Annotated in this window: 61 protein-coding genes, 1 other RNA gene and 1 pseudogene (1 of these 63 running past the window's edge); 6 read left to right on the top strand and 57 right to left on the bottom strand. The window is 29.5% G+C overall.

Annotated features, from left to right (window positions below; translation table 11 throughout):
• Positions 1-103, top strand: partial view of a selenium metabolism-associated LysR family transcriptional regulator gene (locus BUB33_RS13090; protein ID WP_072977173.1) — the 3' portion only. Its footprint begins 809 nt before the window's first position; 103 of the gene's 912 nt are visible here — the last part of the coding sequence; its start codon lies beyond the left edge, outside the window; the stop codon is at positions 101-103.
• Between the two features lie 12 nt (positions 104-115).
• Here BUB33_RS13090 and BUB33_RS13085 read toward each other — a convergent pair whose 3' ends face one another.
• The 12 genes from BUB33_RS13085 to BUB33_RS13030 all read right to left on the bottom strand — a co-directional run bounded on the left by BUB33_RS13085 (position 116) and on the right by BUB33_RS13030 (position 11,568).
• Positions 116-775: a response regulator gene (locus tag BUB33_RS13085; protein WP_072977181.1), complete on the bottom strand. Its 660-nt coding sequence runs from the start codon at positions 773-775 to the stop codon at positions 116-118.
• Positions 776-779: 4 nt separating this feature from the next.
• Entirely contained in the window at positions 780-1,940 is a 1,161-nt protein-coding gene (locus BUB33_RS13080; protein WP_072977170.1) for a sensor histidine kinase, read from the bottom strand.
• A 6-nt stretch (positions 1,941-1,946) separates the two neighbouring features.
• Positions 1,947-2,405 carry a chemotaxis protein CheW gene (locus BUB33_RS13075; protein ID WP_072977167.1) on the bottom strand — a complete coding sequence of 153 codons (459 nt, stop codon included), beginning with the start codon at positions 2,403-2,405 and terminating at the stop codon, positions 1,947-1,949.
• A gap of 180 nt (positions 2,406-2,585) precedes the next feature.
• Complete coding sequence (gene hutI, locus BUB33_RS13070; RefSeq protein ID WP_072977165.1) at positions 2,586-3,860, bottom strand: imidazolonepropionase; 1,275 nt, start codon at positions 3,858-3,860, stop codon at positions 2,586-2,588.
• Positions 3,861-3,869: 9 nt separating this feature from the next.
• Positions 3,870-4,766, bottom strand: a complete 897-nt coding sequence (gene ftcD, locus BUB33_RS13065) for a glutamate formimidoyltransferase (RefSeq protein WP_072977162.1) — start codon at positions 4,764-4,766, stop codon at positions 3,870-3,872.
• Between the two features lie 16 nt (positions 4,767-4,782).
• On the bottom strand, positions 4,783-6,810 hold the full coding sequence (locus BUB33_RS13060; protein WP_072977159.1) for a urocanate hydratase: 2,028 nt from the start codon (positions 6,808-6,810) through the stop codon (positions 4,783-4,785).
• Positions 6,811-6,822: 12 nt separating this feature from the next.
• Positions 6,823-8,352 (bottom strand): histidine ammonia-lyase, encoded by a 1,530-nt coding sequence (gene hutH / locus BUB33_RS13055; RefSeq protein WP_072977157.1) that lies wholly within the window; start codon positions 8,350-8,352, stop codon positions 6,823-6,825.
• A gap of 470 nt (positions 8,353-8,822) precedes the next feature.
• Entirely contained in the window at positions 8,823-9,269 is a 447-nt protein-coding gene (locus BUB33_RS13050; protein ID WP_072977155.1) for a MarR family winged helix-turn-helix transcriptional regulator, read from the bottom strand.
• A gap of 63 nt (positions 9,270-9,332) precedes the next feature.
• A complete protein-coding gene (locus tag BUB33_RS13045) occupies positions 9,333-10,217 on the bottom strand; it encodes a diacylglycerol/lipid kinase family protein (protein ID WP_072977153.1) in 885 nt (294 codons plus the stop codon).
• A 170-nt stretch (positions 10,218-10,387) separates the two neighbouring features.
• On the bottom strand, positions 10,388-10,861 hold the full coding sequence (locus BUB33_RS13040) for a hypothetical protein (protein ID WP_072977150.1): 474 nt from the start codon (positions 10,859-10,861) through the stop codon (positions 10,388-10,390).
• Between the two features lie 11 nt (positions 10,862-10,872).
• A complete protein-coding gene (locus BUB33_RS13035) occupies positions 10,873-11,277 on the bottom strand; it encodes a YtxH domain-containing protein (protein ID WP_072977146.1) in 405 nt (134 codons plus the stop codon).
• Positions 11,278-11,382: 105 nt separating this feature from the next.
• Complete coding sequence (locus BUB33_RS13030; protein WP_072977144.1) at positions 11,383-11,568, bottom strand: ferritin family protein; 186 nt, start codon at positions 11,566-11,568, stop codon at positions 11,383-11,385.
• Between the two features lie 166 nt (positions 11,569-11,734).
• Here BUB33_RS13030 and BUB33_RS13025 point away from each other — a divergent pair, with 166 nt between their 5' ends.
• The gene (locus tag BUB33_RS13025; protein WP_072977141.1) at positions 11,735-12,535 is read left to right on the top strand and encodes a histidinol-phosphatase HisJ family protein; all 801 of its coding nucleotides are present in this window, start codon (positions 11,735-11,737) and stop codon (positions 12,533-12,535) included.
• A 30-nt stretch (positions 12,536-12,565) separates the two neighbouring features.
• On the opposite strand, the gene ssrS is transcribed toward BUB33_RS13025, so the two are convergent.
• From ssrS to BUB33_RS16110, 35 genes and pseudogenes are all read right to left on the bottom strand, one after another.
• Positions 12,566-12,741, bottom strand: a non-coding RNA gene (ssrS, locus tag BUB33_RS13020) — 6S RNA.
• Positions 12,742-12,811: 70 nt separating this feature from the next.
• Positions 12,812-14,551: an ATP-dependent metallopeptidase FtsH/Yme1/Tma family protein gene (locus tag BUB33_RS13015; RefSeq protein WP_072977138.1), complete on the bottom strand. Its 1,740-nt coding sequence runs from the start codon at positions 14,549-14,551 to the stop codon at positions 12,812-12,814.
• A gap of 143 nt (positions 14,552-14,694) precedes the next feature.
• Positions 14,695-15,126, bottom strand: coding sequence for a CBS domain-containing protein (locus BUB33_RS13010; protein ID WP_072977135.1), 432 nt, complete (start codon positions 15,124-15,126; stop codon positions 14,695-14,697).
• Positions 15,127-15,259: 133 nt separating this feature from the next.
• Positions 15,260-15,394, bottom strand: coding sequence for a hypothetical protein (locus BUB33_RS16790; RefSeq protein WP_268807684.1), 135 nt, complete (start codon positions 15,392-15,394; stop codon positions 15,260-15,262).
• Positions 15,395-15,830: 436 nt separating this feature from the next.
• Positions 15,831-16,154 carry a hypothetical protein gene (locus BUB33_RS13005; protein ID WP_072977133.1) on the bottom strand — a complete coding sequence of 108 codons (324 nt, stop codon included), beginning with the start codon at positions 16,152-16,154 and terminating at the stop codon, positions 15,831-15,833.
• A 341-nt stretch (positions 16,155-16,495) separates the two neighbouring features.
• Entirely contained in the window at positions 16,496-17,839 is a 1,344-nt protein-coding gene (gene bioA / locus BUB33_RS13000; protein ID WP_072977130.1) for an adenosylmethionine--8-amino-7-oxononanoate transaminase, read from the bottom strand.
• A gap of 1 nt (position 17,840) precedes the next feature.
• Positions 17,841-18,533, bottom strand: coding sequence for a dethiobiotin synthase (gene bioD / locus BUB33_RS12995; protein WP_072977128.1), 693 nt, complete (start codon positions 18,531-18,533; stop codon positions 17,841-17,843).
• On the bottom strand, positions 18,526-19,497 hold the full coding sequence (gene bioB, locus BUB33_RS12990; protein WP_072977125.1) for a biotin synthase BioB: 972 nt from the start codon (positions 19,495-19,497) through the stop codon (positions 18,526-18,528). The genes bioD and bioB overlap by 8 nt, the downstream gene beginning before the upstream one ends.
• Positions 19,475-20,065: a biotin transporter BioY gene (locus tag BUB33_RS12985; RefSeq protein WP_072977122.1), complete on the bottom strand. Its 591-nt coding sequence runs from the start codon at positions 20,063-20,065 to the stop codon at positions 19,475-19,477. The genes bioB and BUB33_RS12985 overlap by 23 nt, the downstream gene beginning before the upstream one ends.
• Before the next feature lie 253 nt (positions 20,066-20,318).
• On the bottom strand, positions 20,319-22,262 hold the full coding sequence (locus BUB33_RS12980; RefSeq protein ID WP_072977119.1) for a vWA domain-containing protein: 1,944 nt from the start codon (positions 22,260-22,262) through the stop codon (positions 20,319-20,321).
• Positions 22,263-22,276: 14 nt separating this feature from the next.
• A complete protein-coding gene (locus BUB33_RS12975; protein ID WP_072977117.1) occupies positions 22,277-23,506 on the bottom strand; it encodes a hypothetical protein in 1,230 nt (409 codons plus the stop codon).
• The gene (locus BUB33_RS12970; protein ID WP_072977114.1) at positions 23,503-25,614 is read right to left on the bottom strand and encodes a P-loop NTPase family protein; all 2,112 of its coding nucleotides are present in this window, start codon (positions 25,612-25,614) and stop codon (positions 23,503-23,505) included. The genes BUB33_RS12975 and BUB33_RS12970 overlap by 4 nt, the downstream gene beginning before the upstream one ends.
• 111 nt (positions 25,615-25,725) lie before the next feature.
• A complete protein-coding gene (locus BUB33_RS12965; protein WP_072977111.1) occupies positions 25,726-27,519 on the bottom strand; it encodes an oleate hydratase in 1,794 nt (597 codons plus the stop codon).
• 286 nt (positions 27,520-27,805) lie between these two features.
• On the bottom strand, positions 27,806-28,384 hold the full coding sequence (locus BUB33_RS12960) for a TetR/AcrR family transcriptional regulator (protein ID WP_072977109.1): 579 nt from the start codon (positions 28,382-28,384) through the stop codon (positions 27,806-27,808).
• A 64-nt stretch (positions 28,385-28,448) separates the two neighbouring features.
• Positions 28,449-28,961, bottom strand: a complete 513-nt coding sequence (locus tag BUB33_RS12955; protein ID WP_072977106.1) for a hypothetical protein — start codon at positions 28,959-28,961, stop codon at positions 28,449-28,451.
• A 63-nt stretch (positions 28,962-29,024) separates the two neighbouring features.
• Positions 29,025-29,234, bottom strand: coding sequence for a helix-turn-helix domain-containing protein (locus tag BUB33_RS12950; RefSeq protein ID WP_072977104.1), 210 nt, complete (start codon positions 29,232-29,234; stop codon positions 29,025-29,027).
• A gap of 9 nt (positions 29,235-29,243) precedes the next feature.
• Positions 29,244-29,720 (bottom strand): DUF2975 domain-containing protein, encoded by a 477-nt coding sequence (locus tag BUB33_RS12945; RefSeq protein WP_072977101.1) that lies wholly within the window; start codon positions 29,718-29,720, stop codon positions 29,244-29,246.
• Positions 29,721-30,197: 477 nt separating this feature from the next.
• Entirely contained in the window at positions 30,198-30,794 is a 597-nt protein-coding gene (locus BUB33_RS12940; RefSeq protein WP_072977098.1) for an ABC transporter ATP-binding protein, read from the bottom strand.
• Positions 30,791-31,636, bottom strand: a complete 846-nt coding sequence (locus BUB33_RS12935) for an ATP-binding cassette domain-containing protein (RefSeq protein ID WP_072977096.1) — start codon at positions 31,634-31,636, stop codon at positions 30,791-30,793. Before BUB33_RS12935 ends, BUB33_RS12940 begins: the two co-directional genes overlap by 4 nt.
• A gap of 10 nt (positions 31,637-31,646) precedes the next feature.
• Complete coding sequence (locus tag BUB33_RS12930) at positions 31,647-32,507, bottom strand: ABC transporter permease (RefSeq protein WP_072977094.1); 861 nt, start codon at positions 32,505-32,507, stop codon at positions 31,647-31,649.
• The gene (locus BUB33_RS12925) at positions 32,497-33,549 is read right to left on the bottom strand and encodes an ABC transporter permease (RefSeq protein ID WP_200778221.1); all 1,053 of its coding nucleotides are present in this window, start codon (positions 33,547-33,549) and stop codon (positions 32,497-32,499) included. Before BUB33_RS12925 ends, BUB33_RS12930 begins: the two co-directional genes overlap by 11 nt.
• Complete coding sequence (locus tag BUB33_RS12920) at positions 33,549-35,162, bottom strand: ABC transporter substrate-binding protein (protein ID WP_072977091.1); 1,614 nt, start codon at positions 35,160-35,162, stop codon at positions 33,549-33,551. Before BUB33_RS12920 ends, BUB33_RS12925 begins: the two co-directional genes overlap by 1 nt.
• A gap of 198 nt (positions 35,163-35,360) precedes the next feature.
• Positions 35,361-36,119, bottom strand: coding sequence for a TIGR03943 family putative permease subunit (locus tag BUB33_RS12915; protein WP_072977088.1), 759 nt, complete (start codon positions 36,117-36,119; stop codon positions 35,361-35,363).
• A gap of 2 nt (positions 36,120-36,121) precedes the next feature.
• Positions 36,122-37,696 carry a permease gene (locus BUB33_RS12910; protein ID WP_072977086.1) on the bottom strand — a complete coding sequence of 525 codons (1,575 nt, stop codon included), beginning with the start codon at positions 37,694-37,696 and terminating at the stop codon, positions 36,122-36,124.
• A gap of 4 nt (positions 37,697-37,700) precedes the next feature.
• The gene (locus BUB33_RS12905) at positions 37,701-38,615 is read right to left on the bottom strand and encodes a CobW family GTP-binding protein (RefSeq protein ID WP_072977084.1); all 915 of its coding nucleotides are present in this window, start codon (positions 38,613-38,615) and stop codon (positions 37,701-37,703) included.
• A gap of 39 nt (positions 38,616-38,654) precedes the next feature.
• Positions 38,655-39,947, bottom strand: a complete 1,293-nt coding sequence (locus BUB33_RS12900; protein ID WP_072977082.1) for a HAMP domain-containing sensor histidine kinase — start codon at positions 39,945-39,947, stop codon at positions 38,655-38,657.
• The gene (locus tag BUB33_RS12895) at positions 39,940-40,638 is read right to left on the bottom strand and encodes a response regulator transcription factor (protein ID WP_072977080.1); all 699 of its coding nucleotides are present in this window, start codon (positions 40,636-40,638) and stop codon (positions 39,940-39,942) included. The genes BUB33_RS12900 and BUB33_RS12895 overlap by 8 nt, the downstream gene beginning before the upstream one ends.
• 296 nt (positions 40,639-40,934) lie before the next feature.
• Positions 40,935-41,402, bottom strand: a complete 468-nt coding sequence (locus tag BUB33_RS12890; protein ID WP_072977078.1) for a hypothetical protein — start codon at positions 41,400-41,402, stop codon at positions 40,935-40,937.
• 129 nt (positions 41,403-41,531) lie between these two features.
• Positions 41,532-42,443, bottom strand: coding sequence for a DUF4300 family protein (locus BUB33_RS12885; protein WP_072977075.1), 912 nt, complete (start codon positions 42,441-42,443; stop codon positions 41,532-41,534).
• Positions 42,444-42,577: 134 nt separating this feature from the next.
• Positions 42,578-43,219, bottom strand: coding sequence for a hypothetical protein (locus BUB33_RS12880; protein WP_072977073.1), 642 nt, complete (start codon positions 43,217-43,219; stop codon positions 42,578-42,580).
• Positions 43,220-43,347: 128 nt separating this feature from the next.
• A complete protein-coding gene (locus BUB33_RS12875) occupies positions 43,348-44,703 on the bottom strand; it encodes an MATE family efflux transporter (protein ID WP_200778220.1) in 1,356 nt (451 codons plus the stop codon).
• Complete coding sequence (locus tag BUB33_RS16115) at positions 44,704-44,859, bottom strand: hypothetical protein (RefSeq protein ID WP_159429200.1); 156 nt, start codon at positions 44,857-44,859, stop codon at positions 44,704-44,706.
• Between the two features lie 187 nt (positions 44,860-45,046).
• Positions 45,047-45,196: an ATP-binding cassette domain-containing protein gene (locus BUB33_RS15745; protein WP_115322225.1), complete on the bottom strand. Its 150-nt coding sequence runs from the start codon at positions 45,194-45,196 to the stop codon at positions 45,047-45,049.
• Positions 45,197-45,273: 77 nt separating this feature from the next.
• Positions 45,274-45,492 (bottom strand): annotated as a pseudogene (locus tag BUB33_RS15860) (ABC transporter ATP-binding protein); the annotation flags it as partial.
• Positions 45,450-45,608, bottom strand: a complete 159-nt coding sequence (locus tag BUB33_RS16110) for a hypothetical protein (protein ID WP_159429199.1) — start codon at positions 45,606-45,608, stop codon at positions 45,450-45,452. The pseudogene BUB33_RS15860 and the gene BUB33_RS16110, both read right to left, overlap by 43 nt.
• A 215-nt stretch (positions 45,609-45,823) precedes the next feature.
• On the opposite strand from BUB33_RS16110, the gene BUB33_RS12865 reads away from it, so the two are divergent.
• On the top strand, positions 45,824-46,810 hold the full coding sequence (locus tag BUB33_RS12865) for a helix-turn-helix domain-containing protein (protein WP_234950053.1): 987 nt from the start codon (positions 45,824-45,826) through the stop codon (positions 46,808-46,810).
• Between the two features lie 253 nt (positions 46,811-47,063).
• Here the strand turns inward: BUB33_RS12865 and BUB33_RS12860 are convergent, their stop codons facing one another.
• Positions 47,064-47,570, bottom strand: coding sequence for a hypothetical protein (locus BUB33_RS12860; RefSeq protein ID WP_072977071.1), 507 nt, complete (start codon positions 47,568-47,570; stop codon positions 47,064-47,066).
• A gap of 621 nt (positions 47,571-48,191) precedes the next feature.
• Between BUB33_RS12860 and BUB33_RS12855 the strand changes: the two genes are divergently transcribed.
• Positions 48,192-48,860: a class I SAM-dependent methyltransferase gene (locus BUB33_RS12855; RefSeq protein ID WP_072977068.1), complete on the top strand. Its 669-nt coding sequence runs from the start codon at positions 48,192-48,194 to the stop codon at positions 48,858-48,860.
• A 260-nt stretch (positions 48,861-49,120) separates the two neighbouring features.
• Complete coding sequence (locus BUB33_RS12850) at positions 49,121-49,666, top strand: hypothetical protein (RefSeq protein ID WP_072977066.1); 546 nt, start codon at positions 49,121-49,123, stop codon at positions 49,664-49,666.
• Between the two features lie 95 nt (positions 49,667-49,761).
• Here the strand turns inward: BUB33_RS12850 and BUB33_RS12845 are convergent, their stop codons facing one another.
• The 8 genes from BUB33_RS12845 to BUB33_RS16785 form a co-directional block, all read right to left on the bottom strand.
• Positions 49,762-50,484, bottom strand: coding sequence for an alpha/beta hydrolase (locus BUB33_RS12845; protein ID WP_159429198.1), 723 nt, complete (start codon positions 50,482-50,484; stop codon positions 49,762-49,764).
• 10 nt (positions 50,485-50,494) lie between these two features.
• Positions 50,495-51,556, bottom strand: a complete 1,062-nt coding sequence (locus BUB33_RS12840) for an ABC transporter substrate-binding protein (RefSeq protein WP_072977062.1) — start codon at positions 51,554-51,556, stop codon at positions 50,495-50,497.
• 43 nt (positions 51,557-51,599) lie between these two features.
• Positions 51,600-52,373, bottom strand: coding sequence for an ABC transporter ATP-binding protein (locus BUB33_RS12835; protein ID WP_072977060.1), 774 nt, complete (start codon positions 52,371-52,373; stop codon positions 51,600-51,602).
• Positions 52,374-52,385: 12 nt separating this feature from the next.
• A complete protein-coding gene (locus BUB33_RS12830) occupies positions 52,386-53,438 on the bottom strand; it encodes a FecCD family ABC transporter permease (protein WP_072977058.1) in 1,053 nt (350 codons plus the stop codon).
• A 302-nt stretch (positions 53,439-53,740) separates the two neighbouring features.
• The gene (locus tag BUB33_RS12825) at positions 53,741-54,106 is read right to left on the bottom strand and encodes a metal-dependent transcriptional regulator (RefSeq protein WP_072977056.1); all 366 of its coding nucleotides are present in this window, start codon (positions 54,104-54,106) and stop codon (positions 53,741-53,743) included.
• 127 nt (positions 54,107-54,233) lie between these two features.
• Positions 54,234-54,659 (bottom strand): hypothetical protein, encoded by a 426-nt coding sequence (locus BUB33_RS12820; RefSeq protein ID WP_072977055.1) that lies wholly within the window; start codon positions 54,657-54,659, stop codon positions 54,234-54,236.
• A 148-nt stretch (positions 54,660-54,807) separates the two neighbouring features.
• On the bottom strand, positions 54,808-55,533 hold the full coding sequence (locus tag BUB33_RS12815; RefSeq protein ID WP_072977054.1) for a hypothetical protein: 726 nt from the start codon (positions 55,531-55,533) through the stop codon (positions 54,808-54,810).
• Positions 55,534-56,094: 561 nt separating this feature from the next.
• On the bottom strand, positions 56,095-56,220 hold the full coding sequence (locus BUB33_RS16785; protein ID WP_268807683.1) for a hypothetical protein: 126 nt from the start codon (positions 56,218-56,220) through the stop codon (positions 56,095-56,097).
• A gap of 138 nt (positions 56,221-56,358) precedes the next feature.
• Between BUB33_RS16785 and BUB33_RS12810 the strand changes: the two genes are divergently transcribed.
• Positions 56,359-57,336, top strand: a complete 978-nt coding sequence (locus tag BUB33_RS12810) for an AraC family transcriptional regulator (protein ID WP_084725449.1) — start codon at positions 56,359-56,361, stop codon at positions 57,334-57,336.
• Between the two features lie 89 nt (positions 57,337-57,425).
• Here BUB33_RS12810 and BUB33_RS12805 read toward each other — a convergent pair.
• Positions 57,426-57,671 (bottom strand): hypothetical protein (locus BUB33_RS12805; protein WP_072977052.1); only part of this gene is annotated, 246 nt, incomplete at its 5' end.

The raw sequence follows: 57,671 nt of genomic DNA, 5'->3' as shown, positions 1-57,671 counted from the left end.
TAGAAAGTTTTATTTTGCCTTCCATAAAAACAGACAGTTATCCCCTCTTAGCGAAGCTTTTAAAAACTATATATTAGAATTTGTAAAAGACCAGAAGAAATGATTCGTCTGGTCTTTATAGTTTTTTTATATTGTTTTTATATGCAAAGATTGCTGCTTGTACTCTATCATTTAAATCAAGTTTCTTAAAAATATTTGACACATGATTCTTTACAGTTTTTTCACTTATATATAGACTATCAGCAATATCTTTATTGTTTAAACCTTCAGCTATTAAAATAAGTATTTCATACTCTCTCTTTGTAAGCGAATTAATTTTATCAATACTAGTATTAAAATATTCATCATAATTGGTTGACTTATTTACTAATTCTGCAACACTTGATTGGATATAGTTTTCACCCTTTGCAACGCTGCGAATTCCCATAATCAAACTATCTGCACTTGAATCCTTCAACATATATCCATTTGCACCTAATTTTAATGTCTTTAAAATATATTCCTTATCCTCATGTATGGTTAAAATAATAATTTTTGATTTTATGCCCATATCTTTAAATTTCTTTAAAGCTTCTATCCCATTTAACTTAGGCATATTTATATCTAGTAATATTATATCTGGATTTAATTCCATGGCCATAACAAAAGCCTCTTCACCGTTACTAGCTTGTCCTATAACAGTTATATCTTTTTCTAATTCTAATATTTGTTTTATTCCTTCTCTTATTAATGCATGATCATCTGCAATTACAACACTGATAATTTTTTCCTTCATCAATCTAGTCCTCCCCATTTAAAGGTATGAATAAACTTATTTTAGTCCCTAAATTTAAAGAAGATATTATGTGGAGGCTTCCATTTAGCAATTCTACCCTCTCTTTTATATTCATCAACCCAAACCCACTTGACATTAAATTAGATCCTTCTTTATAATTTTCAATATTAAATCCTACCCCGTCATCTTTAATAGATAAATTAACTTTAGATAGAGATTTTTCAATTATAATAACAGCGGACTTTGCTTTTGCATGTTTTCTAATATTGCTTAAAGATTCCTGAATAATTCTAAAAATAGCTATCTGTATAACTGATTCCAAGTCATTAAATTTTCCAGATGTCTTGAGAACTACTTTTATTGCAGTATCTTCTTCAAATATAGATATATATCTTTCTAATGTGGGAATAAGTCCAAGATCATCTAAAGACATAGGTCTTAAATCATATATTATCTTTCTAACATCCTTTAAAGTCCATCTGATTACTTCTTTTAAACTATGGATTTCATTTTTAGCTCTATATTTATCTATATCTAATAATTTTTCACATAACTCAGCCTTTACTATCACATTTGCTAAGGATTGGGCTGGTCCATCATGAATATCTCTGGCTAATCTACTTCTTTCCTCTTCTTGTGCCTCTATAATTTTAATATTCATATAATGCTTTTTACTTAATTCATCTACAGTTACTGCAATATTTCCCGCATTCCCCATTAGATATTCAACTGCTACAGTAATTTGTTTGTTAATATTTTCTGCTTTTTTATATACTTCATAAGAATTTTTTAATCTAATCTCTATTTCTTTTCTTCTCTCTATTAGATTTTTTTCTTCTTCTCTTTTCAATAAAAGTTCAATTCTAATTCCATTAGCCAAATCATAAGCATCTTTAATATCACTTTCATTAAAAAACTCAAAATTTTTGCTCTTATGAGATAAGTTTACACGGCTTTTCTTATCAAGCCCTTCTAATCTTTCCACTTGTGTAAATACTTCTTTAATCTTAGTTTGAAGGGATTTAAGTTCATCTTCCAATCTCTTGCATTCTAATCTTGAATGATTTACTATTTCAAATATTTCATCCTTAGTCCCATTTATAGAGTCAATAGTAGCTTCTAATATTTCATTCAATCTTTTAATGCTCATTTGCTTTGATTCCATAATACACTAAACCTCTAATTTTTGTATTTCTTCTATCTCATCCGCTGATAAAATCTTTTTAAGATCTATTAAAATTAAAAGTCTTTTCTCATCTAGCTTTCCAACACCTGTTATATATTTTTTATCCACTCCACTGATAAATGAAGGTGCAGGGTCTATTTGCTCATTATTAACTCTAAGGGTTTGAGATGCTTCGTCCACTATAAATCCAATTTCTTTTTCATCTAAATTAATAACTATAATTCTAGTGTCTTTTGTCACCTCAAATTCTCCCAATGATAATCTTTTCTTTAAATTAATAATAGGTATGACATTCCCCCTATAATTTATAACTCCTTCAATAAATGATGGTGTATTAGGTAAAGAAATAGCTTCTTCATAAGAACTAATCTCCTTTACATTCATTATATCAATACCAAATTCACCTTTACCCAATTTAAAAACCACATATTGATTTTCAGCCACTGATTATACCTCCTTTTGTTTTAATTTAATCTACCTAAATCATAGTTCCACTATTATCTATCATATACTTTTTTATCCAAATAGTCTATATTTTTCATAGTATTTAAATAATGATTTTAGAATTCAAATTAAATAAAAAGACTTTTAGGTTATAATTATAACCTAAAAGTCTAAATTAATTTAATTAATAATCTTGTTATCCCTATATACAATTTTACCTTTTTTTACCACTGTGTCTACATGATTTACTCCAAAATGATACAAAATATATTCCAAATTTGGTGCATCAAAGATTACTATATCCCCTTGTTTCCCTATTTCAAGACTACCAATTTCACTTTCTAGTCCCAATGCTGCAGCTCCATTAATAGTTACAGCCGTAATTACTTCCTCAGGAGTTAATTTCATAATTAGTGATGCAAAGCTCATTATAAGCTGTAAGTTTTCAGTTGGACAGCTGCCAGGATTATAATCTGTAGATAAAGCTACTGGCACTCCTATGTCTATCATTTTTCTAGCCATAGCAAACTTTCCAGTTTGTAAATTAAAACTAGTGCCAGGAAGTAAATTTGCTATAACAGTATTCTTTGCCATTTCCTCAATCCCAGTATCACTGGCTGCTATTAAATGATCTGCTGTAATACATCCTATTTCCGCAGCTAATTCAGCTCCACCCAACGGCTCAATTTCATCTGCATGAAGCTTAGGCTCCATACCATATTCCCTAGCAGCAAGCAATATTTGTCTAGATTGTTCTATGGTAAATACTCCTTTTTCGCAAAACACATCACAAAATTCTGCTAGTTTTCTTTCTGCTACTTTAGGAATCATATCCTTAATAATAATGTCTACAAATTCATCTGGATTATCCTTATAATCCTTAGGTATAGCGTGGGCTGCCATAAAAGTGGAAACAATATCAACAGGATGATCTGTATTTAATTTATTAGCAACTTCCAATTGCTTTAACTCAGTATCAAAATCATCTATTCCATATCCACTCTTCGCTTCAATTGTTGTTACTCCAAATCCAAGCATAGTATCTAAACTTTTCTTGGCTTTATTATATAATTGTTCAAATGTTGATTCTCTGGTTGATTTAACTGTAGAATGAATACCTCCACCTGCTGCCAATATATCTAAATAAGGTACTCCTTTTAATTTCATAGCTAATTCATTTTCTCGGGAGCCTCCATGGACTAAATGAGTATGGGAGTCAACCAAGCCTGGAGTTACTGTTTTACCATTACCATCTAAAAACATTGTATTTTCATCTATGATAATATCTGATGGTAATTCCCCTTCACCTACATAAACAATCTTTTCCCCATCTAAAGCTATAACACCATTTTTTATTATACCTATATCCTTTAAGGAGTTCTTAACTCTAGGTTTATTCTCTCCTTTCAAGGTTATTAAATTATCTATATTTTTAATTACTAATGTAGCTTTCATTATATCACCTTATTCCATCATTCTTTTTTCTAAGATTTGGTTATGGTCAAAATTCTCTACTCTTAAATAGTAATCTGCTACATCAATCATAGCTGCCATAGGTAGCAATCCTATTATTTCACTGCCTATAACATTTACTCCATATCTTCTAGCTTCCCTCTCTATTGTATCAAATACTCTAAACAGTGGGGTTTTAGTATAGTCTACCATGTTCATTGTAACTTGAACGATGCCTCTTTCCTTAATTTCTATACCTAATGCCTTGCAATATTTGAATCCACCACCACTTGCTCTTATGGATTTTGCAATATTTTTAGCCACATTAATATCATTTGTTCCCAAATTTACATTGAAGGCTACTAAAGGCATTCTAGCTCCTACTGCTGTAACTCCTGATTTCTCATTTAACTCAGTTGGTCCAAAATCTGGAACCCAATCTACATCTTTTAATTTATCTGCCATCCCTTCGTATTGTCCACGTCTTACATCAGCTAAATTTTCGCGACTTGCTCTTTGTGCAGATTTTTCATATAAATATACTGAAATATTAAGTTCTTCTCCTATTCTCTTACCTAATGTCTTTGACAGTTCAATACATTCTTCCATTGTAACATCTGATATTGGAATAAGCGGTATAACATCTGTTGCTCCCATTCTAGGATGTTCTCCTGTGTGGTTTCTCATATCTATTAACTCTGACGCTACTTTACAGGCATTAAAAGCTGCTTCTATTACTTTCTCTGGTTCACCAATAAAAGTAACTACTGTACGATTATGATCCTTGTCCATAGAATAATCTAGAAGCTTTACATCTTCAAGTATTCTAATCTCTTCAACTATTTTTTCGATAATACCTTTATCTCTTCCCTCACTGAAGTTAGGTACACATTGAATAATTCTAGCCATTTTCATCCTCCTATAATTATTTTTTTAATTTATCTTCCACTAATTGCTTAACTAATTTATCATCGGCCACATATGGAATTGTAATATGGTCTGTATCTTTAAATTTATTATTATATTCAATACAAGTGGATATTGAGTTTTCATTTCTAGCCCAAGCTCTTCTTGCAACTCCACCCATTACATCCCATGGCATTGAAGTCTTTAATATATTATCTACTCTTTCAGAACCATCTAATACCATTCCAAAGCCACCGTTAATTGATTTTCCTATTCCTACTCCTCCCCCATTATGAAGTGCAATAAGGCTCATTCCCCTAGCAGCGTTACCTGCAAAACATTGTGTAGCCATATCTGCCATAATATTACTTCCATCCTTAATATTAGCAGTTTCTCTAAATGGTGAATCCGTACCACCTGTATCATGATGATCCCTACCCAACATTATAGGCCCTACTTCTTTATTTCTTACCATTTCATTAAACCTTAATGCTATTTCAGTTCTACCTAATGCATCTTGATATAAAATTCTAGCCTGAGTACCTACAACAAGTCCATTAGCTTCAGCATCTCTTATCCATATATAATTATCCCTATCTTGACCGCGTCTTGTAGGGTCTATACATTCCATGGCTGCCTTATCAGTTTTAATTAAATCTTCATGTTTTCCACTTAAGCAAACCCATCTGAATGGTCCATAACCATAATCAAATAACATAGGTCCCATAATATCTTCTACATAAGATGGAAATATAAATCCTTCTGATTCATCTATTCCATTTTTAGAAATTTCCTTTGCTCCCGCATCATAAACAGCCTTCATAAAACTATTTCCATAATCAAAGAAATAAGTTCCTCTTTCTACTAATTTCTTAATTAGTTCAAAATGATGTATTAAAGATTTATTTACTAATTTAATAAATTCATGTTTATCTTTTTCCAGCATTTCTGTTCTTTCTTCAAAACTTAATCCTTGAGGACAATAACCTCCATCATAAGGTGCATGGCATGAAGTCTGGTCTGATAATAATTCAATTTTAATATTATTATTTACTGCATATTCTAGTAAATCTACAATATTGCCATGATAAGCAATTGCTACTGCTTCTTTTTTATCCATTGATTTTTGAGCATATTCAAATAATTCTTCTAAGTCATCAAAAGATTTATCTATCCACCCTTGATCTAGCCTAGTTTTTATTCTTGAATAGTCTACTTCTGCTATAATCCCTACACCATTTGCTATTTTAGTTGCTTTACCTTGTGCACCACTCATGCCACCTAATCCAGAACTCACAAATAGATGTCCTCTTAAATCACCATCTTCTTTTATTCCTAGTTTCATTCTTCCAGCATTTAATATAGTATTATATGTTCCATGAACAATTCCTTGAGGCCCTATATACATCCACCCTCCTGCTGTCATTTGTCCATAGTTAGCAACTCCCATAGCTTGTGCTTTAATCCAATGTTCCTGATCATCAAAAGCCCCTATCATAAGTGCATTTGTAATAATTACTCTAGGACTTGTAAGAGATGATTTAAACAATCCAACTGGATGTCCTGATGCCACTACAAGTGTTTGCTCATTAGTTAATTCCTCTAAATATTTCTTAATTAATCTATATTGCATCCAGTTTTGACAGACTTGACCTGTTTCTCCATAGGTAACTAATTCATATGGATATAATGCCACATCAAAGTCAAGGTTATTATCAATCATTACTTGAAAAGCTTTTCCTTCTATACATTTACTTTTATATTCATCTATTGGTTTCCCTTTAATACTACCTTCTGGTCGATATCTATATCCATAAACTCTTCCATGGGTAAATAACTCATCTAAAAACTCTGGTGCCAATTTTTCATGTAGTTCTTCTGGTATATATCTTAGAGCATTTTTAAGAGCAATTTCTATTTCTCTTTTAGTTAAGTTTAGTTCTCGCTTTGGAGCTCTTCTGATTCCTTCCTCAAATTTAGGTGCTGGTGGCAGCTCATTCCCCAACTTGATAGTCATAGCTTCAGAAATTTGTAAATTTTTAATCATAAAATCTCCTCCTTATAGTAATACTCCTAATTCTTCTTCAACTTTATTTACTATTTTCTCAGATTTAATTATGTCCTCACATTTATTAATATCTAGATACATTACTCTGTCATCTTCAATAAATTCGATATTATCTCTTATTATATTATAAGCTATATTGCTTCCTTTTCCCAATCCTTTATTACCTCTTAAATCAATTGCTTGACAGGCTGCCAAAATTTCCATAGCAATAACCTTTCTCACATTCCCCATTATTTCCCTAGCTTTCCTTGCAGCAATGGTTCCCATAGATACGTGGTCTTCTTGATTAGCAGATGATGGTATGGAATCCACACTAGCTGGATGTGCTAACACTTTATTTTCTGATACTAAGGAGGCTGCTGAATACTGAACTATCATAAAACCTGAATTAAGTCCTCCTTTATTAACTAAAAATGCAGGTAATCCATTACTTAATGAAGGATTCACTAGCCTTTCAAGTCTTCTTTCAGATAAATTAGCTAATTCAGATAATCCTATGCCTAAAAAGTCAAAGCTTAGAGCCATTGGCTGCCCGTGAAAATTCCCACCTGAAATAACTTCTTCCTCTTCAACAAAAATTAAAGGGTTATCTGTTGCTGAATTCATTTCAATTTCAATTTTTTCTTTTACATATTTAAAACAATCTTTACTTCCTCCGTGTATTTGAGGTATGCATCTTAATGAGTAAGCATCTTGTACTCTAATGTCTCCTTGTCGAGTAGTCATTGAGCTCTCCTCTAGTAAAGCTAATAGGTTTTTGCCTGTATTGATTTGACCTTCATGTGCTCTTACTTTATGAACTCTAGAGTCAAAAGCGTCTGTAATTCCATTTAATGCTTCAATAGTTAATGAAGCTGCAATATCAGCTGTCTTGCTAAGCATTATAGAATCATATATAGTTAACGCACCTATAGAGGTCATTACTTGGGTTCCATTGATTAAGGCTAATCCTTCTTTAGAAGTTAACTCAATGGTTGATATATTGGCCTTTTCCATTGCTTCTTTACCAGACATTCTTTTACCTTGATATATGGCTTCTCCCTCTCCTATCATAACCAATACCATATGAGCTAATGGTGCTAAGTCACCACTTGCACCTAGAGAACCCTTTTCTGGAATAATAGGATGAACTCCTTTATTTAACATTTCAACTAAGGTATTTAATGTAGATAGTCTTATGCCTGAAAAACCTTTAGCTAATGCATTTGCTCTAAGTAACATAATCCCTCTAACTATATCTTCACCTAAAGGATTACCCACTCCACAAGCATGACTTATTATAAGGTTTCTTTGCAATACCTTAGTTTCCTCACCAGTAATTACTACATCACTAAATTTTCCAAATCCTGTAGTTATACCATAAACAACCTTATTTTCATTTACAAACTTATCCACTAACCTACGGGCTTCTTCTACCCTAGTTACTGCTTCCTCACATAATTCTACCTCTACACCTAATCTAGTTACTCTTATAAACTCTTCTAAAGTTAAGCTATTGCCGTCAATAAATACTTTTTCCATAATACAACCCTCCATTCAATTTCATTAATATATTTCACTACCTAATTAAAGTGTATTTAAAAAACCACAGAAATATCTGTGGTTTTTAAATTTAATGTATTTTCTTAAAATAAATAGTTTTTTAGACATAATCTCCCCTACTTTTAAATGATGGAAAATTTTCTAAAGCTTTTATTAATTATAACATATTATATTATAAAATAGTAAATATTTTTATTTATATTATAGGTGCAAATATATTTTTCAAATTCTTAGCTAAATTAAAGCTATTAAAATCAAACTCTTTCTTCTTTAAAGAAGCAGGTTTTAAGCATTTTATTTAAATATGTATAACTTTTATAAACTCTTATATTTAGTTGTTGATATATATTTTACATATATGTAAAGGCTTATTCAAACTCATAATCTTTTATGTATCATCAAAATCAAATGTAAAATAATTGTAAATCATCATAAGATAGTTTCTAAACTTATATTTCATCTTTCATAGCCTCATAAAGAGACTTCAAACCTAGATTCAATTTATCCTTATCTTCATCACTAAAATCACTTAATTTGCCAGTTAAAAAATCAATACGTTTCTTAAGTACCTTTTCTAAGATATCATAGCCCTTAGGAAGCACTTCTACTCTTACAACCCTTTTATCCTTTTCATCCTTTTTTCTAATTACTAAATCTGACTTTTCCATCCTATCTATAAGATCTGTTATGGTACTACATGCTAGAGCCATTTTTTGACTCAATTCTCCAATAGTCATGTCTCCATAATTTATTAAAATCTGTAAAGCTGAAAATTGTGGCACAGTAATATTAAAATCAGATAATATCTCTCTACCTTTTCTCCTTATAATATAATCTACTTTTCTTAAATGTTTTTCTATATTAGCTACATTTTCACAATTTAAATTTTCATCCATTAAAATTCTCCTTTTTATATTATATAAATAGTAATATACTATACTATACTATACTATACTATACTATACCATAATCCTAAATCCCTTCGGTACAATCTCAAAACTAGCGGGAAGTTTACCTCCATATTCACCATCTATATCAATAGGTACATCTTTTTTAGTAGATAATTTTACATGTTTTGATTTAAAATATAAAACATTTTGATGATTAATATGATCACCACTAAATATATTGATAAATATATTAGCTAAATCTTGTACACCTGATTTTTTTATGATTACTATATCCAACAATCCATCTTCAACATCTGCTTTTGGTGCTAACTTTTTAAAACCTCCAATTGATGAACTATTAGATATTATAAATAACAATACCTCCTCTTTTAAAGAACATTCTTCACTTTCTATATTTAATTCTATAGGTTCAAAATTTTGAAGAGTTATTTCTTTTAGCCCCTCTATATAATAAGCCATTCTTCCTAATACCATTTTGGTCTCTGGTAAAACTTGATAGCCTACATTTGATAAAATTCCACCTGCTGCCACATTTACAAAATACTCATCATTAACTTTGCCTAAATCCACATCTATAAAATTTCCTTTTTTTATCATATTATAAAAATCCATAATATTTTTAGGGATTTTCATATAGTTAGCAAAATCATTTACAGTTCCTGAAGATAAAATAGCTACTGGAATCTTTGTCTCACCTTTTACCATACCTTTTGCTACTTCATTAACTGTTCCATCACCACCACTAACTATTATAATATCCCAATCTTCTTTACACGTTTTTATAGTTTCATTCATTGCATCATTTTTTTGTCTTGTAATAAATTTATTTACTAAATATCCGTCATCTAATAAAAGTTTACACAAGCGATCTACTCTTCTTTCTGTAGATTGTCTTCCAGAAGACGGATTATAAATTACCTTTACCTTTTTCATAAATATCAACCTCTCATTAAATATATTAATTATATTATTATAAAATCTTAATTTTGAGCTGATTAATTATACACTATTATATCAATAATTCAATAATTTTAAAACTATTTTAATCCTAAATCTAATGCCTAAGACCTATAATAAAAGTAAGAACCCTAGTATCCGGGTTCTTACTTTTTCTTGATGGCATTTCTAATGGCTTCTATTATCTCAACAATTAACCTAATATAATTATCTATATTCTTTATATTATATTGAAATGCAAATGCCGTTTCAGATATACTCTCAGAAATAACATCAAAGGTTTCAGATACCTTATGGGTTGTACTATCAACGGAATCAGTAATAGATCCTACTTTTCCTGATATATCATTTATATTACTGACCAAATCATTTATTTCTGGTGTCAAATCTTTTAATGCTATATCTGTACTTTTAGTAATTGAAGAAATATTTTCACTTATTATTGGTAATTGTTTAAGCGTACCATCTATATTTTTTTTATTATCTTCTACAATAAGGTTTACTTGAGTTATTATCTTGTTTATATTTCTTAAAACTAAAATTAAATATGATAATCCACCAATCCCAAGTAAAAAAAGGAGTAGTTTAAATAAATCTTGAACTGTAAGTGTAGCTGTCATCACTACACCTCCTAATAAGATTCTTTTTCATTTTTATCTGTATCTTCGCACTCCTTCTTATCCTCTAACTCATCTTTTAACTCTTCAACTTCTATTTCAATTTCATCAACTATTTCATCTTTCTTTTCTTTTATGCCATTATATACATTCTTTATTTCAGCCTTAACCTTTTCCTGAAAATCCTTTGTTGCTTCAATTTGATCATTTACGGTATTTTTAATGTTTTCAGCTACATCTTTTGATTTTTTTGATATATCTTCTCTAGTTTCCTTTCCTGATTTTGGAGCAAGTAATATTCCTGCTGCTGCTCCTATGGCAGTACCAATAGCTGTACCTACTGCAACATTCTTTGCTACTTCCTTCTTTTTTTCTTTTTCAATTCTTTTCCTTTTTTCTTCAATAAATTTATTTATCATATTAAATTCCCCCTTATATTTTGTGATTCTAATATTAAATTTTTACCCCAAAACCTATTTTATAATCAATATATCTTAAACATATGTCACAATTTTTAATTGAACTTAGAACTTGTCTTTTAATATTTTTTGTAATTCTGAAGCTTGATATCCACATTCTTCTGCAAATTTCTTAAAAATATCTGCTATTTCACTATCATTTACTTTTTTTGAATGCACTTCATAATCTCTTACCATCTCCTGAGAATCTAATATCATCTTTTTTACAATTTCTTTTGTAGTTAATTCCAATAAAATCCCTCCTAATTAAATTAATAATATTTTATATAATTAATTGTCCCTCAGTCTTGTAAAATTTATTCTTTCTAGCATTTAATATTTTATTTATACTCCTTTACTAATTAGTAAATTTCTAGTAGAATATCTTAAACAATAACTTTTTAGGAGTGTTAAATAAATGTATGATTTTCATATTCATAGTGAATATTCCATTGATTCAAAAACATCTATGGAAGATATGGTATTAGCTGCAATTAATAAAAACATGAAATCCATATGTTTTACTGATCATGTTGATTTTGACTCTACATCACAAAGGATTGATTTCGTTTTTAGAACTTCTGATTATTTTAAAAATATTAGACAAGTAAAATATAAATATATAAAGGATATTGAAATATTAGCAGGAGTAGAAATTGGAATTCAACCTCATTTAATTGAAAGGTATAATAATTTTATAAGTGATAATGATTTTGATTTTGTATTAATGTCAATTCATGCAGTAAATAAGTTAGATATACATGCTGATAACTTTACTAAAGGAATTAAGCCAATAGATGCTTTAGAACAATATTATAAAGATATGTATTATTGTGTAAAAAATTTTAGCAATTTTGATATCTTGAGTCATCTTGATTATATAGACAGATATTTTGAAAGCTATTCTTCTATTCCTAGATATGATGATTATTATAATCTTGTAGAATGTATTTTGAAACTTCTTATTGAAAATGGTAAAGGTATTGAAATAAATACTGCTGGAATGAGATATGGATTAGGCTATTTTCATCCTAAAATTCAAATATTAAAGCTTTACAAAGAATTAGGAGGAGAGATAATAACTGTAGGTTCCGATTCTCATACTCCCGATAACATAGGATATAAATATAGAGCTGTAGAAAAAATGCTAAAAGAATTAGGATTTAAATATATCCATATATTTAAAGAAAGAAAAAAATACCCTATAAATATTATATAAAAAAACCCTCTTAAAGCTAGCTTTAAGAGGGTTTTTCCCGCAATGCCGTCAACTCAGCTAATTCATGCCCGCCTTATTAAAAGGGGGTTTCCTGTTAGCATTTTCTAACTTCCTCTCGAAAAGGCTTGTTATACAATGCTAAACGCAGACTCCCATGTCTGTTATGTCGGTTGAATTATCAGAGACAACGTACACCGCAGAAAGTTTTTCTATATTTATTATACATCTCTTTATATATTTTTTCAAGTAAACTGATGATTTTATTATTTCTTGTATCTAGCACAATATGCTGTTAAGCTCTTCTTCGTATAGTACTTCTTTTTCTATAAGCTTTTCTGCTACAATATTTAAGTCATTTATATGACTTTTTAATAAATTAATTGTTTCTAAATAGAGTTCATTTAATATTTCCTTAGCCCTATTTAATAAACTGCTATCATCAGTATTTCTATTAGATAAAACATTGTAATTTAACAAGCCTACTGTATCATCCATGCCAAATATACCAATCATAGATAAAGCCATGTCTGTAGCTTTTTCCAAATCTGAAGAAGCACCAGTAGTTATTTCCTCCTTACCATATATTATCTCTTCTGCTGCCCTTCCGCCAAGAGCAATCATTATATTTGATAATATGTCTTTTTTCGTTTGATACATTTTATCTGGAGGAATATTTAAACTAAATCCTCCCATTCCTTTTGTGCTAGGTATTATACTTACCTTTGTTACCCTATTGTTTTTTGCTATTAATTTTGTCACTAAAGCATGTCCCGCTTCATGATAAGCAGTTATTTCTTTATCTCTATAATCTATTGAAGACCTATCCTTCTTCTCATCTCCTACCAATACTGAGTAATATGCCTTATTTACATGCTCCATGGAAATCTCTTTTGATTTCTCTTTTACTGCAATAATAGCAGATTCATTCATCAAGTTTTCAAGTTTTGCACCGCTGAAATAAATAGTTTCCAATGCAATCTTTTTTAAATCCACGTTTTTGGAAATAGGCTTATTTTTACTGTGCAGTTTAAGTATTTCATATCTTCCATTTACATCTGGGAGAGAAACTTCCACTTGTCTATCAAATCTTCCAGGTCTCAATAATGCCTCATCTAATATATCTATTCTATTTGTAGCAGCTACTACAATAATTCCCTCATTATCCTTAAACCCAGACATTTCAGTTAGAAGTGCATTTAATGTTCTATCTCCTTCTTCGCTACCTGATGGATTATTTCCAGATTTTCTCTTTTTCCCCAAAGAATCAATCTCATCAATAAATATAACTGATTTTCCTGCATCTTTTGCTTTTTTAAATAATTCTCTTATACGACTAGCTCCAAGTCCTGCATATACTTGTACAAAATCCGAACCTGATACAGCATAAAATGGAACATCTGCTTCTCCAGCCATTGCCTTTGCTAAAAGTGTCTTACCTGTTCCTGGAGCACCATATAAAAGTACCCCTCTAGGCAGTCTTGCACCAAATTTATTATATATTTCTGGATTTTTTATAAAATCCACCATATCCATTAAAGATTCTTTAGCCTCCTCATTACCTGCTACATCATCAAAAGTAATTTTTTTAGAAGAAGTTTCTGTATCTAAATTTGACATATTAGACATTTCTTTTTCCGCCTGCTTAGATACATTTCTATTTAAGTAAAATACCATAAACCCCATAGCAGAAACCAATAAAAACATAGGCAATGCTTGGTTTATATTTCCATTTTTTTCTACTACCTTTACATCATATAACAATAATTCTTCTTTAAATTTCTCCGTCCTTGGATTATCAGTAATTACAGTATCACCATTTTTAAGTTTAATTTTTATCTTCCCATTATTTGATAGTTCTACTTCTTCTACTAAATTCTTTTGTACATGAATTAAAAATAAAGTATAGGGGATTTCCTCTACTTTGTTTTTATTCTTCATGTAAACCAATCCAGTAAATAATATAACAATGGAAATAGCTATAGATAAAATAATCTTCATCTTTTTATTTATACCCATAAGATCTCTCCTTTAGTTTACATAATATCTATTAGATTATAACATTATCTTGTCCATATGTCTATTTCCTAGATTTGTAAATAAAGTAATGTAAAGTCACAGATTAAAAATAGACTTCAGATATATATATCTGAAGTCTATTTTTAATCTGTGCAATCTAATTTTTGTTTATCTTTGAATAATAAGTCTGCACAATAATTGATAATGTCACTTCTCTTTATAATTCCTATAAATATGCCCTGATCATCTACTACTGGAACAAAGTTCTGATTTTTTGCAAGTAAGATTAAATCTTCCATATTTGCACTTATTGATACTGTATTACTTTGAGTATGTCTATGGACATACTTTATTGGTATATTCTCTGTACCTTCAATTGTAAGATTACTGGTATTCTTAATTTTCCAAAGCAAATCTCCTTCTGTAATGGCACCAACATATTTACCCCTTTTGTCTATTAGTGGTATGGCAGTATATCTATGATGCTCCATTTTCTCTAGAGCTTGTCTCATTGTTGCATCTATAGTTTCATATACAATTTCACTTTTAGGTGTTAGAAAAAATGCTATATTCATATTCGTCCCTCTCATATAAGATATTTGTTTTAAATCAAAATAATTATTCAAACTATTGTAACTCCCACTATTTATTTTATAGTTTCTATATGTAATAGTCAATCCTAAAAGCAAAATCTACTGCTCATTTTTATTATGATAAATCACCGAACCATGCAGATTGTAACAATGCAATACCTTCTCGTACCTGTTTTTCACTAAGCACACTGTATCCTGCAAATATAATATTTTGTGGGCAATTACTTCTATCATTCCCGAATGGAAGCATAGTTCTTCATAACAAACCATACCTCTTGATCTGTAAAGGTACTTTTTTATTTCTTGTCGCAACAATAATTCACCCTGCTTATCTAGATACTGATTCACTAATTCTTTTTGGGATAATAAAAGAATCTGAGAGATATATTTTCTCCACAATTTGAAAGAAAACTATTCGGGATGAAGAGTACCATACTGAAAAAGGTTTATTCAACAAAGATTGAGAATTTATGCCATATTCATTTTTTAACTCTTCATTGTACTATTACATTATACATAAAGAAACTTTTGCTAAATAAGTAACCTTATTAGGCAAAAGTCTCTATAACATTATATATTTCAAATACCTAGGATAAAACAATATTAGAAAATCAACTGAAAATAGCATCTTCTATTTTTGTCCTACTTTCTTTTATTACCTAGTCAACAACCCTTTTATCATTTGATTATTCTGTAGAAATTTTAATCATATCTAAATAATAAGGATCTAATCCGGTAATACCTAGTTTTTCTAACTCTTCTTCAGTAATTTTAAATTTCTTGCCTTCTTTCACCCTTTCACTTGCAGCAATTGTTATTTTATTAATTATTTCATCAATTTCCAAGTCTGTCATATTGGGAAAGATTTTACTTTTATATCCTAAGTTATATCCTATCCCAATAAAAGGAACTTTATCTTGTTTGTTTTTACGAATATAAAAAATTACACAGATTAAAATTAACATAAAAAAGATTAGGAAGTTTTTTCTATTTATTAATTTTTTATTCATTAATAAAACACCCTTTATATTTATTATTTTACTAGAGATTAATATATAATCTAAAATAACTTCTTATCTTTAATTGCTGATAATGCGGTACCTCATTATATTAATTATACTAAATATCCAAAATTTAATCAACAAACACATTCCGGCATCTATCATTATTTAAAATTATATCAAAAGAAAGATTATTTATATAACAGAAAACCTAAAAAAAATTGACTTACTGAGGATTTACGAAAATTCCAATATTAATTTGTTAATATTATATGTATAAATCCTAAATTAAACAAACATTCAATTATTACTTACTTTATTCTCACTTATTTTAATTAATGTTTTAAAATTCATTGCCCAATAACGCTATAAATGGCTTGTGTACAAATCTCCACTGCCTTATGAATTTCTGCTTCGTTTATAATAAGCGGAGGATTAAAATATAGTACATCTCCAAGTGGTCTTAGTACAAGTCCTTTTTCCAAAGCCTTTTTATAAATCTGATACCCTATTCGAAGTTTAGAATCAAAGCCTAATTTTTCTTTTTTATTTCTCACCAACTCAATTGCATTGATTAAACCTATATTTCTTATTTCACCAACATTTTTATGGTCAATTAATTCTTCATTTAATTTTTTGGTCAGATATTGTGCTGGTTTTTCAGCTTTATCCAAAACAGCATCTTCACGAAATATATTTAAAACTGCAAGTGCCGCAGAACATCCTAAAGGATTTCCACTATAAGTGTGAGAATGCATAAATGCTTTCCCTTCATTATAATCGTCATAAAATGCATTATAAATTTCATCAGTGGTAATAGTAATTGCCATTGGCATATATCCACCTGTAAGTCCCTTTGAAATACACATAATGTCTGGACTTACATCTACATAATCAAATGCAAACATCTTTCCTGTCCTTCCAAAACCTGTGGCAATTTCATCAGCAATAAGTAAAACATTATATTTATCACATAAATCTCTAAGCTTTTTCAAATACATTGCAGGATAAATTCTCATACCTGCACTGCCCTGTAAAAGAGGTTCAACTATTATTGCACAAGTTTCATCGGCATATTTTTCAAATGTTTTTTCTGCATGTTCAAAACATTCCACATTACAGCAATCTCTATTTTTTCCATATGAGCATCTATAACAATCAGGTGCTTCAATATGAATGGTATCCATCAACATTGGCTTATAAAGCTTCCCATATAAATCCATACTGCCAACAGATAATGCTCCTATGGTTTCACCATGATACCCCTCTGTAAAACACATAAACCTCGTCTTTTTAGTGTTACCTACTTGATATTGATATTGAAAACTCATTTTTAACGCACATTCAACTGATGCAGAACCATTATCAGAAAAGTTGAACTTGGTTAATCCTTGAGGAACTATTTTACTTAATTCCTCACAAAGTGTAATAGCAGGTTCATGAGAAAAATTAGCAAAGATAACATGTTCTAATTTATCAAGCTGTACTTTTATTGCTTCATTAATTTTAGGATTACAATGTCCTAAAAGATTACACCACCAAGAACTAACGATATCAATATACTCTTTGCCATTTTTATCGTAAAGATACACCCCCTTTGCATGATCTATTATTATAGGAGGTAATTCCTCATAATCTTTCATTTGAGAGCAAGGATGCCATATATATTTTAAATCTTTTTCTACCAAATTCATTTTAGTTACCATCCTTTCCGTATAATCCTGCAAGCATATGAACATCAATATCTATATTAGAATCTCCATCTCTTATAAGTGCAATGACTGGTATATGAGTTATCTCTTCAATCATCTTAATATTATCATCCTCCATAATATCTCCATGATAACGATTAAGAATAATACCTTTTATTTGAATATTGTTATTTTCTAAGTACCTCACAGTAAGCACTGTGGAGTTAATGGTACCAAGTCCAGCCTCTGCTACTATAAGTACGGAAAGTTTTAGCTCTTTAATAATATCCTCTAAGAAAATTTGGTGTTCACTATCATATCGAATAGGACAAATAATTCCACCACTACCTTCCACAGTAATATAATCATACCTTGAACATTGCTTTTTATAATCAGTCACTATTTTTTTTAATATGACAGGATTACCTTCTAACTTTGCAGCTAAATGTGGAGAAACTGAAGTTTCGTAAACATAAGAAACCATATCAACGCAGTCACAATTAAGATTTGCTATGGTTTTCACATAGTAAGCATCTCCTATATAAAGTTCATTTTTTGTCATCTCAGCACCACTGAGTACAGATTTATAATAACCAGCATTATACCCTGCTTCACGTAATTTTTTTACAATCAAAGCTGTTACATAAGTTTTGCCTATATCTGTTCCTGTTGCTGTAACGAATATCCCTCTACTCATTTCTTAAAACCACCTTATATCTAAGGTCATCAATCATTTTCATATCATCTTCGATAGAGATACCTGACGTAGTAAGCATATCTCCTGAAATAGCAGCATTTGCACCTGAAAGAAAGCATTTCATTCCTTTATCTGGTAAAAGCCCTCTCCCTCCAGCCAAACGAATAAAAGCTTTTGGTAAAATAAAACGGAAAATTGCAACTATCCTGCACATTTCCTCATTAGTTAGAAGTTTATTGCTTTCATAAGGCGTACCGGGGATGGGATTTAACATATTAATTGGTATAGAATTAATTCCAAGATCTCGAAGTGTTAATGCCATATCTATTCTATCCTCCATATTCTCACCAAGTCCCACGATTCCACCACTACATACACTAAGCCCTGACCTTTGAGCAGCATTAATTGCTAATATTTTATCATCGTATGTATGAGTGGTACATATCTTTGGAAAATAATTTCGAGATGTCTCTAAGTTATTATGTATCCTATCTACTCCAACGGATTTTAATTTTTCAAACTGCTTCTCATTTAATAATCCAAAGGAAACACATACTGAAATATTTGTCTGTTCCTTTATTACTTTTATACTTTCACAAACTTTATCAACTTCATTATCTTGAAGTCTTTTTCCAGAGGTTACAATAGAATAACGTAATACTCCACGTTCCTCATTATATTTTGCTTGTTCAACAAGCTCATTTGTATCAAGCAATGGATATTGGTCAACTTTAGTTTTATATAAGACTGATTGAGCACAGTATTTGCAATTTTCAGAACACCTTCCGCTTTTTCCGTTTATTATGGTACAAATGTCAAAATTATCACCACAAAAAAACTCTCTAATCTCATTTGCAGCTATACATAGTTCTTTTAAAGGTGCAGTAATCAAATTAAGAGCCTGATTTTTTTTAATTAACTTACCTACTAAAATATCGTTTTTAATAGTTTGTATTATTGTCATTTGCAAATCCCCCCCGTATTTTATTTAGAATTGGAAGTAATCGTTTTGCTAAAATAACACCTAATATGCAAAGAGTAATATCTCCTGGTACTGCTAGAATAAAACAATATAAAATTAAGGGGCACAGTGCAATGGGGGTGTTAATAACGTAATTACAAATAATATAATAATAGCTCATTCCACATAAATAAACTATTATAAGTCCAATAAAACTTGCAGCAAATAATCTTTTGTAGGATGGAACTGATACTTTATTTGCAATAGTACCTGTAAAAAAACTTCCAATACAAAATCCTATGATATAACCAAAGCTTGGTTTTAACACATATGCAGGTCCACCTCCTTCTGTAAAAACAGGGAAACCAATTAATCCCAATATAATATAGACCAAAACACTGACTGCTCCCAGTTTCCCTCCAAGTAAAAGTCCTGCTAACATAGTAAATAAAAATTGCAGGGTAAAGGGTAAAACTGGAATTGGTATTTTTATAAATGTTCCTATAATAATAAGTGTTACAAATAAAGCACAAATAATCATATTCTGTACCGAAATTTTATTTTTTTTCATAACCTACTCCTTAAATTTTAATATACTTTTAATGGAAAGAGAAAATTAAACACTATTTATCTTAATTTAGTATAAAATACCATAAACAAAAACCATTGTCAACTAATTAATTATTTTTAGTTGACAATGGTTTTTGTTTATAATCATATGAATTAAATCCATCTCAAATCATTATATACTACCCCTACTAATCTCATATAACTTTAACTTTATTTGTTTTAAAATATGGTAGTTTCATTTTACATTTATTTAACTAATTACTAAAAATAGATTGCATATTTTCTCCTACTGCCCTTAGCAATTCTTTTGGTAGTTTTTCTACTTGTTCACCAATTGTTACTCCATGTGGTTCTTTGTATCCCTCATTCCATACAAAGTTAAAGACTTTTTCATTTGCTATGCTATTTTTCCCTATTTGAAACGCATATATTTGGACATGTTTAGATAATAACTCCTGTACAACTTCCTTTGCTAATCCTGGAAAACTTGAGGCACCATCTGTGATTTCAAAAATTATCTTTACTTGTTTTCCATTTTTAAGTTCACTTTCCTGTATAGACGTAATCCTATTGGATATTTCTCTAAGACAACTTGCATCGTCAGTTGCTCCATCTGCTGCATTTAGCTTTACGATTGAGCGAATTATATCGCTTTTTTCTTTTTCCTTCACATTTTTATTATTAAATTCTTTGACATTGTAATAATTACTGCCAAAAAACCAAGTTTCACTTAAAACTTCTACTTTTTGATTCAATTGTTCTGCATTACTTCTCAAGTATTGATTAAAATCATCTATTGATAGCAAAGTCACAGCCAAAGCTTTTCTTGCAGCCTCAATTTTTGACTCATTCATTGATCCTGAATTATCTATAACAAAAGAAATTTCTATTCTTTCAGGTAATATATCTGTCTGAGGCTCTAACAAATATCTATTAAAGATTGGAAGATTTTTGTAATTTCCCTTTTTTTCAGCTTCTACAAACTCTGGATAAAATTTAATAAAGCTATCTATATCTAATTTTCCCTTTATCTGACCATCCTTTTTTACACTTATTTCTTTTTTTGCATATCCTATTAACTTCTTCCAAAATTGACGCATTTGTTCTCTTTCAGATTTCATTTTATTTGAATAAAACTGAAACAATTGTTGTTCCCCTTGGCTAATCCCATAATATTCTAAATCTATATTCCCTTGGATAATGTTTTGTACACTAATACTTATTTGATCTTGCTTATCCAGCATTTCTTCTAGAATCTTTCTCTCTTCTTCCTGAGTAGTTTCTAGGAAATCTGGTATTTCATCTGCATTAGACTCTTCAAAAATATTTTCACTTCCTTTAATCTTTTCTTTTTCTTGTCCTTTTGATTTATAAAATACCATCTCGTCTATTTCTTCCTTCCACAATTTCTCAAAGGTTGGAAAAACAAAAGAACGAATGAGTAAATCTCTTTCTACAATTCCTTGCCCATTGTTTATTTGCCTAATTAATTGATAGTGAATAAAATCAAAAAAGGGTTGGTTGAAAATTTTCCTATCAAAGGGATTTTCAATATATCCATCTATTTTAGGCTCAATTTTATATAATTCAATAAATAAGAAACTATTTACAAAAGCCCTATGTCTAGGCATTTGAGAAATTGATTCAATTGTTTTACCTTTTTTTTTCATATATGAAATAATTTTTTCAAAATTTTCTTTATCTCTATATATGGGGCACATCTGCAAAACCCTTAGAAAAGATGTGTATTTATCCAATATATGAAGCAAATCAAGAATTTCTTTTTTTACATAATTAGAAATAATTTTAGATTGATATGCAGGGTCTTTCTCCAGTCCTTCTTTTTTTATCCTATCTAAAATATAGCCTGTCATGTGGTCAATTTCTTTCTGCCAATCTTCTTTTCTATTTAGATATTTTTTAGTTTGCTTTTTCCAATCAGAATATAAGGCTAACTCATAGTAGATATGCCACATTATTTGATTGTCATCTAGCTTTCTATCTAAAAAACTTTCCAAGGGTAAGTACAAAATTCCTTTGGAAGGGTCTAATAGAAATCTCTCTAATTTAGAGTCTGGAATATACATTAAACTAGAATCTCCAGTAAATGTAGCTAAGGAGCGTTGTTCCTTTTGCAAAAATATTTCCCAATGTTTTTTAGCTTCTTCAATTAGAGTTTGTTCATCTAAATCAAACATACTCATCCCTCCTATTAATACAGTGGCAGATTCCACAAATCTTTTGGTGTATTAATTCGTTCAATATTTAATAGATTTAGTTTACCTTCTATATCCATAAGTAAATATTTTGAAATATCTAATTTAAAGACATTTGTGAAAAAGACATCTTTAATTGTCACTTCTTCATTTAGATACCAATTTCCAAAATTCTCTTCAAATAAGTATATTATTCCATCCTCACTTAAAATTATGGATGTACCTTTTTTAGATTCAATGTCAAATAAATTGCCCTTTAAGTAATTCATTTCTGTTTTTATAACTTTTGAGTCTTCATGCAAAGAAAATATCTTGAGATGTCCTTTACCTCCTATAACTATAAGGGAATCTTTATTCCCCTTTTCATCCTCTAGACATCTAATTTGTTTTATTTCATCATTTGGAAAATCAAATTTTTCTTTAATAGTAAGTCTTCTATTCTCATATTTGATAAAATATAGTTTTCCTATCCTTGTTCCAACTACAAAATAATCATCTTGTATTTTTTCAAATGCTGTCCAATCTGGAATAGTTAAATATATATCTTTATGAAAAACCACTCCATATTTATCATTTTCTTTTATTATTTCAAACATAGTTAAGGTATCGTCTCCATTTTCCACTGCAAATAAACCATATCTAATTTCTAAGCATCTTCCAAATCCATTAAAGTCATAATCCTTTTGAATCCTTTTAACTCTAATTTGTTGATTAACATCTGGTATTTTATCAAAATTATCACTTGAAAGTAGATAACATCCCCCTATAACTCCTAAAAGCAAAATTTCTGTATCATTCAATCTATATATAAATGAAATTGTCTCTTTTATCTCTTTAATAGGGGGACTCCACTCTACTTCAAGTTGATTATAATTAGAGAAATCATCTGGAATATCTATATAAAAGAATTGAACTTTACTATCTACACTACTTATAATAAAAAGATTTTTATTAATTCTTAACATACTTTGTAAAAAACTATTAAAATTAAAACTTCCCAATTGTTTTATTGGATTTATTTCCATTGAAGTTTTCTTAATATTATTTGCATGAACTCGATAATAAGGAATTAAGTCAGTCAGTAACTTTTCTTCTATTAGTGAAAGTTTATCTAATTCTTCTTCAAAACCATCATCTAAAATTCCATTTTCTTTACATTCATCTAGTTTTTTTCTTAGTTCTTTTACTTGACCCTTAAAATATTCTCCATCCAAGTTCGTTTTCATTTTTCTCCTCCATTATCTTCTAGGTATTCAAGTAAATACTTTGAATGCTCTAAATGAGATAATCTTTGGTTTAATTCCTGATACTTTTTAGCATCAATCCTTGTTAAATTATCAATATCATCCTCAAAAATTTCTATTAGCTTTTCTGGCAAAGTTCTCCTCAGGGTTCCCTTCCCAAATATCAAATGAACTACATCTAAATAACTTAATATTTCTATTGCTGGACGAACATAGTGATATGGAACAGTACGAATTTCTTCATATGTTGTCGTTGCTTCTCCTACACCCTTTGTTTCAATTTTCCAACCTTCACTTATAGGAAAGAATCCAAAACGAACTGCTTGAGAAAGAATATAGTTTTGATCATCTGGATAAGTAATTGAACTAATAAAACCATCCCACAAAGCTTTACTCAAATCCTTTTCCTCTCCTAAATTCCAATTATCTAAAACATGTAAAATATTACGGATTGATAATACAGATTCTCTCAGCTCTGGTTCATCCATTCCAGAATCTTTTTGGATTTTATTGTCTTTCCATTTACCCATAAAAACATTCTGAATAACTCTACATAATTGGGAAAAACGAAACAATTCCTCTAAAGTTCTTTGGGAATCAGGAATATGAATAGTTCCATTTTTATCAGCTAATCTTATCATTATTATTCTAAAAAGTTCGTTTTTTTCTGGAAATTCTTGATCATTTAAGGAACCTGTTATCCTTTGGGGTACATAATTATATTCAATAGTTACAAAACGTGATTTGAAAGCTGGATTTAGTTCATTTGTTCCTTCATAGTTAATCATTTGAGTGGATAAATTTCCTGTGCCAATAAATCCAAATCCAGATTTAATCAAAACAGGTCCAACTCCTGTAATATAAGCTGTACTTCCTGCATGACGCTGCAAGATATCGTTCAAAGCAATTAAATTTTGCATAGCAATTGTATTCAACTCATCTACAATTACAGGTCTACCTTCCTTTACTGCAATTAAAATTTCTCTTTCTATTTTTTTAATTTCAGTACCAAAAGCACTATTACTTGCTACCAATAAATCAGAGAAACTTTTCCATATTTGAATCTTAAGCTGTAACTGTTCTTCATCAGTCATCTGCTCCAGTCTTTCTCTATGCTCATTCATCCACTCATAAAAATCTTCTATAATCATATTAAGATAATCAACAAAAGAACCTTCAGAAAAGCTATGTTTCAGAGATAAAGTTTTCTCTACAAACATATCTTCGTAAGTTAAATTATGTGAACCAGATATAAACAAGGGCTGTAAAGATTGTATTTCCTCTCTGCTTCCATTAATTAAAATATTTTTATAGTACAGTTTTCTTTCTTTATTAAATTCTCCAAATTTTTCAATGGCATCTTTTTCTGTAGCATCTGGATTAGCAGAAAACCACTTCTCCATTTTATATTCTAATTCTCTTTGTATCTTATTTTGAATAGTAAAATCTAAGGCTGCTTCAGTTGCTAGTTGAGTTTTTCCACTTCCTAAATGTCCTACAATATATACAGGAATTCCTAATTTCAAAGAATCCACTACTTTTTGTTTTGCTTTAACTACATAGGGAACAGTTACCAAACGCTGCTGATGTTGGCTTTCTATATCCCTTATTAATTGACGTTTATAGTAAAACTCCCATGCTTCTGGAGAATTTTCTAAAATCAACTCTAACTCTTTTTCCAATTTTTCTATACAATCAACCCGATATCTTGTAGCTGAGTTACTGCCATAATGACCATAATTATTGCTTTCTCTATTGACTCTCCTTTCCCAACTAAGAAAAAATCTTTCATATTCAATTGAATTTTCAATCTCCTCTATCTTTTTCCCCTTATTTTCTATTTCTTCTTCTATATAAAGTTTATATTTTTCATAGTAAATATTATTATCTTTAGAGCTAAAAAGAATTTTATCATCTATTTTTTCAAATCTTCTAAAAGCCTTAAAAAATTCTCCTTGCTCATTTATTTTTTTATTATTCTCATATTCAAATGTTTTTAAGGATTTTTTTCGCAAATCATATTCATACCAACTTTGCATTTCTTCTATAGTAGGAATATAAACTTTCTTAAGATTTTTTTGTTCTTTCACATGGTTACCTCCTTTGTGTAATATTTTTATGAATAATAAATATAAATAAATTAAAATCCCGATTTTTTTGAAATTCGGGATCTCAATTTATTTAGTTACATCTAAATCTCATTAAATAATTCCATATTCTCTCAATAATTCTTCAATATCTGTTCCTGCTATTTGTTTTAAGATTTTACGTTTAGCTAGGGGGGATAAGTTGATTTCTGGCTTTTCTCCATCTAATAAACATTTTCCTGCATTTAATAAATAGCGAATGTCATATCTTGAAGCATATACTTCAGGAACTCCTTTTTCAACTCCAGTTAAAACATATACTGCTTCCATAGCTGTACGTCCTGAGTATTCTATAGTAAATACTGTATCACGTCCTGGATCATCTAATGTTTCAGCAAATTGTCCAAGAAAAGCAAAGTTCACTGCATTTTTTGGTACAACATATGGACGATCTCCAAATTCACGAACCATAAATTGGGAAGTAATAAACGGCATCATAACTGGAACTGCAGTACATGAGCCTGCTAATTCTTCTATTTCCTGTATAGGAACTCCTATATGATATAACCATTCTTTTGTAATTTCCTTACCTGTACAATCTCTCATAGGTTTTTTAATGTAATCCCCAGGAATATCAGAGAACAAACCATATACCCAAACAACAACATCTTTTTCAGGTTGACCATAATATTGTTCTTGACGGTTTATAGTCCAACTCATTAGCCATGAAGAATCAAGAGCTGTAACTATACCACCTGTTACTGTTTTTCCCCCGTATGGTGAACGTTTTGTAATCTTTTCAATATACTTAGGAACACGCTCATCATGACAAGTTACTGTACAAGACTCCCAATTAGATTTTTCTGGATCAGTACAGAATTTATCTGGATTTCCAAATTCATCTGATTGAGCTGCTATATTTCTCCATAGCTTCCAACATCCTTCTGGCTCCTTATTAAATGGAGCAGGAGTATTATCATCACCATATCCAGAACCTTCAGTCATAGAACCATTAGTGATAAATACTAAATCCTTTTCTGTCAAATCAATAGAAATATCTTTTCCATTTCTATCTTTTGCTATTATTCTCTTTGCAACCTTCTTATCATCTGAAATTGAAAACTCAACATTATCCACAGTAACTCCATACTCAAATTTAACACCATGATCTTCCAAATATTTAACCATTGGTTTTACAAAAGAAGTATATTGATCATGTCGTGAAAATTGTAAAGCTGAAAGATCTGGCAACCCTCCAACATGATGAATAAATCTGTTCATATATAATTTCATTTCTAAAGCACTGTGCCAGTTCTCAAAAGCAAACATTGTTCTCCAATATGTCCAAAAGTCAGTATTTAAAAGTTCTTCAGAAAAAATATCTTCAATAGATTTATTTTGAAGTTCCTCATCTGAGATATTTACAAAAGCAGCTAATTCTTTTGCTAAATCTTGTCCTAAATTAAACTTTCCATTGTCATAACGTTCACCTTGGTTTTGAGTAATACGACAATTACTAAAGTTTGGATCATCATAATTTGTATAATAAAAATGATCTAAAACTGTCATATTAGGGTCCTCAGTAGAAGGTAATGAACTAAACAAACTCCATAAAACTTCAAAATGATGTCCCATTTCACGTCCGCCACGTGCTACATAACCTAAGTTTTGACGAACCTCCCCATCTAAAGATCCACCAGGGATTTCTAATTTCTCTAAAAAAGTAATCTTGCTACCATCCATATGAGCATCACGAATCAAGAAACAACCAGCAGCTAAAGCACCAATTCCAGTACCAATTAAATATGCACTTTTATCCTCAATTCCTTTAGGCTTTCTTGCATTGACTAAAGCATGATAACTCCCATTTGTAAGTGTAAGTCTATCGTCATATGTCTTTAATTTCATCTTATCTCCCTCTTTCTTAATTTTTAATAACTTCTAAAGATTTCTATTATATTTAGAGTTTTTCTATTCACTCTATTAATATGTCCATATGGTATAGTAAATAATAAATTCTTTAACTTTTTGAACATTTATTATTTATAAGGTTTGTATAAATCTATAATATAGTTTTTTTATATCTTTTTCATTAGATAAATAAGCTACAGTGTTCGAAATCTGAACACTGTAGCTTATTTATCTAATTTTTAGGCATGGAGATTAAAATGTCTAACAAAAATTAATTTTACTATTACTTTTCGTTAAATGTCATTAAATTAGCACTTCGCTTAAGAGATAATTCAATATTTCCATCAAATAATTTCCCGATTCGTCTTATGATAGTATCAGGATCTTCTTTCATTCCAGAAGCAATCCAGCGTAATACCATTTCAGTTAAAGCACATTGATAAAAAGAAGCAATTAACTCTCTATCTCCTGAATAAGCAGAGATACCGTCGCTTACCTTTTCAACATACCGACTCATAACATTTCCTGATACATTATATATATAGTTTACTAATTCTTCTCTCTGCATAGAATTATATACATGATAAATGGCTGTTTTATTTTCCAAGGCAAATTTAGTAGCTACAATAAAACTCTCTTCCCATGACATTGTGTCATTATATTCATCAATAACTGTCTGAAGTTCTGCTTGAAAGATTTCTGCTAAAAGTGCATATATATCTGTATAATAATAGTAAAAAGTATTTCTATTTATTTCGCATGCTAGAGCAATATCCTTGACTGTAATTTTATTAAGTGGACGTTCATTCAGCATCTTTATAAATACCTCACGAATTATTTTTCTGGTATATTGCTGTGCCAAATTTCCACCTCCTTAAATTTTTTTATATAAATAGTGATATTTTGTGCATGGTTTCTATATTGTATCAACTATCGAATTTAATATAATAGAAAATATTATTATCTGAATCTATTATTCCCAAACTAAAATTTTCCGAATGCCTATTACCATCTAATAGTCCTTCTCCTTTAGTATATTCTTTTTCATTTCCCCATCTATCTAAAAATAGCCAATAACCAGTTTCTATATTCTCCATATTTAAATCCTTAGCTAGTTCATAACTATAATTTATATTATCTTTCCTTCCACCATATAATCTTAATTTTATATCTTTTGACATAGGCATTTTATTCCATTTAACTTTAGATTTATCTAATATATATTGTATATTATTTTGTGTAATTTTTGCCTTAGCTAATGTTACACCGTCACCATGAAATCCGCCATGGCTATCTTCATATTGAAACTCTAAATTATTAGGAACCTTAATTCCTAAATCCTTAGATATACTACTATTAATCTTAGTACTGTGTCTATAAAAAAAAGTAATTGATAACAATATTATTATAAGAATAATATTCTGCTTTTTATATTTCATATTTCCTCCTATCTTTAGATTGTTATTAATAATCCAATATAATTACCATCATTCCTAATAATATTAATTTTCTTCTAAATACTCTAATATATCACCTGGCTGACAATCCAAAGCCTGACATATTCCTGCTAATGTTGAAAACCTTATGGCTTTTGCCTTTCCATTTTTAAGTATAGATATATTTGATATAGTAATTCCAACTTTTTCTGATAATTCAGTTACACTCATTCCTCTCTTTGCTAACATAATATCTATATTGACTTTTATACCCATATTATCACCCTATATTGTAAGTTCATTTTCAGTTTTTATTTCTACAGCTTTTAACAATAACTCTTTTAATATTTCTATAAAAACATATATTATAAATGCAGCAAACATAATTAATAATCCTAATAAAACTATTCCAGGCTGCATTGCCTCATTAACATATAAATAGATTATTCCTATAAAATACAAAATAATTTCAGCAATAGAACATTTAGAAATAATTCCTAAACTTTGTATAGAATTCATTGTAAATGTTTTATCTTTTTCTATTAACTTTAAAAGTTTAAATACATGAAATACTGCTATAAAAAATGGAATTCCCGTAAAATATATTCCCAATAGCAATGGCAATTTCATATAATAAAATTCTGGTGCTATTTCTTCAAAATAATTAGCTACATTAGGAAGCCAAAATATGCATAAGCACAATATAATTATTGAAATTAAAATTACAGACATTCTAAGAATATTTACCTTCCAAGATTTCATATTAGTATCTTCCCCTTTCTTTGTTATGTTTTTATTATAATTCTATTATATCCCTTTTTTATTATAATTCAATAATTTATTATTGTTATTCAATAAATAATTATTGTTTAACAATTAATACCTTAGAACTATAATTTCAATTTTTTAATTATATTCTAATATTAGAGCTTATAATCTTTATTAATTATAATGATTTATAAAGCATACAATAAGCTTATAATGAAGAATAAAACAAAAGGATTGAGTCTTATTCAATATAAAACTCAATCCTTTTCAGCTTAATATAATATACTAAAATTTTTGGAACTAATTTATTATAATAAAAAATAATATAGAATATGCTCATTTTGTGATTTTAAACCTTATCCACAATAATACTATTAAATTATGGCTTAATACTCTAGTAAAGGAAAATATCCTACAAAATCATCTATCAAAATATCTTCTATATTAGTTTTTTCAAAATATGAGAAATAGCTACAAGTAGACAATACGAGAACAAATGGCTTTTGCTAGGTTCTCATTATGAGTAATTGCTAAAATACCAATATTATTTTTTTTAGCAAAATCCAAAATAATATTCCATATTTGTGATTGAGTAATAACATCTAGCATAGTACTTATCTCGTCAGCAATGATAAATTTAGTCTGCGGTTTCAAAGCCCGCATAACACAAATTCTCTGCAATTCTCCTCCCGATAATTCATTAGGCCAACGATTGAGAAATTCATCTCGTATGCCCATTTCCGTCCTTAACAATTCATCATATCCCCCGGCTTCCTCTAATGTTTTTCCTAGTTTCCATTTAGGATTTACTGCAAGTTCTGGATGTTGAAAAATAAGCTGAACTGGAGAATAAGTATTTAAGGGAAGTATCTTTCCATCTAGTAGAATCTCTCCACTACTTTGTTTCTCTTGTCCTGCCATTATTTTCCCAAGTGTACTTTTCCCTCGTCCACTTGTACCAACTAAACCTACAACCTCACTGGAATTAACTGTTAATGAAATATCTTCTAATATCCATTCTTTACTACTTGGATACTTAAAGTAAATATTTTTAGCCTCTAATATCATACTTCACCTCCAGGCAGTATCTCATCCATGTCAATTAAATCTCCATAGTCTTTTCCACGTATAGAATTAAACCCATTTTGAGGCAGAGCATGCCATAATGCCTTACTATAAGGATGCTTTACATTATCAGCAGAGGCTTCAAATGCTTTAGCATCTACAATCTCCACTGAAACACCTTTATTAAATACAGCTATTCTATCTGCAATAATAAAAGCTAAATCAATATCATGTGTTATCATTAAAACACCACATCCATTATCTGCAAGACCCCGAAGTGTATTTAATGTTTCGTTTACAACAGATTTATGCAACCCAGGAGTTGGTTCGTCTGCGATAATTAAATCTGCCCCACTTGTTAATGCTGTACTAATAAGAACTCTTCTTGCCATACCGCCAGAAAGCTGAAAAGGAAACATACCCTCAATGCTGCTAGACAATTCAAATCTCTTAAGAATATCTTTTATAGAATTCTTTATCTTCTTCACAGGACTATCTATTTGCTTTCCAGTTTTCATTAAAGGATCAAGATAAGCAACAGATTGAGGAATTAGTGATATTTCTTTTCCTCTTATCTCTTCTTTTAGTTGCTCAGTTAACTCTTTCCCCTTAAATTTTATACTCCCTGTAGTATATGCATTGGTTGGAAGAATTCCCATAATTGAATGAGCCAATAAACTTTTACCTGAACCACTGGCTCCTACAATAGCCATGATTTCTCCAGGATAAAGGTCAAGAGTGAAGTTATGGATAACTTGTAAGTCTCTTTGATGCAGCCCATTTACATACTGTCTAAAATTTACTGTAAAATCCTTCACTTCTAGTAACGGAGTTCGCTTATTCACAATGTACCTCCTATTCATGTGCCTTATTTGGATTATACAAGGATTGAATATTTTCTCCCAAAATATCAAATAACCTAACAATTAACAATAAAGATAATCCAGGCATAAGAGCAGTCCACCATTGCCCTATACTTAAATAGTTCAATGATTCAGAAAGAATAACCCCAATTCCTGGTTGATGTGGAGATAATCCAAATCCTAAAAATGTTAAAGATGCTTCATGCAAAATAGCATGTGGAAACATTAGTATAAGTCCGACAAAAAATTGTGGAAATATATGAGGAATTATATGGTTTTTAGCTATATACCAATTACTCTTGCCAAAACCCTTTGAAGCAATTACGTACTGACTAGAGCGAATCTGTAATACTTCTGCACGTATAATACGAGAAATATACGTCCAATGAGTAAGAACAATCCCAATAATAATTCCCTTTGGCCCTTTACCAGCCACAAAAGAAATTAATAATAAAAAAATCAAATGTGGCATTCCCATAAAAACATCAGTAAGCCATCCCACAAAAGCATCCACTCTTTTTCCACAAACAGCAGATGCAACCCCCAATATAATTGCTATTATACCACTGGAAACAGATGCAATAATGCCAATTATAATACTGAGAGATAACCCCTTAATGGTTCGTACAAACATATCACGTCCAAACCAATCTGTTCCAAAAATATGCTCCTTAGAAGGTTTTAATCCTTTTTCTATAAAGTTAACAGGCATATGATCTTCTGTAATAAATTGTCCGCAAATCAAAATTATAGATAGAAGTATTATGCAAAAAAGGATATAAAAGATTGTTTTTTGACGCCTATTTAATCTGCTCTTTTTTAAAAAAAGGTTATCAGCACTGTTATTGTTCACGCATATATCCCTCCCTTATTCTAGGATCAACTACTGCATAGAGGATATTCGCTATGAAATTTCCTGCAAATACAAATATAGCAGAAAATAGACTAATTCCAACTAACAAAGGAAGATCACTTTTAATTCCAGCCTCAACAACTGCATTTCCTAAACCTGGATATGAAAAAATAGTTTCTGCTAAAGTGGAACCTCCAAATATTTCAGCCAAAGAACCAAACTGTAGTGTAATTGCGGGTAATAATATGTTTTTTAGACCATGTCGTCTAAAAAGCATCCATTTCTTTTCTCCTCTAGCCTTAGCAAAGAGAGCATAGTCACTATCCATGATATCTAAAACCTTTTGCCTTGTATGAAGTGCTATATTTGCAACACCAGTAACACTAAGAGTTAGTGCTGGTAAAATTAAATGATAAAGTTTATCCCATATACTAACATTGACGGAAGCTACTCCTATGGGAGAACTCAATCCAATAGGAAACCATCCTAAATTTACCGAAAAAACAACTAGTAATAAAATCCCTACCCAAAAAATTGGAGCTGATGCCAAAGTTAAACAATACATCTTAATTATTTTATCTATTAATTTTCCTTGATTCATTGCACTAATAATGCCTATGACAAATCCAAGAACACCAGATAATATCCATGAAGTAAACATTAATAGTAGTGATGCAAAAGCCTTTTCCATAATTATTGTTTTTACAGGTAAATTATAAACAATACTTTGTCCCATATTCCCATTTAAAAGTCCACGAATCCACTTGACATATCTTACACTAAAGCTATCATTGAGTCCCCAGTAATCTTTCAACCCTTCAATTTGTTCTTGTGGTAATGATCCCTGTTCCCCTCCTATATATGCACTAATAGGATCTATAGGTGAAAATCTCATCAGTATAAAACAAACTAAACTAATTGCTACTAATAACAATAGTAACTTTATAAAAACTTTACCAAGGAACTTTGTAATGTTCATCATTTTATTAGATGTTAGGGGTCTTAAAGAACTAGGTTGCAAATGATATGATGATTTCCCCATTACTTTTTCACCCAGTCTTTAATATTTTCAACAGTTATCCAATAAGCTCCTCTATGGGGTGCTGGACGAAAATCCCCAATATCTACACCATCTCTAATAAAGAAAGTATGATGGAATGCTACCATTGGAACAAATGGAGAATCACCTAATGAATTGACTCCATGCTTGCCATCCCACTGTGCCTTTTTCCATAACTCTAAGGCTTCTTGTTGGTTAGTTGTATTTATTGCTCTGTTTAAATAATCATCAGTGATTTCATTACCGTAGCTGGGAGAGTTTGTATTATAATTAGCAATACGATCAGAGCTAAAGTTTGTATATATTTCAAAGGGACTATCTGCACCTTTCCCAAAAAGATAAGCTTCACGATAAATGCCTTTTTCTAAAGCAATTTCATCCCAAGGTTTTGATACTAAGTCTATCTGAATACCAATTTTCCTTGCACTTTCTTGGGCTCCCAATACAACTGCTTGACGTTCTACTTCTCCTGGTGTATAAAGCAATGTAAATTGAGCTTTTACTCCTTCTTTTTCTACTATACCATCTCCATCTTTGTCTTCCCAGCCACCGTCTTTAAGAATCTGCTTAGCCGTTTCTATATCAGCATTCTTTATTATATTAGTTTCATTATCCCAAGGCATGTCAGGATTATGAGAGTAAACCGGTCTTGCAGCTCCATTTAAAGCATTTGTACAAATCCCCTCTCTGTCCATTCCATAAGACAAAGCTCTTCGAATGGCAACATCAGATGTTATATTATTTCCTATAGGCACTCCATCCATTTCATAGGTACCCCTCTTAACAGTAGGAAGACTTATTGAAACGATATCCATAGTTTCAATATTTCGTTTAGTATAACCGGGAATTTCTTGTGTGTTATAATCCATACTTACCCTTGCTATATCAATTTCACCGCGTCTAGCACCAGCAAAACTGGCGTCCAAATCCAAATATAAGAATGTGACTTTATCAATATTTGGTTTTTTTCCATAGTATAATGGATTTGCCTCAACAATAAGTTTTTCTCCTTTTTTCCATTCAACAAATTTATACGGTCCAGATCCTATTGGGTTTTGACCATAATTCTCACTATAGGCATGTTCAGGTATAATTGCAATCCTAGTTAATGTATATTCAAAAGTTGAATCTGCATGGTTTAAAATAAAATCAACTGTAGTATCATTTATTGCAATTACTTCTTTTACATTTGATAAATCTATATATGAAGTTGTTTCTCTAACCTTATTAAATGTAAAAACAACGTCACTTGCAGTGAGCTTTACTCCATCAGAACAAAATACGTCATCACGTAATTTAATAGTAAGTTTTTTGCCATCTTCCCTTAGAATTCTTTCAGTTGCCAAGTCATTTACTAAATTCATATCTTTATCAAAAACAATAAGTTTACTTTGAAACAGTGCTTCACCTAATCCAGGCCAATCAAAAGCTGGATCAAATCCTTTTGCTGGCTCTCCTTTAATAGATACTACTATTTCTTTATTAGGACTGGAATTATTTACAGTAGAATCATTAGTTTTTATAGCCTTAGAACAACCTAAAACATAAATAGCCAGTATTGTCGTCAATATAAACATAATAAATTTTCTTTTCATACAAAACCTCCTCTTTTAATCTATTATTCTGATTAAATTGTATTTAATTACATGATGTATCTTAAATTATACTTATCAGAATAGGTAAAGCAATAGGCTTGTATTAGATTTCATAATGTTTCATAAATATAAGATATTTATACTAACAGTTAAATATCTTCAACCTACGACTTATAATAAATGCAATATATAAATAACTTAATACGGATATACATAACCTTCTACTTCCTTTGCTGGTAAAATTCTAGTAACAATAATTTGTGGATCATCATAATCCATATATTTTCCTATTTGAATTACACCTTCAACAGTCACCCAAGATTTAGATTTTAATTCAGAGGCTTTATCATATTGACACAACATACCAAAAGGCGTCAAATCTGCAGCACAACATGCCATTGCTAACCGTGCAGGTACAAATTCATTGTCTGCCATAAATTCAGGATCTTTAAAAACAAATCCTGTTATAGAAATCTGATAGCCAACATACTCTTCCATATTAACAAATATCTCTGAAATCCACTGATAAAAATAATCATCTTCAACTGTTATTATCTTATTTTTTATGTCCAATCCTGGCAAATCAGTTGTATATTCATTTTGTGATAAGTCTGGTTGTATATTAGAAATATCAGAAAAAACATCCCCCCCAATATACTTATTAGATATATCTATGGTAGTAAGAGGGCTATGGGGAAGTAATAGAAATAAAATGGGGATTACCAATACAAAGCAATGAGCTGAACGTACTTTATATTGTGGATAAAACAGTCTATGTATCCCTGTACAAACCCATATTAGCATTACTATTGCTGTGAAATAAAGATATGGTTTCATTCTAGGTGTAACATAGGAAAGGTATTTCCCACTAGCTACTAAATGAAACATCAATCCAGCAAAAGCAGAATAACATAGACATTCTAAAAAAACCTGAGAATTAAATGCCTTAGTTTTCATATTTATATCTCTCCCAAACCAAAAAATAAAAAAATTATGGCAAAGCATACAATAAACGTAACAAATAATAATTTACCAATAAAACGATTTGAAAACCCTGAAGAGAGCATCATCACGTTTTTAATATCCATCATTGGTCCAAATACTAAAAATCCCATAATGGCACCCATTGGAAATTGCTTGGCAAAACTACGTGCCACAATAGCATCTGATGAGGAACATAAAGAAAGGAGAAATGCCATAACCATCATAATAATGATGGAAATTGCTAAACTTGCACCACTTTGAGCAGCTGTAAATATTTCTGTTCCTATTGTTTGAAAGATAGAAGAAATAAAAGTACCGATTATTAAGTATTTACCGACACTAAAAAATTCTGCTTGAGAATGGCGTAAAAACAAGTTGACTTTTCCCATGAAATTTGTTACTAATTCTGTTTCTTCATAGCAACCACAATTGCACATAAACCTACCAAGTGATCCGTCATTTAATATATTTCCTTTCGGCGTCCAGACTGCAAAAATAATTCCGATTAAAATGGCTCCTATAACTCCAAAGCATATACGTCCAATTACAATACTCAGGTTGCCGTTGAAAGCATAATAGGTGGACAATATTACTACTGGATTAATTACCGGTGTAGCAGTCATAAAGGTAACAGCTACTGGAATTGGAACTCCTTTTTTGACTAAGCTTCTAAAAATAGGTATAGAAGCACAGTCACAAACTGGAAGACAAAAGCCTCCTAATATTGCAACTAACATTCCCATTCCAAATGATTTTGGAAACCTCTGTTCAACTGCTTCCTTTGGAATGAAAACCTGAATTAGAGTTGAAAGCAATACGCCGATTAGAAGAAATGGAATAGCTTGAAGTATAACACCCAAAAATACGTTGATGATTGTATTAATAGGAATTTGAAATAATTCTAAAACCAGTCTGCCAGAAAAACTTAAACCTACAACTAATATTAACATTAAGAGAAATTCTTCAATAGGTTGACTCTTTTTACTAGAAAGCTCATTATATATTTTTTTATATTCGCTCATTTTATATATATCAGCATCTGAATTTATTCCGTTCATTAATCGTTGAACTCGGCGAAAGGCATTTTTTGAATGTACATTACGTACAACCACAAAATCACTATTTAAAATTTGCTCAGGCAATGGATTTCCTGTTCTCCCCAATAAACTCTCTATTTGTACTGCATCTGCAATATGTATTACTCTTTCAATTTTACATAGTCTATGTAATGAAGAATGTAAAAGTAAAGACTGCAACTGAGAAAATGGGGCAACGCCGTTCCACTCAATCCAAATTTCATCAAATTCATAGCTTTGTATACGGCTATGAATTTGATCAATTATATATTTCGGTTGTTGCTCAAGAAGTTTTTTAGGAAAAACAATACTATCACAATTATTATAACGACTATGAAAATCTTCTTCTCCAATTTCAAACTGGATTACAAGAATCTTGCTATGGTGCCAGTCGTATCTGTTCAGCAGATTATTTAAAAACATTGTTTTTCCAGCATCTAAAAAACCGGTTATAACATAAGCTGGTATTGTCATAACATCACTCCTCACTAAAAAGGTTGTGAAGTTCCTGCTGATTTAAATTCTGACCGATAATACAAAGCATCTCCCCACTAGTTGTGCAGTTTGTAATCCGTATATCTCCCGGAAGATACTGGACATTCACATACCCATTTGTGCTACGAAGAATGCCCTTAGCACGAAGTATAGTTCCCTTTGCATTTTTCTCCATATCCAATATACGTGCTTCCAAATCGTCTATGCTGAATATTTTCTTTGTATGTATGGTAACAGTGTCAAAAAACTCTTCCGCCCAATGGTTGTGTTCACAACCAAAATGATTATGGTGTACATTCTTTTTATGCTCATGTTCTGAATATAATATCTCAGTAGCTCCTATTTGATTCCATGGCTTTGAAAGAATAGTCGAATTTGGATTCAGACTTTTAATCAAATTATAAGCATCCCTTATCTTATCTGGAAAATTTTCAGTATGACTTAGCAAGACAACATCGGCATTTTCAATCTGATCTTCGAAAAATTCACCAAAGTTATGAAGATATACTTTACAACGTTTCACATCTACAATGGTAATCTTAGATTTAACTTTTGCAAGTTGCTGAATACGCTGATCTGAGCATGCCTTCACTATATCTGATAATTTCCCAACACCAGATGGCTCAATAATAATTTTATCTGGATGAAAGCGATCCAAAAGTTCTTTGACAGCTTTCACAAAATCACCAGAAAGGCTGCAACAAATACACCCAGCGTTAATCTCCTTCACTTCAATGCCACTAGATTTAAGTAGAGCAGCATCAATACTTATTTCACCAAAATCATTTTCAATAAGAACAACCTTGTCTTTCTGAAAAGATTCTTTAATTAATTTTTGAATCAGTGTAGTTTTTCCCGCTCCTAAAAAACCCGAAATTATATATATTTCTGTAGTCATTGAAATCCTCCCTTTTATTATAATTTTATATATTAATCATTAATCTAATGATAATAAAATTGTTAACTTATAAAATTCATTTTTGTGATCAATAATTATTTGTCCACCGTAATTATAAAGTATTTCCTTACAAGATTTTAAACCAATCCCTGAGCCTTGTATTAAGTTCTGTTTATTACTAATTTTATTATAAAATTCCATTATTATTTGACTTCTGGTTAATTCAATTCTAATGGAGATATATTCATCATTATCAGCATATCTCAATAAATTTGAAAAAACATTATCTAATATTCGCTGTAAAGATTCCCTATGAATTTTGATACAGTATTTTGTATGTTCAGCAAAAGAAACTTTGACTTTAAATCTTTTTGATTCAAGTAAAAGAACACCGTCAAAAATTAAGTTTTCAAGTACAAAGCAATCTACAATACTCTCCTCCGAATCCTCTACTGTTATATGTTCGGAAATAACAAAATGGTCAAACAAATGGTCAGTCAAATCTTTAAGTTGAGTTGCCTTTTCAAAACTTTTCAACAGATATTGTTGTAAATGCTTTTCATCAGGACTTCTTTTATTTATAACTATATCTAGATAGCCTATTAGGGCAGACAAGGGAGTTCTTATGTCATGGGTCATTGCTGATGCAAATTTACGGCTAGATGCCTGTGCTTGATTTTGCTGAGCAAAAATTTTTCGCATCTCATCAATGTTTTCTGCCAAAGAAGCAATTTCATCATTTCCCTTCTTTTCTATTGTAGAGTCAAATTTTCCTCCTTGCATCAATTGAACCTGTTGTTCTAAGTGAAGGATATATGATGTTTTTCGTTGTATGAAAAACAAAACAATGGATAAAAACACAAGAAAGAAAATAGACAGATTCCTCAATAGTGCTATATCATAGTCATGATGCTTTAGATATACAGTCAAACTCATAAGTACTTTAGTATCCTTGAAATAAATAGGATACAGTGTTTCTCCTGGCAAGGGTTTGTGATTGATGCCGCTACTTAGGGTTTCTGCACAATAGGAAATGGTGGAATCATAAATCAGTCTATCGTCATAATACAAAGAAATAGCCGTAATCTTATCCTTATCTACCCATTGAGTAATTTTATAAAAATTTTCTATAGTGATATTATTTCCAGTTATATATTGTTGAAGTGTTGCAACCTCTCTCTTCATTTGAGATTTTACAAAATCCGAATCCTGATATTTAGTTTCTATATGATTTGCAGAGATATTTTGAAGTAGCAGGAAAATAGAACTAGCACAAACAAAAGAAAAGATTATGCATGAGCCTAATTTTCTCACCAATATTTTTTTAAACAATCTTATACCCCCTTCCCCAAACAGTAATGATATACTTTGGTTCTTTAGGGTCATTTTCGATTTTTTGCCTCAAGTTTTTGATATGTGCTGCCACTGTATTGTTGAAAGTAGGTAAGAATGGCTCTTTCCAAATAGTTTCATATATTTCTTGTACAGAAAATATCTTACCTCGATGGGTTGCAAGAAGTATTAGTAGCTGATATTCCATATACCTTAAAGATATAGATTTCCTAGAAAGCTGTACTTCACCAGAAGTAGGATGTATCAGCAAATCACGAATCTGTATAGTCTCGGATTTTGAATTGTGATCACTGCCCTGATAAATGGAATATCGACGAAGTAATGCCTTTACCCTTGAAACCAATTCAATGGGTGAAAAAGGCTTGGACAGATAGTCATCCCCCCCAATAGAGAGTCCCTTTTCCTTGTCTGTAATATGAGATTTTGCAGATAAAAATAAAATCGGTGCAGTAGTAATATTGCGAATTTCCTTGCAAGCTTCAAATCCTGATATACCAGGCATCATAATATCTAATATAATTAAATCAGTATCCTGATTTATATTCAGTAAGGAGAGAGCTTCTTCTCCATTATTGGCTGTAATCACTTCATACCCTTCACTTGACAGTAGCACATCCACAATTTCACAAATGTCTTCACTATCGTCAACAACCATAATTTTATACTCCATAGATATAAATCACCTCCTTGCAAAAATGTAAATCTATTATTAGTATATTTTAGAATGAATAGAAAAACAATGGCACTAAGCCATATAAGGGGATTTGTAATTATGAAATATTATGAAATACCATTTTTACACACTATTTTCAGGCAAACTGATTAAAAGTTTAAAATTATATATAAAAAACTCCTCCTTGTAGTTACAGTTTTCATCATTTTAACTGTCTACTACAAGAGGAGCATATCATCTAAACGTAATTCCTTTACACTTCCCCTACTTCATCCACAAAATTATTATAGGATTCACCTTAAAGGATAACTATTTTTGCGTATTTGGATTTCCTGTTGTAAGACAGGATCATTTTTCACCATTTCTTCTTCCTCTGGCGTTAATGGTTGACCAGAAACTACCTTCATTAAGATAGATTGTACTTCTCCGACAAATTTAAGTGCCTCTGCCTTATCTCTTTCATATAAATAGGAATCCAGTTCTGGATTGCTTTTTCTTGCTGCCCAATAATAGTCACTTTCTTCCCTTGTTGGTATCTCATGAAACCCTTTTTCATGAATATTCATTATTTTAGCTAAATCATAATATTTTTCTTCTGTCTTTTTACTATTTTTAAGTGCTTCCTTTCCTTCAGATGAAGGTTCAAAGCAATCAGAAGCCTGTTTCACATTCTTAATATCAGATGTTCTTTTCCTATTATAATTCTCAGTAAAATTGGATTGGCAATTCCTTAATGATGAGGTTATTCCTAATTTAATCATTAATATACCCTCCTTATGTGTTCTCTCTTTATATATGGTTTAAAATAAAAAAATCTTAAATAATTTTATAAATTCTATCAACTTTCATTACTGATGAAAGAAGTGTTATATTATAATAAATATTGATTATTATTTTAAATTACTTTCTGGATTGTTTGGATTTTCCCTATATCCTTCTAAAAGTTCATCATTTTCCATAATAAAAGGCTTAGCTGTTGGTTGATTCCAAGACACATCATACTTATTCATTAGATAATCATTCAATTCAATACGATTGTCAAACTTTATCGCCTGATATGGTTCTTGAAAAGATAATTTTTCAATAAATAAAAGTTTTCCGTCTTCCACTGAAATTAAAACACCTGCATGTCCAATAAATAGATAGCTATCCTCATCTGAATGAAAAACAACAGAAATGAGAGAAATCTTATCTTTATTTAAAAATGTAATATCTTTACTCTTCCAATCTTCCTTTACCTTATTAAGATGAATGAATATATCTTTTGTATTTTCTGTTGGAATAAAAGAAAATAAACTTTGAAATTCTTCTTGCTCTATGGGACTAAATAATTTTTCAGGACTATTCTCTAAAGCATCCATATCCATAAATAATTGACTAGAATTTCTTGTATTGGGTTTGCCAATATCAATGAAATTTTTCATTAAATCAAAAGATGTAATTCTACAGTTATAACCAATAAATTCTGGATTTTTAGTATCCCACATTTCCTGAATTGCCAACTGATCATACTCAGGTTCAAGACTATCAATAGTGATAAATCCATCCTTTATTAAACTTTTCTCTTCAATTATACTATTAAAACTCTTAACATTTTGAAAGAAGGAATCAATGTTTTCAGGTGCAATTCCAGCTAATTCCATAGCTTTTCTTACCTCATCCTGACTTAAAGAATCTGTTAAATTTGAATATGTTAAACTTCTTTTGTATTCTTCTTTCTTATTTACTGGCTGATTATAGCACCCAGTTAATGCTACCAACAAAGTCAAGGTAATTAGTAAAATATTTGCTGCTCTTTTCATAATTAATTTTTCCATCTCCTCTTTATAATATATACTTATTTATTCTAACATGAAAACAGAAAAAATAATTTACAATTTCATTACAACAAGTTAATTTCATATAATAGTATTATTTGTCCTTTATCTTAATAAATCTAACTTTTATAATCTGATGTATTTATTGCAAAAATTGATACATAACTCTCTTTATCAACTTCATAGTATATTTCTATAAACATTGCCTCCAGAAAAAAACCATCCTCTTCATCACCATATATCTGTGCTGAATTGGAATATTTTTTTATCTCATATAAATATATACCTTCTTCTTCACTTTCTATTAATGAATCATTGATTTCTTTTGGTTCTTTTGGACTATACAATGTCTCTAAAGCGAATATTTTAATTTTAGGAATATTATCAGGAATTATTTTTACTTCTATCTCTTCTCCATTTTTTTCATTTTTTTCAAAGGAAATTTTAAATATTCCTTTTCCATTTTCTATTTTTAATGTTGGAACATCTCCTTCTATATTTCCACTTACCAAATCTTTAATTTTTTTTAATTCATTTTCATTAAAGCTATCAAATTCTTCTTTAGTATATGTCCTTATAATTGGAGTTCTATTTGCTACATCTACTATATCTATAAACATTTTTATATCTGTATTAGATATATTTCTTTTACTCTCTGGAATAGGTGTAATTGCCCAATTCACATATAAAAGAATTCCTACTATTAATAGAAAAAGTATTAGTATTGAAAATAATAATTTCCTTACTTTTAATTTATTCAATTTATCACTCCCCACTTAATTCAAACAAATCTAATATGGTATATAGAAATTCTAGAATGATATTTAAAGTCTTTTCCAAACATTAATATTTAATTATCCTTCTTGAGTTTCTTTATCAGAATAATCTACTACCATTTGTATCCTCTTCTTAAAATCCTAAATTCTTTTTTAAGAAGTACTACAATCACTAAAGCTAACCCTAAATCAATAGCAAGTGAACCATAATATATTGATGCAACTCCAAAAATTTTTGGTAAAATAATCATTAAAGGAATATACAAAAATAACTGTCTACCTATTCCAAATAACATGGCTGGCTTTGGCTTTTTTATGGCAGGATAAAAAGTCATTGCTGTTAAGACAATACATAATAGGGGTACTATTGCAATGATTGCTCTAAAATAATTCAAGTTTTGTATGCTGAATGTTAGATCCGGTAACATTAAGTTCAAAATACTGTTTGGGGCAGCCATTGATATTGACCACACAGGCAACACTAAAATAAATGCTACAAAAACAAACACCTTATAAAATCCTATAACTCTATCCACTTGCCTAGCTCCATAATTAATTCCAACAGCAGGTTGTAAAGCTCTCATTAACCCATAAATCGGTGTCATTAATAGATTTAAAATACGAAAAACCATTCCGTAAAAAGCAACATCTGAAGTTGTTCCATAATTATTAAGAGCCCTTAATATAATAACCCCTTGAATAACTGTCATAATGGTCATAATAAAAGACGGCACACCAAGAGATATTATTTCTTTTATAATATCTTTTTCAAAATAAAACTTACTTTCATTTGTTTCAAAGCTTGATTTTCCTTTTCTGCAATAATTAAAATATAAAAGTACATAAACAAGCATTGCTATATTTGTTCCCCATGCAGCTCCTTTTACACCGAAATTAAATATTGCCATTAAAATATAGTTGGCAATAATATTAACAACCATTCCTATCCCCATCATTATTGCAGCACTTTTCATTTTCCCCTCGGCTCTTACTATCATGTTATAAGCAAGACCGCCAATCCAAAATATTGATCCTATGAGAGTAATCATATAATAATTTTTACCATAAATCAATTCTTCTCCACTTGCACCCATTATCTTCAAAAGAGGATTCATAAACAAGAATCCTAAGACCATAGTTAGAACAGTAAGAATAATCATTAAAGTATTAGAATTCCCAATTAATCTTTTTTGTATATCCTTATTATCTTCTCCGATTAATATACTTAGATAGGAGCCAGCTCCAACTCCAACTAATGAACCTAGCCCAAGAGGAATCTGCGTCAAAGGATATATTATAGAAACACCAGCAAAGGCTGTTTCTCCTACATATCTTCCCACAAAAATCGCATCGAAAACTGTATTTAATCCATACAGAACCATAGCGATTACTGCTGGTAAGGATAGTTTAATACAAGTCTTCCACATATTATCTTGAAGTATCATATTTTTCTCTCTACTCATTTCCATTTATACCCATCCTCCTTTAATATATTTAGCTCCATTTATTCTTTCATTTTTTACACACCATAAATTATTTGAAAAAGCAGCAAATACTCTTTTTATATCTTTAAATCCTAATTCTATCAAATCCCTCTCAACTTCTTTTCTATTTAAAACATTCATAACTTTATCTTGTTCTCTAAAGGCAGAAAATTATATGATGTTATAAGCAAAGATTTTAATTTTTCCGTAGTTTGATTGGTTAGTAAAAAATCTTCTGTAATGACACCATTTTCTAAATGAATAATTCTTCCGCAGGTATTCACCAAAAATTCAAGATCATGAGAAATAACAAAAATTAATTCCCCCCTTAATTCAGAGTTTCAAAAATCCTACTGACGTTTCTCATATTTCCTCCATCAAGTCCACTGGTTGGCTCATCAAAAAATAATACATTTGCACTATTAACTGCTGCTGATGCAATGGCGACTCTCTGCTTTTGTCCACCAGATAATGCCATAGGATGTTTGTTATTGCCAAGGTGCAATTCATCTTCTACACTTTCTGTAAATAGTTGATAAAAAGATGACTAACAGCTAAAAGAGTGGCAATAGCTAAAGATATGCCAACCTTTACATCAATAAAAAAACCCAAAACAAGAACTAAAACAGGAGTAAGAATAGCTCCCGTATTATCTGGTATAAGGTGATCAACAATTGAATGAGTTTGTGAAGCATTATCATCAATAATTTTTCTTATTTTCCCAGAAGGATTTAAATCAAAGAACCTAAAACTAGCTTTACTAAGTCCATTAAGTAATAATATGCACCGACAATCACAACAGTAGAGACCATAGTAAGACCTATAGCAATATAGGCTAAGGACTTCTCCTTCGGCACATAGAAAAGTAATTTTTTATAAACCTTTAACATAACACTTCTCCTTTATAAATTATCTCAATTAGACAAATAGATATTCATTTTTGTTCAATTTTAATATCTAATTCAATTGAAGCTTCAAAACAATTCTAGTATAAAAGCTAATTTAGCAATTTTTATTGTATCATTTTGTTAAACATGGTACAATATAAATAAGAGATAATGTCTAATTGTGACATTGTCTAATCGTGATAACTTGAGGTGATTATTTGAATAATTTAAAAGATATGTTAAAAGAAATCGGCTATACAAACTGTTTAAACTGTACAAAATACTCTCCAGCAGGCAATGCTTTTTACATTGATAATGAAGACTATAAAGGAATGTACTGGTATTATGAAACAGATTCTTTCATCATTGATATTCATGACTTTTTTATTAAAAGAGAAATGATAGTGGATACATTTCCTGATATGAGACCTTATATGAGTTTTATTTCCACTTATATCATTACGGCTAGTGGTGAATGGTTTAATCCTTATCAAAATATAGTTTCAAATACAATGTTTGTAACAAATATAGATAGGTCAAATATGAGATTACTTCTACATGGAAATTATCCTTATTTTAGCGTTGGAATTAATTTTAAAGAAAAAATGATTGAAGAATATGTTATAGATAACTTAAAAATTAATAAAACAAAAGTATCAGATCTTTTCCTAGAAACAAGGGAATTTATAACAAAACCTATTGAAAAGTTGGCAAAAACCATCTTGAACTGCTCGATGGATTTACCTTCAGCAGATCTTTTCTTTGAAGCAAAGGCGAAAGAATGGTTGAGTATCACCATAGATGAGTATACAAAGAAATCTAGAGAACATCCTCTTTCAGAGTCTGATAAAAACGCAATTGAAAATGTTTCAGAGTATATTAACGATCATTATGCTTTTGATATACCACAAGAGCTTCTTGAAAAAATAGCTATGATGAGTGGTACCAAACTAAAATCTGCTTTTAAACAGAAATATCAAATGAGCATCACTGAATATACTCAAAGAAAGCGTATGAACATAGCAGAGAATCTTTTGTTAACTACTGAGCTTGAAATTAAAGATATAGCAAAATCAGTTGGTTATAATTCCCATAGTAGATTTACAGCACTGTTCAAAAGATACAAGGGTATGTATCCAAAGGAGGTCAAACAATTCAGTTCTAAAAATCCTTTTCCAATTTGTTGTTGTGAAAACAAAAAATAGAAATCCCAATTAAAAAAATAAAGATACGTATTTGCCTTATAAACCATAAATACGAATCTTTATTTTTTATTTAACACATCTCAATAAATTTCCCACTGAAAATAGTATAAAATTAAAGTCATTATAAAAATGTCATTCAACCATATATATTTTCTATCTTTTAATAGTCACCCCCCTATTTATTCTAATATAATTATATTTATTGCCATTTGAATCTTTTAAGTTTTTTTATATAATTCTTTTATTAATTATTTTATTCATAAAATTGAGTGCAAAAAATATTTAAATCATGGGCTTGTTGGATAAACATCTTATTATTTAATAGTATTATCTTCAGTTTATTAGATAGAGATTCAAATTCAGAGTTATTGTTTTTTAATGTTCTAAAGTTTCTATTACTAATTTCTTTCATAAAATCATCAGTAAGTTTCTCCTTTAGTTTTGCTCCTTTTTCATCTGAGTTTGTATTTTGATTTTTAATTGAATCAAGTTGTTTATCTATTGTCTTAGTAATATTACTTAACTTTCCATGAATTTCATTTTGAAACTCTGTAATCGATATCAATCTTCCATACTCATCTTTAGTTTTTCCTTCTACATAATACTTTTGAGCCAGTGATCCAGCATATGAATATATATCCTGTACAGCTTTATCCAAAGTACTTCTATATTGGCTGTTTATATTCATTTCCATTGGCGAATATTTAAAGCCTTTAGAATGAAGATTAAAAACTATACTTGACAAGAAATTAATATCCATTATACCAAATTTCTCCTGATATATCTTGTCTATGTTATTTTGATTTATCAACAATTTATCTTTAGGGTAATAGCAGGTTTTAAATGAACTTTTGTTTCCATTAGGAGGCAATTCTAAATAGTTAGGCACGGAATTGATTGAATTAACGGTAATCATCTTACATCAAAACTTACTCTATACTGACTTTCAGAGTAGCCTGAATACCTTTTTTTATTTTGATATAATATTTTTCTTTTCATAACAAAACCACCTTTCCTTTTTTATATACCTTTCACTAACTGTTAAATATTACCTCCAATATTATTTTAACACATTAATATATACCAATCAATTATAAACTCTCAAAAACCCTTAAAACTAAATAAAATTGAATAATATATTCTACAAAAAGGACTACTGCACCATATTGAAATAATCATTGTTATATTTCCAACTTTAAAAAATTCTACTCCTTTGTTGATAATGAGCTAATTGAAGCCTTTATTTTAATATGATAAAATATATTATATAACTATATAACAAATTTTTTTGAAGCCTTAGCCTTTAATTTTTAAGCCCGAGGAACTAATTTACATTTAACAAAGTGATAAAAATAAAAAAATATAAGAAAGGATAAAAAACATGAAAAATTACTATGATGAAAAGTTGAATGCTCAAAAATTGTTCCAAGTATATGAGACCCAAATTCCACGTGTCAGGCAGTATTTACAAGGGGAAATAGATTTTATCAAAAAAAATTTATCAAAGACCCAAAGCGTTTTGGAGCTTGGAACTGGATATGGTCGGATTGTTAAGGAATTAGCTCCCCACTGTGGTTCTATAGTGGGGATAGATATATCAGAGGAAAACATTGAATTGGGTAAAGAGTATCTCAAAGACTATACCAATGCTAGTATGATCACTATGGATGTTCACAAAATGGAATTTTCTAAGCCTTTTGATGTCATTTTGTGTCTGCAAAACGGTTTATCTGCCATGGGTGCTGATTCCACTGTTATTCATAAAATTCTTGAAATATTAGCACCGGGAAGAAAGGCATATTTCAGTAGTTATAGCCCTAAATTTTGGGACTTTCGCCTTAAATGGTTTGAGGAGCAGGCATCAAAAGGACTTTTGGGCGAAATTGATTATACCAAAACCCAAAATGGTGTAATTATCTGTAAAGACGGCTTCAAGGCAATAACCCATTCATTGGAAGACTTTCAGAAAATTGGCGAAGAGTCAGGATACCCCTATAAGGTAAAAGAGGTAGATGGATCTAGCCTATTTCTTATTATCCATAAGATCTAAACAAATTGTAAAGTAAGTGATAAAATGTCCAATCACCTAGAAACATTTAGTATTAGCAATACAATACTTATAATAATAGATGTACGAAATCAATTTTCATCAAATATTTTTACTATTTTTGAAAAATCTTGATTAACTTCTGATATTAAAAAATAGATTATTCATAATTTGACATATTAAATATTATATGGTATTTTTAAATAGTTACCTTACGCTAACTTATTTCTAGTACTATAGATTTGAATTTTAGGAGGATTTTAGTGAAAAGTTCATCTTCTTTATTAAAAGACTTAGCCCGAGAATATGCATGTGGCTCTATAATTATAACAAATATAAACAAGTTTTGTAGATTACCAAGTGATAATCACATGCAGTATTTCACAACAAAAGGAGCTTTCATTTTTCCTATTAGTGGCAAAGCAATTATTCACTTTGGTAATATTGCTTTTGTTGCAGAACCTGGAAAAATGATTCATGGCTGTCCTAAAGAACGAATAAAATTTGAAGTTTTAGGAGATGAACCATTTTGTCATATAAATTTATATTATGAAAGTAATAACAAGGTTCTATTGGATATAAAATTAGAATATACAAAAAAAATAATTGACATCTTAGAAAGTCTATTAGAATTAAGACAAGATAATTCCCTTAAATCAAATTATATAACAGAAGAATTTTTAGATGAAATATTTGAAACAATATTTTCAAATTGTTTACATAGTAGTATTAAGACAAATCAACAATTAATCAATGAGGTGGTTTCCTATATACTGGGATACTCTCCAAGCCAAGTCAAGAACAATTAATCTTAAATTAAAGGAAAATAGGTCTTAGATGTAATCTTCTTTGACCTATTTTTTATGGATAATTTATTTTAAAGCTGTCCTATATAATTAATTCTCTAATTGTATTTCAAATTGTAGTTTAACCATAGTAATGCATCTTTGTATCTTTGATAAACATTTGAATGATGACCACCTTTATCCCAAGAAATAGTTACTCTTTCAGATGTTACATAAGATACTAAAATATCAAATATTTCCTTTGTATATATAACTGCATCTTTTTTTATATCATTCTGTCCTCCCCCTTCACTATCACCACTTGAAATGTAAAATTTAGCCTCGGGATTGCAAATAAATCTATTTCTTGCATATGCAACAAAATTTGGATACCAGAATGAACCTGACATACTTACAAAACATCCAAAACAACTAGTATGGAAAGCAGCATAGATAGAGATAAGTCCTCCAAGAGAATATCCAGCAATTCCTGTAGATTTTGGCAGAGTTAAAGTCCTATACATTAAATCCACTGTTGATTTAATCTTGGTTTCAATAAATTTGATATACTCATTTCCAGTCCCACCAAAGTCAGGAAACTTTGGATGAAGAGAAGGACTGGCCCAAGGTGTCAGTTCGTTCAAACGATTAATTGAAATAATACAAACAATAATATAAGATACTTTTGAAATGAAGTCAGAATTTTTTAATAGTAAAAAGATAGACTTATCTCCATTTAAGTAAACTACAGGATAAAATTTATTTCCATCTTTATAATCATCGGGTAAAAAAACATAGCATTGTCTTCCTTCAATATCAATAAATTCAAAGTTATGTTTCAAAATAGTCACCTCATTTTTTATAAATAAAATCATATAGCTTTTCTAATGTATCAAAATTTCTAGCACCATAATCCATTATTTCATCATATCCAATCTCTATTATCTTTTTATTCTTAATAGCGGTTACAGATTGTATTGTTTCATCATTTAAAAGACTTTCAACAGCAATTGAATCTGTCTTTAAATTACGATCTGAATTAATATAAACAATTACATCAGGATTAAGTGCAACTAAATTCTCATTTGTTAAAGAACTTGTACCTGTTTCTAAAACATTTTCAGCATTTATGGTTTTTAACATTTCCCTTTGAAAACTTGAATTAGCACCAAAGGTATTAAATGTGCCATCTATATATGTTACCATAAATAATACTTTAGTAGGTTGCTTTTGAGAATGTTGAGCCATACTATCTTTTATAGTATTTAAGCGTGTTTGTAAAGAATCTGCATATTCATTTGCTTTTTCAGATACGTTAAATATTATACCTATATTACGAACATCTAGGATTACATTTTCCAATGATTGTTCAATTTTAAAATTACTTGCATATTGAGTATAAACATTGATACCCATTTCATTAAAATCTTTTATTGTTCCCATAGAATTATCATTAAATGGCATAACTCGTCCAAATACAAGATCTGGTTCAGAACCAACAATAATTTCTTTTGACATGGTCATTTTATCACCAAGCACATTAAAATTTTTATAAATATGTTTCCATTTTTCTCTTGGCGCATTATCAGGTTTCATTATACCAATAATTCTATCTCCAAGACCTAATTCTAATAATAATTCTGTTGAGGATGGATTATTAGTTACTACTTTAGATGGTGCCTCAAAAAATATTTGTGTGTATTTTTCTCCATTAAGCCCATAAATATCCATAGCAATGGGATATTTAGTTTCTTTATTTACTATGATGTCTTTATTTTTATCATTTATTTCTTCTGACTGTTCTATTACTATATCTTTAGAACTATTATCATTTGTAGTTTTTCTAAAACAACCTGTTCCTATTGTTATAATTAATAAAACTAAAATCATAGTATTTAAAATATTTTTTTTCATTTTATACTCCTCTTTCTATTTGTATTTAAAATTTACAGTTTTACTATAGAACTCCTGGTGAATAATAGCTAATTAATATACCCTTTGAATTAGGTGCTTGTACAATTTCACATTCAATATCATAAACCCTTCTTATGGTCTCTTTTGTTAAAACCTCATCTGGTTTACCTTGGGAATCTATCTCTCCATCCTTTAATATATATATATAATCACAAAACTGAGATGCCAAGGTCAAATCATGCAATGCTGCCAATACATTAATTCCTAACTTTTTTACTATGGATAAAATTTGCAATTGAAATCTAATATCTAAATGATTTGTTGGTTCATCTAAAATCAATAGTTTAGGCTCTTGAGCAATTGCTCTAGCTAACATAATCCGCTGTTTTTCTCCACCAGATAAAGAAGTATAACTTCTATTTTCATAATCCTTCATACCTACATTTTCTAAGGATAAACTTGCAATTTCATAATCTTTAATTTTTTCAATTTCAAGAATATTTAAATGAGGACTTCTGCCCATCATTACAATTTCTTTCACAGTAAAGTCAAAATTCAAATTATTCATTTGTGAAAGAACTGACATTTTCTTTGCTAATTTCTTGTTAGAAATCTCTTTAGAAACTTTTCCGTCAAATAATATTGTTCCTCCACTTGGTTTTAAAACTCTATATATTGATCGTAATAATGTGGATTTTCCACTACCATTTGGGCCAAGCAGAGCTACAAAAGAATTATCGCTTATTTTTAAAGAAACATTTTTTATAATTTCTTTTTTATTAAGATTAACGTTTAAATCTTTTACTGTTAAATCCATATAATTCCTCCTTTAATTATTTGTTCCAAAACCATATCCTGTCTCTATTAAAATGTATATAAATAATGGAGAGCCTATCAAAGCAGTTATAATTCCAATTGGTATTTCCCTATTAGATATAAGAATTCTAGCAATAGCATCTGCCCAGACTAAGAATATAGAACCTACTAATAAAGAAACTGGTATTAATTTTTTATGATCTGCACCAACTAGAGAACGAACAATATGAGGAATAATTAATCCCACAAATCCAATAATTCCACAAGCTGAAACCAGTACACCTGTTAGCAATGAAACTACTAACATATAGATTTTTCTATAAAAGGTCAAATTAATTCCCAATGTAATGGCTGCTTCATCACCAGCTAACATAGTATTAAGAATACGATACTGAGTGATAAAAAAAATGCTACAGAGAACCACAATAATAATTGGGAACCATATATTATCCCATTTTGCTCGAGTTAAAGAACCCATTGTCCAAAATTTCATAGACATAGTCCCCTCTGAATCTCCTGATAAAGAAATTATAAAGTTAGAAATTGCACTAAATAGAGTATTTACTACCATTCCTGAAAGTACCAGCTTAACGGATGTAATCCTACCTCCATAAGAAGCTAGGGATATTACTGCTATGGTGGCTATAACTGATCCTATAAAAGCACCAAGGGCAGTACTTACTCCTAAACCTAAAAATATGGAAAAAACAGCTCCTAAATATGCTCCTGATGAAATCCCTAGTATATAAGGTTCTGCCATAGGATTTTGTACAGTAGCCTGCATAATTCCACCGCAAAGTGCTAGACCAGCTCCCACAAATATAGAAAGCAAAACCCTCGGAAGCCGAATTTTCCATATAATATTTACTTCTGCATCTGTAAAAATATTGTCTGTACTTGGTGTAACCCCAAATATTTTTTCTAAAATTATATTGTATGTATTAATTGGTGATATCTTCATAGCACCTAAACATAATGTAAACAATAATGATAATACTAAAATAATAAGCAAACTTACAAGAATTAATTGAAAATGTCTTGTATAAACTTTGGAATTGTCTGTCATATTTATTCTCCTAAATATAAATTTTAAGTTAGTTCATGCTAACCATATTTAATTATACATACTTTTTGTTACAAAAAAAATGGATGATTCTTTAAAATATGGACAAATATTGAAAACCTCTTCCATCTCTAAAGATTTTATCAATATAAAAAAATAAAAAGCCTTACAGGCATACCTAAGTATTCCTGTAAGACTTTCTAACGATTTAGTTTATCAATCAGTAAAACATATAAGAGTAAATAGAACCTCCTTTTATTGCACTTAATTGAATTTAAAATATTCATATTCCTGAAATATATTTTTCATTTATAATCTTCTAAAAACCTTTTTAGCTTTATAAATGTTTCATCACTAATAACATGTTCAATTCTACATGCATCCTCTTCACCTATTTCGGGAGTTACTTTAATTATATCTGTTAAAAAAGTTGTTAAAACTTTATGTTTTTCATATATATCTTTAGCCTTTGTTCTACCCTTATCTGTTAATTCAATATAGCCATTATGGTCTACTAATATATAACCATCTTCCTTTAAATTTCCCATTGCACGACTTACACTGGGTTTGCTATAATCTAATTCCCTTGCTATATCTATAGATCTAACTTGACCATTGCGTTTACTCAAAATTAAAATGGTTTCTAAATACATTTCACCTGATTCATACATATATTATACCTCCAGACTACTTCTGTAAAATAATCATATCAAATATTCATAAAAAATACTAGCTGCATATAGATAGATTACTTATAAATCATATATCTTAATAGATAGAATAACCATTCATACAAATTTATTTATTAAATTTTATAGATATTGTTGAAAATGCTGTTATGATAATTATCACGGAAATAAGTACTATATCTATCCATATTGGAAATTTCAATAATAAACTTAGGATTCCATATAAAAATGATATCAGCATCATTTTAAAAAATATGTCTAGATGTGCTTTTGCATATTCCTTTCTTTTTTCACTACCTGCTAATTTTGCTTCCTCATAATTAGGTCCACCATTAATCCAATATACATATTCACCCTTATATATTATAAACATTAATATATATAAACTGATAACCATGATAATCAAAGAAAGTAATGTAGCTATCTTTGTAGATAAATTAGATAATCTTTCAGCAATTATAATTGCTATAACTGGAAATCCAATTAGCCAAGCTATCAATGGTTTATAAGTTTTCTTATATTCTTTATTATTCATTTTACTTATCCCCTCCTTTATCTATTAATCTAATGTACATAATATAATATTAAATGTGCTTCTCCTTTTGACTCCATTAGTTATAACTCTATGCACTACTGTATTTGAATCTAGTATATAGTTAAATAAAATTATTACAGATTCAAAGTTAATTGAGAGTATGAAAAAAATAAAATAACTTCTCACATTTATATCTAATTATCAATAGAAATTTTTCTTTTTCAAAATCAATAATCTTATATTCATCAAATTCCTCATAATTATAAATATCGTCTTGATAAATTTCCTTTATACAATAATTCAACTTATTAATTGAAATAATTTTAACTAATTCACTGCTACGAATTAAAAAGTAAATGCTATCTTTATGATTCTCGTAATAATCATTTATTTCAAAGCCATTTTCACATTTATAAACCAGATTAAATTCGTAGTCATAAATCCTTTTATTATCCTCGTCCAATATAATTGTTATGTCTTTATCATATATAATTACATACTTTCTATTCTCATCAATTTTATATATCTTTTTATTAGTTTTTATATCATAATAAAAAAACTTACTAGTATAGTTTTCTGTTTCAAACCTTTCATATCTTATCAACATTTGAGAATCTATTATCTCTAATAAGTCATATACTTCTCTTAAATCATCACTAGTTATAAAAAAATCTAAATCTATCTTATTACCATAAATAAGTTCATCAAAATCCTTAACAGTTATAATGCCGCCAATTTTGTACAATTCATCTAAGGAAATTCCACATATATAAGATCTATCATAAAAACTATCACTACGAATATCACTTTCTTCAAAAGACTTGTTAATAATAAGTATGTCTTCATAAATTTTAAATTTATAAAATCTAAACATCCTATCTATTACAATAGCTATATTTTTCTCAACATCTATTATTGGATAAAGGTCTCTATTATCTTGACCTATGGCTTGAATAAGAATATACCTATTATTTATACTTATAATATCTTCCAGTTCATTTAGTTTTATTTCTGATATATAAATTTCATTATCTAAAACTACTTTATCCTTATATATACTTTTTATAAAAATTTTATTCTCATAACTACAAAAAGCAATAAATTGTAAGCATGTTTCCTGAGGTATTAGCTTTAAAATATTTTCTTTAATGTTTTTGTATAATAAAATCTGCTTACCTTTATATACATATATTTCATTTTTAGTATATAAATATAGATTATTTTTATAAGCAACTATTTCATAATATTCATGTGGAATTATATTTAATTTTATTTTATCTATAATACATCTCCACTCCTTTTAATTTCTCCAAAATTTCATAGTATGTTTATACTTTAAGGTATTCTCCAATTATATCATAAAGCTAGAAGATATTTTGCTATTTCATAACACCAATCCTTATAGCTGTTTTTTTAAGGCTATTTTATAGCCTTTTTAATCATTTAACCTATGTACATTATATAATACCCCTTTTAATCTATCTGCTAATCCCCTAATAATTTCAATCATATTTCTATAATTCATAATATTACTATAACTCAAATTATCTAATCTTACCATTATTCTTTTCTTCTTCAGAACTATTCTCTAGCCTTTATTATAATATATAGGTCACTGATTCAGATTTACTATAAATAAACTTTGTTATACAATATACTTGATTAATATATTTTAGTTAACAAGTAAAGGAGGGTTATATTGGATATAGTATATTATTATCCTGACAATGTTAAAAGGAATATAAATGAAGATAGTTCTATTACATATATACTATCTAATAATACAGGAGAATGTTTTGTTAAGCAATATAATGTGTTTTCAGGAATTGAAATCTTTTATCATAGTATACATTTAGAAAGATGTGATTATGATAAAATTCCTATAAAAGATACTATTGAGATTAATTTTTGTACAGAAGGACGAATTGAATCTGAACTTAATGATAAAAAATACATATATATTGGGAAAAGTGATTTATCTATTTTTGAACTATCTCATGAGGCTATTAATTCTACGTTTCCATTAAATCATTATCACGGAATATCTATTTTAATAAATATTCCAAAAGCAAATATAAGTTTAAATAATATTACTAAATCTATGAGCCTACCTAATATAGATTTATATGAAATTAGAGATAATTTGAAGAATGAAAATTCACAGATTAGACTTATTATAAGAAATGCTAAAGAAATAAATCATATTTTTGAAGAATTAAATTCTGCTCCTAAAGAGCTTCTAGAATACTATTTTAAATTAAAGGTACTAGAAATTATATTGTTTTTAAGTAAAGTTGACAGTAAATCTATTTTTGATACTCCTAAATACTATTATAAAAATCAAGTTAATACTATTAAAAATATAAAGGCGTTTTTAACAGAAAATATTTCTAAGAATTACACGATTAAAGAATTGTCATCTATTTTTAATATTTCAGAATCCTCTTTAAAAGAATGTTTTAAAGAGGTGTATGGAACTACTATCTATAGCTTCACCAGGTCTTATAGAATGAATTTAGCTGCAAAATTACTATCAACTACAAATGATACAATTTTAGATATTGCTCTAAAATCTGGATATAAAAGTCCAGGTAAATTTTCATCAAATTTTAAAACAGAGTTTAATCTTCTACCTTCTGATTATAGGAAAATTAAAAAACAAAATAATCAAAAATAAATTTAATCGGGTAGGAGGTAAATAATTAATTTATTTACCGACCTCCCTCACCACCGTACGTACCGTTCGGTATACGGCGGTTTCATAGTTTACACTTTAACTTCAAGGTAATATTTAAGAAAACTTAAATAACCTTGTTTTTCAAACCTAGCATTGGTTAGGGTTGTTGCAAGAATCCAGCTATTGGCCGTATGCCAGTAGCCTTTTCTTGTATTTGCCCATTCCCATGCCTTTTCTCTTGCTACTCCCAGTTTCTTAAGGTTAACAAATTTCGTCTTGACCTTCTTCCAACTTTTCCATGTTATCATTCGAATTCTTCTTCTGAGCCATTCATC

It is taken from the genome of Tissierella praeacuta DSM 18095, assembly GCF_900128955.1.
In the GTDB taxonomy this organism is placed as follows: domain Bacteria; phylum Bacillota; class Clostridia; order Tissierellales; family Tissierellaceae; genus Tissierella; species Tissierella praeacuta.
Note: the sequence above shows the minus strand (reverse complement) of the source record. Positions and strands in the feature narration are given on the sequence as shown.

Coding starts and splice junctions, on each gene's coding strand:
- BUB33_RS12920 (WP_072977091.1), bottom strand. CDS start 35,162: ATGAAAAGAAAATTTATTATGTTTATATTGACGACAATACTGGCTATT.
- BUB33_RS13010 (WP_072977135.1), bottom strand. CDS start 15,126: ATGAATATAGCATTTTTTCTAACACCTAAAAGTGAAATTGTATATGAA.
- BUB33_RS16110 (WP_159429199.1), bottom strand. CDS start 45,608: ATGTTAAAGGTTTATAAAAAATTACTTTTCTATGTGCCGAAGGAGAAG.
- bioD (WP_072977128.1), bottom strand. CDS start 18,533: ATGAGTAGAGGGATATTCGTTACAGCAACAGGAACAGATATAGGCAAA.
- BUB33_RS15745 (WP_115322225.1), bottom strand. CDS start 45,196: ATGGCATTATCTGGTGGACAAAAGCAGAGAGTCGCCATTGCATCAGCA.
- BUB33_RS12925 (WP_200778221.1), bottom strand. CDS start 33,549: ATGGGGAAATCATCATATCATTTGCAACCTAGTTCTTTAAGACCCCTA.
- BUB33_RS12855 (WP_072977068.1), top strand. CDS start 48,192: ATGAAAAATTACTATGATGAAAAGTTGAATGCTCAAAAATTGTTCCAA.
- BUB33_RS12830 (WP_072977058.1), bottom strand. CDS start 53,438: ATGACAGACAATTCCAAAGTTTATACAAGACATTTTCAATTAATTCTT.
- BUB33_RS12885 (WP_072977075.1), bottom strand. CDS start 42,443: ATGAAAAGAGCAGCAAATATTTTACTAATTACCTTGACTTTGTTGGTA.
- BUB33_RS13035 (WP_072977146.1), bottom strand. CDS start 11,277: ATGATAAATAAATTTATTGAAGAAAAAAGGAAAAGAATTGAAAAAGAA.
- BUB33_RS13050 (WP_072977155.1), bottom strand. CDS start 9,269: ATGGATGAAAATTTAAATTGTGAAAATGTAGCTAATATAGAAAAACAT.
- BUB33_RS12955 (WP_072977106.1), bottom strand. CDS start 28,961: ATGAAATATAAAAAGCAGAATATTATTCTTATAATAATATTGTTATCA.
- BUB33_RS12815 (WP_072977054.1), bottom strand. CDS start 55,533: ATGTTTAGATTTTATAAATTTAAAATTTATGAAGACATACTTATTATT.
- BUB33_RS12825 (WP_072977056.1), bottom strand. CDS start 54,106: ATGTATGAATCAGGTGAAATGTATTTAGAAACCATTTTAATTTTGAGT.
- hutI (WP_072977165.1), bottom strand. CDS start 3,860: ATGAAAGCTACATTAGTAATTAAAAATATAGATAATTTAATAACCTTG.
- BUB33_RS13085 (WP_072977181.1), bottom strand. CDS start 775: ATGAAGGAAAAAATTATCAGTGTTGTAATTGCAGATGATCATGCATTA.
- BUB33_RS13015 (WP_072977138.1), bottom strand. CDS start 14,551: ATGGGTATAAATAAAAAGATGAAGATTATTTTATCTATAGCTATTTCC.
- BUB33_RS12980 (WP_072977119.1), bottom strand. CDS start 22,262: ATGTTTGATTTAGATGAACAAACTCTAATTGAAGAAGCTAAAAAACAT.
- BUB33_RS16785 (WP_268807683.1), bottom strand. CDS start 56,220: ATGGTAAGATTAGATAATTTGAGTTATAGTAATATTATGAATTATAGA.
- BUB33_RS13060 (WP_072977159.1), bottom strand. CDS start 6,810: ATGATTAAAAATTTACAAATTTCTGAAGCTATGACTATCAAGTTGGGG.
- BUB33_RS12860 (WP_072977071.1), bottom strand. CDS start 47,570: ATGGATATTAATTTCTTGTCAAGTATAGTTTTTAATCTTCATTCTAAA.
- BUB33_RS12875 (WP_200778220.1), bottom strand. CDS start 44,703: ATGGAAATGAGTAGAGAGAAAAATATGATACTTCAAGATAATATGTGG.
- BUB33_RS12835 (WP_072977060.1), bottom strand. CDS start 52,373: ATGGATTTAACAGTAAAAGATTTAAACGTTAATCTTAATAAAAAAGAA.
- BUB33_RS13005 (WP_072977133.1), bottom strand. CDS start 16,154: ATGAATAAAAAATTAATAAATAGAAAAAACTTCCTAATCTTTTTTATG.
- ftcD (WP_072977162.1), bottom strand. CDS start 4,766: ATGGCTAGAATTATTCAATGTGTACCTAACTTCAGTGAGGGAAGAGAT.
- bioA (WP_072977130.1), bottom strand. CDS start 17,839: ATGAATTTGGTAGAAAAAGATTTAAAATATATATGGCATCCTTGCTCT.
- hutH (WP_072977157.1), bottom strand. CDS start 8,352: ATGGAAAAAGTATTTATTGACGGCAATAGCTTAACTTTAGAAGAGTTT.
- BUB33_RS12840 (WP_072977062.1), bottom strand. CDS start 51,556: ATGAAAAAAAATATTTTAAATACTATGATTTTAGTTTTATTAATTATA.
- BUB33_RS12975 (WP_072977117.1), bottom strand. CDS start 23,506: ATGAAAACGAACTTGGATGGAGAATATTTTAAGGGTCAAGTAAAAGAA.
- BUB33_RS12945 (WP_072977101.1), bottom strand. CDS start 29,720: ATGAAATCTTGGAAGGTAAATATTCTTAGAATGTCTGTAATTTTAATT.
- BUB33_RS12910 (WP_072977086.1), bottom strand. CDS start 37,696: ATGACAATACCAGCTTATGTTATAACCGGTTTTTTAGATGCTGGAAAA.
- BUB33_RS12950 (WP_072977104.1), bottom strand. CDS start 29,234: ATGGGTATAAAAGTCAATATAGATATTATGTTAGCAAAGAGAGGAATG.
- bioB (WP_072977125.1), bottom strand. CDS start 19,497: ATGACAATAATACAAACTATTAAAAACGATATTTTAGTAGGTAAGTTA.
- BUB33_RS13040 (WP_072977150.1), bottom strand. CDS start 10,861: ATGACAGCTACACTTACAGTTCAAGATTTATTTAAACTACTCCTTTTT.
- BUB33_RS12965 (WP_072977111.1), bottom strand. CDS start 27,519: ATGAAATTAAAGACATATGACGATAGACTTACACTTACAAATGGGAGT.
- BUB33_RS13080 (WP_072977170.1), bottom strand. CDS start 1,940: ATGGAATCAAAGCAAATGAGCATTAAAAGATTGAATGAAATATTAGAA.
- BUB33_RS16115 (WP_159429200.1), bottom strand. CDS start 44,859: ATGAATGTTTTAAATAGAAAAGAAGTTGAGAGGGATTTGATAGAATTA.
- BUB33_RS12915 (WP_072977088.1), bottom strand. CDS start 36,119: ATGAAAACTAAGGCATTTAATTCTCAGGTTTTTTTAGAATGTCTATGT.
- BUB33_RS12985 (WP_072977122.1), bottom strand. CDS start 20,065: ATGAAAAAAAATAAAATTTCGGTACAGAATATGATTATTTGTGCTTTA.
- BUB33_RS12890 (WP_072977078.1), bottom strand. CDS start 41,402: ATGATTAAATTAGGAATAACCTCATCATTAAGGAATTGCCAATCCAAT.
- BUB33_RS13025 (WP_072977141.1), top strand. CDS start 11,735: ATGTATGATTTTCATATTCATAGTGAATATTCCATTGATTCAAAAACA.
- BUB33_RS12895 (WP_072977080.1), bottom strand. CDS start 40,638: ATGGAGTATAAAATTATGGTTGTTGACGATAGTGAAGACATTTGTGAA.
- BUB33_RS12820 (WP_072977055.1), bottom strand. CDS start 54,659: ATGAATAATAAAGAATATAAGAAAACTTATAAACCATTGATAGCTTGG.
- BUB33_RS12905 (WP_072977084.1), bottom strand. CDS start 38,615: ATGACTACAGAAATATATATAATTTCGGGTTTTTTAGGAGCGGGAAAA.
- BUB33_RS12940 (WP_072977098.1), bottom strand. CDS start 30,794: ATGATATTAGAGGCTAAAAATATTTACTTTAAGTATCCAAGTAGTAAA.
- BUB33_RS16790 (WP_268807684.1), bottom strand. CDS start 15,394: ATGCTTCCATTCGGGAATGATAGAAGTAATTGCCCACAAAATATTATA.
- BUB33_RS13045 (WP_072977153.1), bottom strand. CDS start 10,217: ATGAAAAAGGTAAAGGTAATTTATAATCCGTCTTCTGGAAGACAATCT.